Genomic DNA, 49802 nt, shown 5'->3' with positions numbered 1-49802 from the left:
CGCCGCCGCGATGTCGACGAGCGCGTTCACCGCGCCCCACGTCAGCGTCTTCGTCGACGTCGACGCGACCCGCACCATGGAGTTCGTCAAGCGCCTCAAGAACTCGCCCGACTTCGCCGGCGTCAAGGTCTCGCCGCTGCTCATCATGGCCAAGGCCATCATCTGGGCCGTCCGCCGCAACCCCACCGTCAACTCCGCCTGGACCGACACCGAGATCGTCGTCCGCCACTACGTCAACCTCGGCATCGCCGCGGCCACCCCGCGCGGACTGCTCGTCCCCAACGTCAAGGACGCCCAGTCGATGAGCCTCCTCGAACTGGCGCAGGCCCTCGAGAAGCTCACCCTCGACGCCCGCGACGGCAAGACCACCGCCGCCGACATGCAGAACGGCACCATCACCATCACCAACATCGGCGTGTTCGGGATGGACACGGGCACCCCCATCCTCAACCCCGGCGAAGTCGCGATCATCGCCCTCGGCACGATCAAGCAGAAGCCCTGGGTCGTCGACGGCGAGGTCCGCCCCCGCTTCGTCACCACGGTCGGCGGCTCCTTCGACCACCGCGTCGTCGACGGCGACGTCGTCAGCCGCTTCGTCGCCGACGTCGCCAGCGTGCTGGAGGAACCGGCGCTGCTGCTCGACTGAGCGGGCGGTGCTCGATCGAGCGGATTCCTCCTTCGTCGTCATCCGCTCCGCGGTCGGCCGTACGAGGTGGGGCGTTTCGTGGAGCGGGGAGCGTACCGCTACGGCGGATCGCTGGAACGCGATTCGGCGGTGAGCTCGGCGGTGCTCGATCGAGCGGATTCCTCCTTCGTCGTCATCCGCTCCGCGGTCGGCTGTACGAGGTGGTGCGTTTCGTGGAGCGGGGAGTGTACCGCTACGGCGAATCGCTGGAACGCGATTCGGCGGTCAGCTCGGCCCTGCGGGCGAGCGTGCGCTGACGTGGCTCGGCCCTGAGGGCGAGCGTGCACGGATGCGGCTCGGCCCTTCGCTGTCGCGGGAGGGCGGGTGGTCTCCGCTGAGGGTGCGGTGGGCGCCGGCGCCTGTGACGGCGCGGGGCACGGGCCGCGGCTGCGCCGGCGGGAGCGGGGAGAGCGGGGGAACGGGGCAGCGGTCAGCGGGGGGCGACCGCGAAGGAGTGCAGGGCGAGGGCGTCGCTCAGGCGGGCGGCGACGCGGGCGCCGCGGACGCTGGTGCCCTGGGGGTCCAGCGGCGGGCTGACGACGGCGGCGCCGAGGCGGCCGGGAGCGGAGAGGACGAGGGCGCCCGAGACGCTCGACTTGGCGGGCACGCCGACCGCGCGCATCCAGCGGCCCGATCCGTCGTAGACGCCGCACGTCGCCATGACCGCGACCACGTCGCGCGCGACCGACGCCGGCACGACCCGCTCGCCGGTCCCCGGGTGCACGCCGCCGAACGCGAGCGTCGCGCCCATCGCGGCCAGGTCGCGGACGTCGACCAGCACGGCGCACGCCCGGGCGTACGCGGAGACGGCGTCGTCGGCGCTGCGGTGCAGGGTGCCCTCCGCGCGCATCAGGTGCGCGAGGGCGTGGTTCCGGTCGCCGAGGAGGTGCTCGTCGGCGGCGACGCTCTCGTCGACGGAGAGCGGGCGGCCGGCGAAGGCGGAGAGGCCGCGGAGGATCCGCTCGCTCCGGCCGTCGGCGTCGCCGCCGTCGACCAGGGCGGCGGTCAGCAGCGCTCCCGCGTTGACCATCGGGTTCGGCGGACGCCCGGTGCCGCTCTCGAGCTTGAGGGCGTCGAAGGCCTCGCCGGTGGGCTCGATGCCGACGCGGTCGAGCGCGTCGCCGCCGGTGTCGAGGAGCGCGAGCGCGAACAGGAACGGCTTCACGGCCGACTGGATGCTGAACCGCGCCTCCGCGTCGGCACTCGCGCGGACGGACCCGTCGGGCAGGACGAGCGCGATCGCGCAGAGTCCCGGGTCGGCGTCCGCGAGCGCGGGGATGCTGTCGTCGACCTCGCCCCCGTCGTCCGGCAGCACCTCCCGGCGCAGCGCCTCGAGGTCGAAGGCCAGGGGATCGGAAAGGGGGCTCATCCGTCCACTCTGTCAGGGCGGGGAGCCCGTCGCGTCCCGGGCCTCAGACGAGCCCGAACTCCGCGTCCAGCGCGTCCAGCTCCGCGGCGAACGACGCGCGCAGACTCTCCTTCTCATCGGCGGGCAGCCAGGAGGCCTCCGCTCCGGTGAGCGCCATCGCGCGCAGCTGCGCGGCGGTCGCGCCGATCGGGCCGGCGGCGAGGCGGTACTCGTCGGCCAGCGTGGTCGGGAACATCCCGGGATCGTCGGAGCACGGCACGACCCGCAGTCCCGCGTCGAGCATCGCCCGGATGGACGCGCGCCGCCAGGGCCGCCAGGAGCGGCGCGAGGTCGTCGAGGCGACGGTGAACACGACGCCCTGCTCGCGGACGCGCTGGACGACGGCGGGGTCCTCGAGGACGAAGTAGCCGTGGTCGATCCGGTCGCAGCCCAGCAGATCGAGGCAGGTCGTCGTGTTGGCGGCGGTCGGGGCGTGCTCGGAGGAGTGGGCGGTCCGGCCCAGGCCGGCCCCCCCGGCGAGGCGGTAGGCGTCGGCGAAGCGCTCGGGCGGACCCGCCGTCTCGAGGTTGTCGAGCCCGATCCCCGCCACGTACTCGTGGGGGTGGCGGACGACCTCGCGGACCAGCTCGAGCGCCTCCTCCCCGCTGCGGCCCGCGGCCTGAGCCGGGACGGTTCCCGACGGGGCCCGCGGGTCCGCGCGGCTCCGGGAAGCCGGACGCGGTCCCGCGGGTCGGACGTCGCTACGCCGTGAGCGCGACCGCCGTCCACGAGACGGGCGGGAGGGTCAGCGTCAGCACGCCGTCCTCGAGCGTCGCCGGGGCCTCGCGCAGGCGCACGCGGTCCTGGTCGTCACGCGTGTTCTTCGCGTAGGGGTCCTCGTCGAACAGGGCCACCGCCTCCGCGATGCTCGAGACTCCGAGGCCGCTGACGTCGACGGTGACCTCGATCGGCTCCGTCTGCGACCGGTTCACCAGGAAGACGGCCGCGCGGCCCTCGTCGACGGTGGCGACGGAGTCGATGAGCGGAGCGTCGCCGTGGCGGGCGGTCGAGTAGGTCCCCGCGTCGATCCGGGGGCGCAGCACCGAGCCGGAGGCCAGGCGCGCGGTGGTCGAGAACGGGAAGAACGTGGTCTGGCGCCAGGCGGCTCCGCCCGGCTCGGTCATGATCGGCGCGATCACGTTGACGAGCTGCGCGAGGGAGGCGGAGGTGACCCGGTCGGAGTTCTTCAGCAGCGTGATCATCAGGTTGCCGAGGACGACGGCGTCGGCGACGGAGTAGACATCCTCGAGCAGGCGCGGGGCGTAGGCCCACTCGCGGGTGCTCTGGTCGCCCTCGGCGTCGGCCTTCTCCTTGGCCTGCCACTCCTCGAGGTACCAGACGTTCCACTCGTCGAAGGAGAGCTTGATGTCCTTCGACTTCTTGAGCTTGAACTTCACGTGGTCCACGGTCGCCGCGACGGTGGCGATGAAGTACTCCATGTCGAGGGAGGAGGCGAGGAAGGAGCCGAGGTCTCCGTCGTACTCCTGGTAGTAGGCGTGGCACGAGACGTACTCGACGTCGTCGTACGCGTGCTCGAGGACCACGCGCTCCCACTCGCCGAAGGTCGGCATCGACGAGCTCGACGAGCCGCAGACGACCAGCTCGAGCGAGGGGTCGGCGATCTTGAGGGCCTTGGCGGTGCGGGAGGCGAGCTTGCCGTAGTCGTCGGCGCTCATGTGGCCGACCTGCCAGGGGCCGTCCATCTCGTTCCCGAGGCACCACATGCGGATGTCGTAGGGCTCGGTCCCGCCGTTGGCGATGCGCTGGTCGGCGAGAGCGGTGCCGGCCGGTCCGTTGGCGTACTCGAGGACGTCGAGCGCCTCGAGGACGCCGCGGGTGCCGAGGTTGACGGCGTACATGATCTCGCTGCCGGTCAGCTCCGCCCACTTCGCGAAGTCGTCCAGCCCGACCTCGTTGGTCTCGAGCGAGTGCCAGGCCAGGTCGCGGCGGCGGGGGCGCTCGGAGCGCGGGCCGACGCCGTCCTCCCAGCGGTAGCCCGAGACGAAGTTGCCGCCGGGGTAGCGGATCGTCGTGGTGCCCAGCTCCTTGACCAGCTCGACCACGTCGAGGCGGAACCCGTCCTCGTTCGAGGCGGGGTGGCCGGGCTCGTAGATGCCGTCGTACACGCAGCGGCCGAGGTGCTCGACGAACGAGCCGAAGAGGCGCGGAGTGACGGGGGCGACGACCGCGGCGGGGTCGAGGCTGATGCGCGCGGTGGCGGCGGGGGCGTCGGTCATGAGGGCCTTTCGGGCTTCGGGCTCCCGCAGCGGGCTCGGCGGCGAGCGGTCTTTCTAACGTTGTACACGATGGTCCGCCCCGCCTCGGCCGCTGTCAAGAGCGGCACCGGCCCCCTCCTGCCTCGCTGCTCGCCGCTGCCGACGGCGGCAGACCTCTTCGGGCGTCGCGTCTCCCCGCCGCCGCTCAGCGCACCTGTGCTCGACTGGGCGGGTGCCCTCCTCCGATGCCGTCACCGACGCCTGCTCCGAGCTCGCCGACCGCGCCGACGCCCTCGCGGCGTCGCATCCCCGCCCGCGCGCGTTCCTCGCGGCCGTCGCGAAGGACGTCGCCGGCATCCGCAGCGCCCCGCTCGGCGCTCTCGACCTGGCGCACGGCGGCCGCAACCGGGTCCGGGGGAAGGGCTTCCGCCGCCCCTACGACGACGGCACCCGCGGCCAGGCCCGCCACTTCGCCGGCGTCGCGGGCGCCACGCTGTACCTCGGCGGCCCGCTCGCGCACCTGTTCCTCCGCACCGTCGGCGGCGACGTCCGCGGCTCGGCCGACGACGCGGGCCGTGGAGTGGAGCCGGCTCCTCCGCCGCGGCGAGCTGGCCGTCGCGGACGCGGGAGCGTGGATCCGCCGCGAGATCTGCGGCAGCGGGACCTGCGCCTAGGCCCCGGCCGACGCCCGGCCGACCGACGGGTCCTCCGCGATCGGCCGGCCCGCGGTCGACTCCCGGGCGACCACGGTGAACGCCGCCTCGTGGAGCGTCCCCGGGCCGGTGCGGGTGCCCTCGATCCGGGCCTGCAGCACCTCGACCGCGGTCCGCGCGATCTCGTCGCGCCCCGAGTCCACACTGGAGAGGCTGGGGGAGGAGTAGCCCGCCTCGTCGATGTCGTCGAAGCCGATCACCGCCACCTCCTCGGGGACGCGGACCCCCGCCTCCTGGAGCGCGCGGACCGCGCCGAGCGCGAGGGTGTCGTTGAGCGCGAACACGGCGTCGAAGTCGAGCCCGGAGGCGAGCAGGCGGCGCATCGCCTCGGCGCCGCCGGAGCGCCGCCACGGGCCCGAGACGCCGATCATCCGCTCGTCGTAGGCGATGCCGGCCTCGGCGAGCGCGGCGCGGTAGCCCTCGAGGCGGAGCGACGCCGAGCTGACGGCGGCGTCGGGGTGGGTCCCGAGCGCCACGATCCGGCGCCTTCCGGAGGCGAGCAGGTGCGCGGTGGCCGCGTGCGCCGCCGCGGTGTTCTGCATGGTGACGTGGTCGACCAGCCCGGTGAAGATCCGCTCGCCGAGCAGCACCAGGGGGAAGCCGACCGCGAGTGCGTCCTCGTCGGCGAGGCCCAGCGGGCTGAAGAGCAGCCCGTCGGTGAGCTGCCGGCGCTCGCTCGCCAGGACGCTCCGCTCGCGCTCGGGGTCGCCGCCGGTCTGCTCGATCAGCACCGTCAGGCCGCGCTCGTCGGCGGCGCGCATCACGCTGTCGGCGAGCTCGGCGAAGTAGGGGAGGCTCAGCTCCGGCAGGGCGAGGCCGATCACGCCGGTGCGGCCGCGGCGCAGGCTCCGCGCGGAGAGGTTGGGGCGGTAGCCCAGCTGCGCGATGGCCGCCTGCACCCGGGAGCGGGTGGCCGGGCGCACGTGCGGATAGTCGTTGATCACGTTCGAGACGGTCTTGATCGAGACGTCGGCGGCGCGGGCGACGTCGTGCAGCGTGACGGCCACGGTCCTCCCTCCGCTCGGCCCTCACGCTACCCCGGGGCTCCGCTCCGGCCTGTCGCGGATCGACGCCGGGGCGGCGTGCGGGCGGGGCGCGCCGCCGGAGCAGGACGCGCCCCGCGGCCGATCAGGTGTACCAGCTGGGCTCGGGGACGGTGTCGAGCAGGGCGAAGACGCCGACCTCGCGGCGCTTGTAGGGCAGCGGATCGTGCAGGGAGTGGGTGCGGAGGTTCCGCCAGTAGAGGTCGAGTCCGACCGAGCTCGCGGAGGCGCGGGCGCCGGTCAGCTCGAAGACGCGGGTCGCCGTCGCGAGGCCGTCCTCCACGATCCGCGCCTTGGCCGCGGCGATCCGCACGGCGATCTCGCCGCGGCGCCGAGGCGTCAGCTCCTCGCGCGGAGCGTGCAGCGCGGCCGAGAGCGCGGCCCCCGTCGCGTCGATCAGCGCCTCGTCGGCCCAGAGCCGGGACTGCAGGTCGCCGTATCCCTCGAGCACGTACCACTCGTCGCCGGCGCGCTCCTTGTCGTCGCCGCCGTACGGCCAGGCCCGAGTGCGCTCGCGGGTGTACTGCGCCGCGCGCTCGAGCGCTCCCTGCGCGATGCCGAGGTAGAACTCGGCGAAGACCTGCTGGATGACGGGCACGTTGAGGGTGTTGTAGACGAGCGGACGGTAGACCCTGTCGACGAAGCCGGCCGCCGCCGCCCACGGCACGCGGACGCCGCGGATCTCGACGGAGCCGGACTCGGTGAGCCGCTGGCCGAGGCTGTCCCAGTCGCGGCCGAAGACGATCCCCTCCTGATCGGTGGGGACGATCGCGAAGAGGTGGGTGTCCGTCCCCTCGAGCACCCCCTCGAGCACGGTCAGGTCGCTGACCACGCCGCCGGTCGAGAACGACTTGCGGCCGGTGAAGACCAGCTCGTCGCCCTCCTCCCGCACGGTGAGGTCGGAGTCGCGCGGGTTCACCGCGCCTCCGTAGAGGAGGTCCCCCTCGGTCGCGAGCTGCTCGACCGCGATGATCTGCTCAGGGGTCCCCACGAGGCGGGCCGCCCAGGCCCAGAGGTAGTGGTAGCCGAGCAGCTGGCCGATCGAGCCGTCGCCGCGCGCGACGGTGCGGACGACGCGGAGGGCGGTGGTCCACTCCTGGGCACCGCCGCCGTGCTCGGCGGGCCCGAGCAGCGTGACGAGGCCGGCCGCCTTGAGCAGGGCGACCTCGGCGAAGGGGGCGGCGCCGGCGCGGTCGCGCTCGAGGGCGTCGGTCGCGAGCACGGCGGCGACCTCCTCGGCGCGGACGAGCCAGGCGTCGGGGGAGTCGGGCCGGGGGGCGGTCGACCAGTGCTCGGCGGCGGCGCCGATCGTCGTCGCGGCGTCGGCGCCGGTGGTCGTGGGTGCGGTGGTGGTCACGGTGTCCTCGTCTCGTCGGGGGCGGTGTGCAGCGACTGTGCCAGGGGCGAGGGGGCCGGAGCGAGGCGCGTGTCGCCCCGTGTCCGCGTGTGTCCGCGGATGACCGGCGGGCGCCTCCGCACGATTTTGACAATCGTTATCAATAGCCGTTAGCGTGGGGGCACCCGCCCGGCCCCTGACCCAGATCGGCTCACCGTGAAGACCCGCCTCCTCGCCCTCACCGCCCTCCTCGGCGGCACCGCGCTCGCCCTGAGCGGCTGCTCCGGAGCGGGCAGCGCCTCCGACAGCTCCTCCGCCGCCGCCGCCGCGGGCGGGCCCGTGAAGGTCGTCGCGTCGACGAACGTCTACGGCGACCTCGTCTCGAGCATCGGCGGCGACCTGGTCGAGGTGACCAGCATCATCGACAGCCCGGACAAGGACCCGCACGAGTACGAGGCCACCGCCCGCGACCAGCTCGCCGTGTCCGGCGCGACCCTCGTGATCGAGAACGGCGGCGGCTACGACCACTTCCTCGACACCATGATCAGCGCGGCCGGCACCGAGGCCCCCGTCATCACGGCGACCGTGATCGCCGGCCTGGAGGACGTCCACGACCACGCGGAGGAGGAGGAGTCGGAGGGCGGGCACGAGCACGCGGAGTTCAACGAGCACGTCTGGTACGACCTCTCGGTGATGAAGGAGGTCGCGGGGCGGATCGGCGACGAGCTCGCCGCGCTCGACCCCGACAACGCCTCCGCCTACTCGGCCAACCTCGCCACGCTCGACGAGGGGCTCGACGCCCTGATCGCCCGTGAGAGCGAGCTGAAGGGCACGCTCTCCGGCCGCTCCATCGCGATCACCGAGCCCGTCCCGCTGTACATGACCGACGCGCTCGGCCTGACCGACGCGACCCCCGAGGCCTTCAGCGAGGCGGTCGAGGAGGGCACCGACGTCCCCGCGACCACGCTCCAGGAGACGCTGGCGCTGTTCTCCGGCGAGGCCGTGGACGCGCTGATCTACAACGAGCAGACCGAGGGGGCGCAGACGGACGCGGTGCTCGACGCCGCGAAGGCCGCCGGGATCCCGGCCGTCCCCGTCACCGAGACGCTGCCCGAGGGCGACGACTACACCGGCTGGATGACCGCCAACCTCGACGCGATCGAGGGAGCCCTCTCCCAGTGAGGCACGACTCCCCGACCAGGCCCGTCTCCCCGGAGGCGGGCCCTTCGGCGTCCGTGCTGCGGCTGCGCGGCGCCGGGCTCCGCTTCGGCGACCGCGAGCTGTGGAGCGGCGTCGACCTCGACGTGCGCGCCGGCGAGTTCGTCGCGGTGCTCGGCGCGAACGGCTCCGGCAAGACGAGCCTCCTGCGCGCGGTGCTCGGCCAGCAGCAGCTGAGCGCGGGGGAGCTGCAGGTGCTCGGCGAGCCCGTGCACCGCGGCAACCGGCGCATCGGCTACATCCCGCAGCAGAAGCTCGCCGACGAGGGCACGCCGCTGCGCGCGCGCGATCTGCTCGGGCTCGGGATCGACGGCCACCGGTTCGGCCTGCCCCTGCCCTCCCGCTCCCGGCGCGCAGCCGTCGACGCGCTGCTCGAGGCCGTCGGCGCCACCGCCTTCGCCGACGCCCCCATCGGCAGCCTGTCCGGCGGCGAGCAGCAGCGCGTCCGCGTCGGCCAGGCGCTCGCGGGCGACCCGGCGCTCCTGCTCTGCGACGAGCCGCTGATCGCGCTCGACCTCGCCCACCAGCGGGCGGTCAGCGAGCTGATCGACCGGCACCGCCGCGAGCGGAACCTCGGCGTCCTCTTCGTCACGCACGACGTGAATCCGGTGCTCGGCATGGTGGACCGCGTGCTCTACCTCGCCGGCGGCCGGTTCCGGATCGGCACCCCCGACGAGGTCCTGCGCTCGGAGGTGCTCAGCGAGCTCTACGACGCACCCGTCGATGTGATCCGCGCCCGGGGCCGGGTCATCGTGGTCGGCGCCCCCGACCACTCGCACGTGCACGAGCACGAGGAGGGGCAGTCGTGACGGACGTCTGGTCGCAGATCTTCGACTTCTCCGACTACGGAGCGCTGCTGTCGCTCCTGATGAACTCGGTGATCGCCGGCGCGGTCCTCGGAGTGGTCGGCGGGCTCATCGGCGTCTTCGTGATGTCGCGCGACATGGCGTTCGCGGTCCACGGCATCAGCGAGCTCTCGTTCGCGGGGGCCTCCGCGGGGCTGCTGCTGGGCGTCGGCGTCGTCGAGGGATCGATCGTCGGCTCGCTGATCGCGGCGGTCCTGATCGGCGTGCTCGGCTCGCGCGCCCGCGACCGCAACTCGATCATCGCGGTGCTGATGCCGTTCGGACTCGGCATCGGCATCCTCTGCCTGGCCCTCTACCCGGGCCGCAGCGCGAACAAGTTCGGCCTGCTCACGGGTCAGATCGTCGCGGTCGACGACCCGCAGCTCGGGTGGCTGATCGGCATCTCGGTGGTCGTCCTCGTCGGTCTCGCGCTGATCTGGCGCCCCCTCACCTTCGCGAGCGTCGACGCCGACGTGGCGGCCGCGCGCGGCATCCCCACCCGGGCGCTCTCGATCGCGTTCATGCTCCTGCTCGGCCTCGCGGTCGCCGTCTCGGTGCAGATCGTCGGCTCGCTGCTCGTGCTCGCGATCCTGGTGACGCCGGCGGCCGCGGCGCTGCGCCTCTCCGCCTCGCCGGTGGTCGTGCCGCTGCTGAGCGTGCTCTTCGCCGTCGGCGCGCTGGTGGGCGGCATCCTGCTCGCGCTGGGCGGATCGATCCCGATCAGCCCCTACGTGACGACGATCTCGTTCGCGATCTACGCGGTCTGCCGGATCATCGGCCGCAAGGGCGTCCGGCGCTCCCGGCTCGCCGTCGGCGGGGGGCGGTAGCGTGGCCCGGGTCGTGCGGAGTGGAGGTGGTCCAGTGGTCAAGCGCAACACGTGGCAGCGCGAGGCGGTGCGCGAGGCCCTCGGGCGTCGCGAGGACTTCGTCAGCGCCCAGGGCCTGCACAGTGCGCTGCACGCCTCCGGCTCGCCGATCGGGCTCGCGACGGTCTACCGCGCGCTCTCGGACCTGGCCGTGGAGGGCGAGGCCGACTCGCTGCAGTCGCCCGAGGGCGAGAGCCTCTACCGCGCCTGCACGCCGGGGACGCACCATCACCACCTGATCTGCCGCCGCTGCGGGCTGACGGTCGAGATCGCGGCCGACGAGGTCGAGGAGTGGGCGCGCTCGGTCGCGTCGCAGAACGGCTTCACGGACGCGCACCACGTCGTGGACGTCTTCGGGCTCTGCGCCGCCTGCACCGCGGAGCTCGCCGAGGCTTGAGGCCGGTCCGGCCCGGAGCCCGTCCACGGGCGACCCTCGCCCGGCGTCCGGCTCAGGCCGGGAGGAACACGCCGATCGACCGGTCCTTCACCACGGAGCCGGCGGGCAGCACCCGCCCGCTCATCGCGAGGTAGACGCCCGGCGGCAGCAGCTGCACGGCGGCCACCGCGGTGCCGAGGTTGAACGCGGCATCGCTGTCGAGCATCCGTGCGGGCTGCATCGCGCCGGTGAGGACGACCACCCGATCGCGGACGACGCCGAGGGCCTCGGCCGTCGCGGTCATCGTGTCGGTGCCGTGGGTGAGGACGATCCGGTCCTCCTCGGCGGCGAGCACCCGCTCGCGGATGAGGGCCCGATCGGCGTCGTCGAGCTCGAGGCTGTCCTTGGCGAGGACCTCCTCGACGCGGAACTCGAGCGTGGTGAGCACCGGGGCGAGCAGGCGCGGCACCATCGGGGCGCCGATCTCGAGCTCGCCCGCGAGCGAGTACTCCTTGTCGACGGTGCCACCGGTGGTGAGGACGAGGATGCGGTCAGTCACGCGATCAGACTAGGCGCCGCCTCCGACACCGGCACGTTCGTGCGCAGTGGCCGCGCCACGGCGGCGGCGGCGGCCCGCATCGGGAACGATGGAGCGCATGACATCCTCCTCCCCCTCCCTCCTCCGCACCGGCGCCAAGGTGCTCCTCGGCTCCGCCCTCCTCTTCGCGGGGGTGAGCCACCTCACCCGCAAGCGGGAGGAGTTCCAGGCGCAGGTGCCCGAGTGGGTGCCGCTGGACAAGGACGCGGTCGTGCTCGCCTCGGGCGTGGTCGAGATCGGGCTCGGCGCCTCCCTGGTGCTCGCGCGCCGCCGGGCGCCGCTGGTCGGAGCCGTGGCCGCCGCCTTCTTCACCGCGATCTTCCCGGGCAACGTCTCGCAGTGGGTGACGCGGACGAGCGCCTTCGGCCTCGACACCGACCGCAAGCGCGCCGTGCGCCTCGCGTTCCAGCCGCTGCTGGTGGCGTGGGCGCTCTGGTCGACCCGGCGTCCGCGGGGCTGATCCCACTCGGCGGGCGGCTCGGAACCGGCCGCGAGCGCGTGCCGTCCGCCGCCGGCCGCGGAGGATTCCCTTCAGACGTCGTGCTGCGCCTCGGCCAGCAGCGGCGCGAGCAGCTCCTCGATCCGGCGCCGCGCCCCCTCGGCGTCGCCCGCGGCGATCGCCTCGACCAGCTCGGCGTGCTGCCGGGCGTGCACGTCCTCCTCGCCGACGACGTCCTCCTCCAGCACCGACTCGAACATGCCGGTGAGGCCGTCGTAGAGCTCGACGAACAGGTCGTTGTGGGTCGCGACGACGACGGCCCGGTGCAGCGCGGTGTCCGCGGCGATCCGCTCGGCGAGCTCCGGCGCCTCCCACGAGCGGGCCCGGCGGGCCAGCAGGGCGCGGAGGGAGGCGACGTCCTCCCCGGTGCGGCGCTCGGCCGCCAGCGCGGCCGTCGCCCCGTCGATCGCGAACCGCAGCTCGAGGCCCTCCCGGCGGGCGGCGCTCGGGATGCGGCGTCGCAGCGACTCGGCGAGCTGCGAGCGCGCGGTGACGAACGTGCCGCGCCCCTGCTCCCGCCGCACGAGGCCCGCCTGCACGAGGGCCTGGACGGCCTCGCGGACGGAGTTGCGTCCGGCGCCGGTCCAGCGGGCGAGCTCGGCCTCCACCGGGATCCGCTCGCCGACGGCCCAGCGGCCCGAGCGGATCTCCTCGTGGAACAGCGCCGTGACGTGGTCGATCACGCTCTCGCGCTGGAACGGCGCCGCGGGGCTAGACTCGCCAGGATTCATCCCATCATCCTATCTCTCGGGGACTCCATGACCGCAGCACCGACGCTCCGCGCCACCGCCCTCCTGGCCCTCGCCGCCATCGCGATCACCGCGCTGAACCTCCGCACCGCCGTCACCGGCTTCAGCCCGCTGCTCGACACGATCGGCGCCGATCTCGGCTTCGGGCCCTCGCTCTACGGGGCGCTGGGGACGATCGTCACCGCCTCCTTCGCCGTCTTCGGCTTCGTCGCCGCAGCCGTCTCGCGCCGGATCGGCCTGGAGCGCACGCTCGCGATCGCGACGCTGGTGACCACGCTGGGCATCGCCCTCCGCGCGCTCAGCCCGAGCCCGGTCGCGCTGGTGCTCTCGACCGTCGTCGCCTTCGCGGGCGTGGGCACCACGAACGTGCTCATCGTGCCGATCGTGAAGCGGTACTTCGCCGAGCGGATCAAGACGGTCAGCTCGCTCTACCTGGCGCTGCTGCAGGTGGGCCAGTTCGTCGCTCCGCTGGTCGCGGTGCCGCTGGCCTCGACGGCGGGGTGGCGCTGGGCGATCGGGATCTGGGCCGTGATGACGGCCGCGGCCTGCCTGCTCTGGGCGGCGCTCGCGGCCCGCGGAGGGGGTGGGGCGGCCCCGGCCGCCGCCGGCGGCCGCGTGGACGGGGCGTGGCGCACGCCACTGCTCTGGGCGATGGTGCTGATGCTCGGGATGACCGGTCTGCACACCTACGGGATCATCACCTGGCTGCCGACGATCCTCGTCGACGCGGGCGCGGATCCGGCGCAGGGCGGTGCGCTGCTGGCGCTGTTCTCGGTGTTCGGCCTCGCCGCCGCGTTCGTGGTGCCGCCGCTGACGCTGGGGATGCGCAACCCGGTCGTGGTCGTGGTGGTGTGCTGCGCGCTGCTCGCGGTCGGCTACGCCGGCCTCGTCGTCGCTCCGCTGGAGGGAGCCGTGGCGTGGGTGGTCTGCCTCGGGCTCGGCGTCAGCACGTTCCCGATGACGCTGACGCTCGTGAACGCGCGGACGCGGACGACCACCGGCTCCTCGACCCTCTCCGGCGCCACGCAGGGGCTCGGCTACGGGCTCGCCTGCCTCGGTCCGCTGCTGATCGGCGTGCTCTACGAGGCGCAGGGGGACTGGGGCGGCGCGTACGCGCTGCTGTTCGCCGGAGTGGCGGTGCTGCTGGTCAGCGGGATCGTCGCGTGCCGTCCGCGGTTCCTCGAGGACGAGGCGGCGCTCCGCCGGGCCTGAGCGGCGGCGCTCAGCGCGACGCGGCCGGAGCGAGCGCGGAGACGATCCGCGCCAGCCCGAAGCGCCAGGCGCTCTCCACGTCGCCGCCGAGGGTGAAGGCGCCGGTGATCTCCATCCCGATGAACCCCGTCGCCCAGGCGGTCAGCGTGCGCGCCGCCTCGAGGGCGTCCTCCTCGCCCGCCAGCTGCGCGGCGAGGTCCAGCAGGCGGGCGCTCGCCGCGTCGCGGTACTCCTGGGCGGCGACGGGCGTGCCGGGAGCGGGGGCCATCACGAGGAGGAACGCGGCCGGCCGCTCGTGGCCGAAGGCGCGGAGGCGGTCGGCGAGCGCGGCGGCGTCCGGGGCGTCGGCGAGGCGGTCGGCGAGCACGGTCAGGGCGTCCGCGGCGACGAGGCGGATCAGCGTCTCGCGTCCCTCGACGCGCTTGTAGAGGGAGGGGGCGCGGACTCCGACGCTCTGCGCGACGGCCTGCATCGTGACCCCGGCGAGCCCGTCGCGCTCGAGGAGCTCGCCGGCGGCGCGCACGATCGCCTCGAGGGAGGTGCGGTCGGGAGTGGGCATGGGCCGAGTATAGCTATTGACAGTAGCCATGATGGCTAACTAGCGTAGCCATCATGGAACTCGGACCCCACCTGCGCCGCATCGGCACCGACATCGTCGCCGTCCACCTCGTCCACACCGACGAGGGCGTCACGCTCATCGACGCCGGCCTGCCCGGTCTCTGGCCGGAGCTCCTGGCCGAGCTGCGCGCGATCGGCCGCACCCTCGACGACGTGCGCGGCGTCGTGCTGACCCACGGCGACTCCGACCACGTGGGCTTCGCCGAGCGCCTGCGCCGCGACCACGGCGTGCCGGTCCACGTGCACGCCGCCGACGCCGAGCGGGCGAAGGGCGGGGCGAAGCCGAGGACCGCGACACCGCGGCTGCGCGTCCTGCCGCTCCTCGGCTTCGCGGCCTACGCGCTGCGGAAGGGCATCGCGACGGTCCCGCCGCTCACCGAGGTCGTCGAGGTGCACGACGGGCAGACGCTCGACCTGCCGGGCGCTCCCCGCGTGATCGCGCTCCCGGGCCACTCCCCGGGGAGCATCGCCGTGCACGTGCCGCTGGCCGACGCGGTCTTCGTCGGCGACGGGCTGACCACCCGCCACGTGCTCACCGGTCGCACGGGTCCGCAGCCCGCGCCCTTCACCGACGAGCCGGAGCAGGCGCTCGCGTCGCTCCGGGCGCTCCTGCCCACCGGGGCGCGCTGGGTGCTCCCGGGCCACGGAGCGCCGTGGAGCGGCGGGATCGAGGCGGCGGTCCGGCTGGTCGAGAGCGCCTGAGGCCCGGAGCCGCTCAGGAGGCGGGGACGAGCTTCCAGCGGTCGGCGAGGATCTCGAGGCCCTTGTCGAAGGTCGCCGACCACGCCGTGACGTCGTGGGCGCTGTCCGGCACCTCGAGGTAGGTGGCGCTCATGCCGGCGGCGACGGCCGCGGCGTAGACGGTCTTCGCTCCGGGGAGGAACGAGGTGTCCTCGGCGCCGACTCCGAAGATCGCGACGGTGCCGGTGTAGGGGGCGTTCGCCGCGAGGACGTTCACCGGCTTCGCGGCCTCGTAGGCGGCCTGGTCGCCGCCGAACCCCTGCGCGACCGTCGCCGCCTCGCTGCCGAGGGTCGGCGCGAGCTCGCCCGAGGCGTCGACGATGTTGCCGAAGAGCGACGGGTGGCCGGCGCCGAGCTGGATAGAGCAGGTCCCGCCCTGCGAGAGGCCGCCGATCGCCCAGTGCTGCGCGTCCCCGAGCACGGGCAGGTTGGCGCGGATCCAGTTCGGGACGTCGACGGTGAGGTAGGTGGCGGACTTCCCGAGCGGCGAGTCGACGCACATCGGGTTCCTGTCGGGATCGCCCAGCTGGTCGGGCGACACGACGATCGGGGCGAGGCCGGCGTGCGCGGCGGCGTAGGCGTCGAGGGTCTGCTGGAACTTCTCGGTCGAGAGGGGATCGGAGGGCGACCCCGGCTGCCCCGAGAGCATGATCATCACCGGCAGCAGCGGCGGGGTCGCGGTGAGGGCCGCGGGCGGGAGGTAGACGACGGCATCGCGGGCCGGGAAGCCCGACGCGGTGGCGGGGATGGCGACCGTCGAGACCGAGCCGACGGCGGGCATCCCGGCCGGGGCCGTCCAGGTCGCGAGGTCCGAGTGCGGTCCGTCCGCGGCGGCGACCGGCACGGAGGAGTCGGAGTAGGCGCTGATCCCGAGCGCGCTGCGCACCGTGGGGTACTGGCCGAAGTCGATGTTGACGGTCATCGCGGCCGCCGCGACGATGAGCACTCCGGCCACGAGCGATGCGAGAACCCCCCGCGCGCGGCGGCGGGCGATCGCGTGCCCGAGGACGACCAGGGCGACGCCCAGCCCGCCGATCCCGAGGCCGATCGCGACCCGGGTGACCGGCGTGAAGTCGACGCCGAACGGGCCGTCGGGCCCGTCGACGAGGGCGGCCAGGGCGGCGCCGCCGATCAGGCCCAGGAGGAGGACCGCGACGGCGATCCCGCCGCGTCGGGAGCGCCCGCGGCGGGGAGCGCGGACGTGAGCGGCGAGCAGGAGGAGGAGCGCTCCGATCGCGAGCACGTAGACGGCGACGACGAGGGGGCCGGAGACGAGGCTCAGGTCGAGGAGAGAGGTCATGCGTCGATCCGGTCGGAGGGTGCTCGGGCGGGCGTCAGTCTGGCGGCGGTCTCTGGAGGAGAGCCGGGAGCTGTCGGGAGCGATTCTCCTCCCCGGGCGCGGATCCACCGAGCTCTCCACCGATCGGGCGCAACCCCGCGCGCCGCGCCGCCGCTCCCGCCTAGCGTGGGACTCCCGACGCACACCGCGCCCTCACGAAGGAGCCCGCACCATGACGCAGCACCCCCGCCTCGAGACCTCCTCCCGCGAGGCCCGCGCATGAGCCGCGGAGTCGCCGTCGTCACGGGCGGCACGGCCGGGCTCGGACGCGCCACGGTCCGCGAGCTCGCCTCCCGCGGCTGGGACGTCGCCGTGCTGGCGCGCGGCGAGGACGGACTGGCGGCCACGGTGGCCGAGATCGAGCAGAAGGGCCGGCGCGGGCTGGGCATCCCGACCGACGTGGCCGACCGCGAGGCCGTCGAGTCGGCGGCCGACCGGGTCGAGGCCGAGCTCGGCCCGATCGAGCTGTGGGTCAACGACGCGATGGTCGGCGTCTTCGGCGAGTTCCTCTCGACCGAGCCCGCCGACTTCGAGCGCGCCGTGGGCGTCAACTTCTTCGGCTTCGTCAACGGCACCCGCGCAGCCCTCTCCCGGATGACCCCGCGCGACCGCGGGCACGTCATCCAGGTCGGCTCCGCCCTCGCGCACCGGGGCATCCCGCTGCAGGCCGCGTACTGCGCCTCCAAGTTCGGCGCCCGAGGCTTCACCGAGGCCGTCACCGCGGAGCTGCTGCACGCGAAGAGCCGCGTGCGCCTGTCCGAGGTCGACATGCCGGCGCTCAACACCATCCAGTTCAACTGGGTGAAGTCGCAGCTGCCGCACCACCCGCAGCCCGTGCCGCCGATCTACGAGCCCGAGGTGGGCGCGATCGCGATCGCCGACGTGGCCGACAAGCCGCGCCGCCGCACCTGGGTCGGCGAGCCGACCGCGGGCACCATCCTCGGCGACCGCTTCGCCGGGCGCTTCATGGACTGGTACCTCGCCCGCAGCGCCTTCGACGGTCAGCAGGCCCCCGACAAGACGGAGCCGATGCTCCCGAACAACGTGTACGAGCCGGTCCCCGGCGATCACGGCGCCCGCGGCCTCTTCAGCGACCGCGCGCACACCATGACGCCCCAGATCTGGATGATCCGCCACCGCGCCCTGAGCTACGCGGGGGCCGCCGCGGCCCTCGCCGCCGGCGCCGCGGGCGTCGTCTCGGCCCTGCGGAGGAAGTGACCGTGGTCGACGCCGTCGTCATCGGGGCGGGGCCCAACGGCCTCGCCGCCGCGGTCACGCTCGCGCGGGCCGGGCTCTCGGTCACCGTGCTCGAGCGCAACGAGACGATCGGCGGCGGCGCGCGCACGGCGGAGCTGACGCTGCCCGGCTTCCACCACGACGTCTGCTCGGCGGTGCACCCGATGGCGCTCGCGTCCGGCTTCTTCCGCGCCTTCGGGCTCGACCGGCGCATCGAGCTGGTCGTCCCCGAGATCTCGTACGCGCATCCGCTCGACGGCGGCCGCGCGGGCATCGCCTACCGCGACCTCGACCGCACGGCCGAGGCGCTGGGGCGCGACGGAGCGGCGTGGCGCGCCCTGATGGGACCTCTCTCCGAGCGGGCCGACCGCGTCGCGGGCTTCACCAACGACGCGCTGCTGCGGATCCCGACGGACCCGAGCGTGCTGATCCGCTTCGGACTGCGGGTGCTCGAGCAGGGCACCCCGGTGTGGAACCTGCGCTTCCGCGAGGACGTCGCCCCGGCGATGTTCTCCGGGGTCGCCGCGCACTCGATCCGCCCGATGCCGAGCCCGTCGACGGCCGCGGCCGCCCTGGCGCTCGGCGCCTACGCCCACGCGCGCGGCTGGCCGGTGCCGATCGGAGGCAGCCAGTCGATCGTCGACGCGCTCGCCGACGACCTCCGGGCGCACGGCGGCACCATCGAGACCGGCGTCGAGGTGACCTCGCTCTCGGAGCTGCCCCCGGCCCGCGCCGTGCTCGTCGACGGCACGCCGACGGCGCTGCTCGCGATGGCGGGGGACCGGCTGCCCCCGGCGTACGCCGCGGCCCTCCAGCGCTTCCGCTACGGCAACGGCGTGGCCAAGGTCGACTTCGCCCTCGACGGGCCGGTGCCGTGGACGAACCCGGAGCTCGCCGGCGCGGGCACGCTGCACGTCGGAGGCAGCCGCGCCGAGATCGCGGCCGCCGAGCGCGACGTGAAGCGCGGCCGGCACAGCCGCAGCCCCTACGTGCTGGTGGCGCAGCCCTCGATCGCCGATCCGACCCGGGCGCCCGAGGGCAAGCACGTCCTCTGGGCGTACACGCACGTCCCCCGGTACTCGCCCGCCGACCAGCAGGAGGCGATCACCGCCCAGATCGAGCGCTTCGCCCCCGGGTTCCGCGACCGCGTGATCGGCGCCTCCTCGATGACCGCCCGCGACATGCAGGCCTACAACCCGAACTACCTGGGCGGGGACATCGCCGCCGGAGCCGCGAGCGTCGCGCAGCTGCTCTCGCGCCCGGTCCCCACGACCGACCCGTGGCGGACGCCCGCGAAGGGGCTCTACCTCTGCTCCTCGTCCACCCCGCCCGGGCCGGGCGTGCACGGCATGGCCGGCTGGCACGCCGCCCGCAGCGCGCTGCGGCACGAGTTCGGGGTGCGCGAGTCGCCCGACCTGTCGCCGGAGGCGCACCCGGCCTGAGCCGCCGCCGTTGCGCTGCGCCCGTCGCCACCCCCGGCCTGCCAGGCTGAGGGACGGCGCCGCCACGCGCCCCACCACCACTCGAAGGAGTCCGCGATGTCCCGCACCACCCGCGTCGTCCACTGCCCGCCCGAGTCCGTCTTCGCGGTGCTCGCCTCCGGCTGGCTGTTCCCGAGCTGGGTCGTCGGCGCGTCGCGGATGCGGAAGGTCGACGCCGACTTCCCGCACGTGGGCTCGCAGCTGCACCACTCCTTCGGCCTCTGGCCGCTCGTGATCGACGACCGCACCACGGTTCTCGAGTGGGACCCGCCGCGCCGGATGGTCATCCAGGCCGCCGGCTGGCCGCTCGGCGAGGCCCGGGTGCGCGTCGAGGTCGAACCGCACGCGCGCGGCGCGAAGGTGCGGATGCACGAGGCGCCCGTGAAGGGCCCGGGCACGCTCGTCCCGAAGCCGCTGATGCACTCGTTCCTCTGGATCCGCAACCGCGAGGCCGTGCGCCGGCTCGCCCACATGGCCGAGGCGGGAGCCGCGGGCCGCACGCTCGCGCCCGCCTCGCTCCCCTCGCCCGCCGACCGCGCCGGGATCGACCGGCCGAAGCACGTCTGGGCGCGCCTGACCGGAGCGATCGGGTCGATCGCGGTCGGGACGCTCGTTGTCCGCGGCGTCCTCGCGGCCGTGCGGCGCGCCCGGAGCTGACGGGCCCGGACCCGACGGCGCCCGGAGCCGACGGCGCCCCGGTCGGACGCCGCCCGGGTCAGACGATCCGCTCGACCAGCCGCACGTGCTGCACCGCGACGCGCTTCGGCTCGCCCGCGAAGGCGGCGTCGCGCTCGGGCGAGGCCAGGTACGCCCGCTCGACCTCGGCGAACGCGTCGGCGTCGCCGGCCGTGCTGACCGCCCAGACGAACTCGTTCACCTCGCGGTCGGCGTAGGCGAACTCGATCCGGAAGCCGTGGGCCTCGCGCGCCGGCACGATCCGCTCGGGGAACCAGGCGAGGAAGTCGTCCATCACCCCGTCCATCAGCTCGTAGCGTCGGAATTGGATCGTCCTGGTCTCGGCTGCAGCGCTCATGCTGCGACGGTACCCGCCCGGCGGCCGCGCCGTCGCCGCGCTACGCTCGCCGCCGACAGCCTGACGCCGAGGAGGACAGCACGGACCCCCGCCACCGCTCCCTCGCGCTGCTCGTCGCCGGCTGCTTCTTCATGGAGAACCTCGACGCCACGATCGTGACGACCGCCGCGCCCGCGATCGCCGCCGACCTGGGCGTCGACTCCGCCGCGGTCTCGATCACCGTCACCGCGTTCCTCCTCACCGTCGCCGTCCTCATCCCGGCCTCGGGCTGGCTCAGCGAGCGCTTCGGCGTGCGCCGCGTCTTCACCACCGCGATCGCCGTCTTCACCCTCGCCTCCCTGCTCTGCGCGCTCAGCCCCACGCTGCCGCTGCTGGTCGGCGCCCGCGTCCTGCAGGGCGTCGGCGGCGCGCTGATGGTGCCGGTCGGCCGGCTCGCGGTGCTGCGGGCGACTCCGCGGGAGGGGATCATCCACGCCATCGCGATCCTGGTCTGGCCGGGACTGGTCGCCCCCGTGATCGCGCCGTTCCTCGGCGGGCTGCTCACGACCGTCGCCTCCTGGCACTGGATCTTCCTGATCAACCTGCCCCTCGGGGTCGTCGCGTTCGCGATCGCGCGCCGGATCGTCCCCGGCACCTCCGAGAGCGCGCCGCCCCCGCTTGACGTCACGGGGCTGGTGCTCGTCGCGGTCGGGCTCGGCGCGCTGGTCGGAGCGGCGGGGCTCCTCACCGGCTCCGAGCTCGACGGGCGGGCGGTGGCGCCGATGCTCGTCGGCGCGGTCGTGACGGCGCTCGCCGTGCGGCACCTGCGCCGCGCCGAGAATCCGCTCGTGCGGCTCGACGCCTTCCGCTTCCGCACCTTCCGGGTCGCCAACGCGAGCGGATCGCTCTACCGGGCGACCGTGAACGCGGTGCCGTTCCTGCTCCCGCTGCTGTTCCAGGACGCGTTCGGCTGGAGCCCGGTGCAGGCCGGCTCCGTGGTGCTGGCGCTCTTCGCCGGCAACCTGGCGATCAAGCCGGCTACGACTCCGCTGCTGCGGCGCCTCGGCTTCCGCGGGGTGCTGGTCGCGGCGAGCGCGGTCGGGGCGGCGTGCATGGCGGCGATGGCGTTCCTCGAGCCGGCGACTCCGGTGGCGCTCGTGGTGGCGCTGCTGGTGCTGAGCGGAGTGGCCCGCTCGGCGGGCTTCACGGCCTACAACACCGTCACGTTCGCCGAGGTCCCGCAGGAGGGGATGTCGGGCGCGAACACCCTCAACGCCACCACGCAGCAGATCGCGGCCGGACTCGGAGTCGCGGTGGGCGCGGTGGCGCTCGCCGTCGGCACCGCGATCGGGCCCGGCCTCGTCCCGTACCGCGTCGCCTTCCTCGCCCTCGCGGTGCTGACCCTCGTGCCGCTCGCCGCCGCCGCCCGGCTCCCGCGCGACTCCGGGAGCGCCCTCACCGCCTGACCCGCGCGGGCGTCAGGCGAGGCCGAGCGCGATGCCGTCGAGGATGTCGTGCGCGGTCGAGCGGACCCGGTCGACGCCCGGCGACGCCTCGTGGACCGCGCGGAGGACCTCGCCCCAGACCAGCGCGCCGGCCGCCAGCACGTCCTCGCGCCCCGGGCGGACCCAGGGGAGGGCCGCCGTCCTCTCCGGAGACAGCGCGGCGAGCCCGTCGCAGGCGGCGAGGACGTCGGAGAGGGGGAGGGACGTCTCGAGCGCGGCGCGGTCGGTGCTGCGGAGGACGTGCGCGGTGATCGTGAGCACGGTCGCGGCGACGCCGACGACGCTCCGGGCCTGCGAGAGGTCGACGGAGGAGGTGGCCAGCGCGGCGCCCACGTCCGCCCGCATCGCCGCGCGCTCGCCCTCCGTCGGTTCGGCGGCCCGGCGGTGGCGCTCGGTCAGGCGGACGCTGCCGACGTCCATCGAGTGCGCCTGCTCCGGCTCCGCTCCGCCGAGCACGAGCTCGGTCGAGCCGCCGCCGAGGTCGACGACCAGCACGGGCCGGGCGGAGTCGACGGCCGAGACCGCGCCGCGGAAGGAGAGCCGCGCCTCCTCCTCGCCGGAGATCGTCTCCGGAGTGACGCCGAGGATCCGCTCGACGGCGGCGAGGAAGTCCTCGCGGTCGGCGGCGTCGCGGGTGGCCGAGGTGGCGACGAAGCGGAGGCGCTCGGCGCCGGCCTCCTGCGCGGCGGCCGCGTACTCGCGGGTGACGGCGAGGGTCCGCTCGAGCGCGGCCGGGTCGAAGCGGCCGGTGCGGTCGACCCCGCGGCCCAGCCGCACGAGCTCGGTGCGGCGCTGGACGTCCCGGAGGCGGCCGCCCTCCACATCGGCGATCAGCAGGCGGAGGGAGTTGGTGCCGCAGTCGAGCGCCGCGACGCGCGTGGGGGAGGACATCCGCCCATTCTGCCCGCGCGGCCCGGGCCGGAGGCGGGCGATAGCCTGGGGGAGAGACGAAGGAGCCGCCCGTGCACGAACACCACGTCCGCGTCCACCGCAGCGACGAGGAGCTCCCGCGACACGGGCAGCTCGCCCACGCGCTCGCCGAGGTCGCCGCCGATCCGGTCGAGATCGACGACGAGGTCGCCGAGATGGTGGTCAACCGGGTCATCGACAACGCCGCCGTCGCCACCGCGTCGCTCCTGCGCCGCCCGGTCGTCGCCGCCCGCGCGCAGGCTCTCGCGCACCCCGCCTCCATCGGCGGCCAGGGCTCGGTCGTCCTCGGCGTCGACCCGGCCCGCCGGGTGTCGCCCGAGTGGGCGGCCTGGGCCAACGGAGTCGCCGTGCGCGAGCTCGACTACCACGACACGTTCCTGGCGGCCGAGTACTCGCACCCGGGCGACAACATCCCTCCGCTGATCGCCGTCGCCCAGCACGCGGGCATCGGCGGGGCGCAGCTCGTCCGCGGCATCGTCACCGGATACGAGGTCCAGGTCGACCTGGTGCGCGCGATCAGCCTGCACCGGCACAAGATCGACCACGTCGCGCACCTCGGCCCCTCGGCCGCCGCCGGGATCGGCACGCTGCTCGGCCTCGACGTCGCGACGATCGAGCAGGCCGTCGCGCAGGCCCTGCACACGACGACCGCCACGCGGCAGTCGCGCAAGGGCGAGATCTCGAGCTGGAAGGCGTACGCGCCGGCCTTCGCGGGGAAGATGGCGATCGAGGCGGTCGACCGGGCGATGCGCGGCGAGACCAGCCCGTCGCCGATCTACGAGGGCGAGGACGGCGTCATCGCCTGGATGCTCGACGGCGCCGACGCGAGCTACGACGTCCCGCTGCCCGACCGCGGCGAGGCCAAGCGCGCGATCCTCGACACGTACACGAAGGAGCACTCGGCCGAGTACCAGGCGCAGGCGCTGATCGACCTCGCCCGCCGCCTGCACCGCACGCACCCCGAGGCCGCCGATCCCGAGCGAGTCGAGCGGATCGTCCTGCACACCTCGCACCACACGCACTTCGTGATCGGCTCGGGCGCGAACGACCCGCAGAAGTACGACCCGGCCGCGTCCCGCGAGACGCTGGACCACTCCGTGCCGTACATCTTCACGGTGGCGCTGCAGGACGGCGCCTGGCACCACGTGCACAGCTACGCCCCCGAGCGGGCCGCCCGCGCCGACACGATCGCGCTCTGGCACCGGGTCACCACGCAGGAGGACGCGGAGTGGACCCGCCGCTACCACTCCACCGATCCGGGCGAGAAGGCGTTCGGCGCGCGCGTCGAGATCCTGATGACGGACGGCACGACGATCGTCGACGAGATCGCGGTGGCGGACGCGCACCCGCTGGGCGCGCATCCGTTCAGCCGCGAGCAGTACGTGTCGAAGTTCCGCACGCTCGCCGCCGACGTGCTCGAGGAGTCCGAGATCGAGCGCTTCCTCGACCTCGCGCAGCGCCTGCCCGAGCTGACCCCGGAGGAGGTCGGCCGCCTCAGCGTGATCGCCGCTCCCGGCGTCCTCGCCTCGATCGAGCCCCCGCGCGGCCTGTTCTGATCCCTCCGCGGGGCCGCTCGCGCGCACGGCGACGTGCGCACGAGCGGCCAGGGAGCGCCGTCGTCAGGCGGTCTGCTCCGCGACCCGGTCCTGGGCCTCGGCGATGAAGCGCCGGCGCGAGAAGACGCGGGCGCACCTGAGCGACGCCGTGCTCGGCGGGAATCACGCCGACTCCCACGCACCGTGGTTCCACAGCCGCTCCTCGGGCGGTGGTGCGGCGACCCGGCTGGACCCGCGCTGAAGCGTCGTCCGGGACATCCCGGGCGGAGGGGACGGCTGAGCCGGCCGTACGCCGCGACCGGCTACTCGTCGAGATCGCGCAGGCGCGGCGCCCCATCGGAGAGGCCGTGCGGTTCCGAGTCGGACGGGACGACGGCGCCCGCGGCGCTGACGCAGCCCGCGGCCACCGTGATCCCGGGAAGCGCGATCGCGCCGGCTCCGATCCAGCAGCCGTCCCCGATCGTCACCGGGCGGTACTCGGGACCGCGCGCCTGCTGCCTCGCAGCGATGGTCAGCGTGCAGCAGACGACCGAGTCACGAGTTCTCGACGACCGGACACGCGGCGAGGGGAAGTCGCACGAGCAGGCGATCGGCTCTGGCGCGAGGGCGGCTCGACGTGATCTGGGCACCCACGTCACGGATCGTGGCGCCTCCCTCGTCGCCCGGTTCCCGGACTCCTCGCTCGGCGTCGACGCGACCGGGACCGTCAGCGGATTCCCCCCTATCGAGGGCGAGGACGTCGCCGCCGACGTCCTCGTGCAGCTCCTCAGCTAGAGACGCCCGCTCACGAGGGTCCCTTCCTCCTAGGCTCAACGGCGCCGGAGCGCGATTCGAGTACAGCCCGGGCATTACCGCTCCTGGTCTTGTTCCCGAACAGGGCTACGAGCGGCACAACGACGGTATCGATCGCCCGCGCCACTAGGTCGATTGTCCGCGACCCCAGCATGACCAGCAGGAAAAGAGCGCAGACGATTCCGACGACCCACGGCCCGAAGGTCGCGAGTCCGCTCAGAAGGGCGGAGAAGGTTACGACCGTGCCGGTCGCGGCGAGGAAGTCGCTCACAAGAGTCTCGATGCCGGCGCGACAGCCCGCGCAGTCGCGCCTAGATCGATTGACTACTAGGGGCGTTGCTACTTCCGCGCCGGGATGCATCGTCTGAGCGGTTTCGGCTCGACGTCGCGGGACGCGGAGCATGTGACTCGACGATCTTCGGTGAGGAAGGTCTTTCGCAGAACGTGAGATCCACCGCTTGCGCGGCTAGTCCGATTGACGATCGCTTGCGCGGCGTCAGTGTGGGTGTCTCCGTTGCTGGGCCGGCACCTGCGAATCCGCGGGTCCGACCTGTTGTTGTGTTCATTCTGCCAGCCCGTAGCAGGGACACCCTCTCTGTTCGCTGGGAGCGTGAGGATGTCCCGTCGAGCCTGCTGCCTGCCGGTCCCGCAAAGAGATAGTTCACCGGACGCTGCGGACGCCTGCACGCCTGCACGCCTCCGCGCCGAGAAGCCTTTCTTTTCTTTCCGTTAGACTCGCCTGGTGAATTGTCCGGTTGGGGGATGCTCACTGGGACAATGTCAGAATGACCGACCTCGTTGGCTATGCCCGCGTTTCTACTGACAAGCAAGACGCGCAGGTGCAGCGCGACGCGCTCGCGGCCGCCGGCGTCCCGGCTGATCGCCTCTACGTCGACTCGGGCCCCACGGGCTCCAATCGCGCGTGCACTGCGCTGGCCGCGGCCCTGGCCGCCTGCCATGACGGATCGACCCTCCTTGTCACGAAGTTCGACCGCCTGGCCCGATCGATTAGTGTTGCCCGCGACATAGCTGATGAGCTGACACGCAAGGGAGCGCGGCTGAGAATCGGCGGCACGGTGAATGACCCGATAGATCCGATCGGTCGGCTGCTATTCAACGTCTTGGCGATGATCGCTGAGTTCGAGGGCGACTTGATCCGCGCTCGAACCCGGGAGGGGATGAAGGTTGCGAAGGAGAAGGGTCGGCTCCGACGGAAGAAGCCCAAGTTGAGCCCGAGAATCGAAGGTCACCTCGTGGCGGAGTACCGGTCCTGCAACCACTCGATCGCGAAGCTCGCGCAGCAGTATTGTGTGGCGCGGTGGACCGTGTACCGCGCGGTGCAGCGTGCCGCAGTGGCGGACGCTCGGATCGCTGATGCGACGCTGATGATGCCTCGGGACGCGTGAAGTGAGCCGCGCCCGAGACCAACGGCGTCGAAGCGACGCCAAGGAGCGGCGCGCTGACACGAGGCGCCAGCAGTGGCTCGAGGAGACGAAGTCGACCGATACGCTGCGTCGCCTCTGCGTCCTCTGGGACGACCACGCTGCCAATCCCGTGACGAAGTACTCCACCCCTGTGAACACGCAGACCGTCATCGCCGTTCGAGCGCTCGTCGCGCACGCCGTCGACTGCGGCCGGGCGATCGCAACGCTGTATGAAGCGAAGCAGCCGCTCGCGGCTGTTCCCGTCATACGCACGCTGATGGAGGATGCGACGACCGCAGCTTGGCTCCTGAAGGCACCGGACGGCTGGAAGGGGTTCACGCGGGAAGGTGCGGAGGCGAGGCGCAAGCTGCTCAACAACATTCGCCAGGCCAATCCCGACCTGAAACCGGACCTGGTCGGGGCGGAGCTGGCTCGCGCGAAAGAGCTGCTCAACCGCTTCGGTGAGTACACGACCGACAACGACTTCCAGCAGAGGGCGAGGTCCGTCACGGGCACGGATCGCCTGTACGTGCTGTTCCGGATGGCATCCGGGGTGAGTCACGCCGGCGCGAAAATCGTGGACCTCTACACGGCTGCAGATCCAGGCAGCCCTTCCGGTTTCGGCTGGTTCGATCAGGCCCGCCATCCGCAGGCGGACATGTGGTTGCGCGTGGCCTCGGCGCTACTCGTGCGAGCGCTGACGGCCTGGGATCACGTGCTGGCGGGTAACCCCTTGCAAGAGCGCCTGACACCTCTGGCCGAGCGATTGGGTGAGGCTCCATCGCTCACCTACGGACCGCTATTTGAGACTGTCGCTCAGTAGCGATTCAGTCGACGATGCTGTCGACCTCGAGCGATCGTTGCGTCATAGAGGGTTCGGCGCTACGCGCCCGACGGCAGTTTTTACCAGACTTGCTGCGGATTCCCTAAGGGAAGATTGTCAGACTCGCATTCTCTTTAAACGGGAGGGGAGCTGGTCAAAAGTTGAAGGGCTGGCGAGCCAGTAGGCCACGCCCGCCGCTCCGACCGCGAGGCTGAGTCCCGGCGAGCTGACCCGGCGCATGGCCTTCGCTTTCAAGCCGAGCGCTGAGAGCTGTAGCCAGGCCGGTGAGAGTCGTGCCGTGGAGCTTCTTCCAACTCGCCATGACTCACCGTCCCTCGGGCGAATCCTAGGCGTAGGAGCCGGATGAACGCCGTGCCTATCGCCAGGAAATGTCTCCGAGGGGCGTGCATCTCGACAGGGTCGCACGCGTCGGCAACACGGCTTTCAACCTGAGTCGTTTCGCTTGAACACGCATCGAGGCCATCCATCCGATAAGCGGTGCGATGCCGGAGGCGGGTGGTCGTCAGGAGTGCCCCAGAGGGCATCCCGGAGGGACGCGCAGCGCGCTTACTGGTTGACGTGATCCGACGACCGCCAGCAGCCCGACCGACCCCGCTCGCGGCTTGCATCCCGTGCTCGATTCGTGGGGCGAGTGTGCGCAGAGCGTCGGGCTCGAAGTCGTACTGGCTGGTCGTCCGCGAGGCGCAGACCGCCGCGGGACAGGTCACGATCCACAGCCGCGAGACAAGCGCCAAGGGCGACATGATCAAGCACCGGTTCGGCTGGCACGTCGTCACCCGCGTGAACCCCAAGAGCGTGACCGTCGCGCTCGACTGGAACGACGGCACTCGCCCCTACAAGGTGAACAACTCCGACGTGCAGGGGCACCACACCGCCGCCGAACTCGATGTAGCCCGCGAGGCCGCCACGGAGACGTCCTCGCCGAGCGGATCGGGCGAGGGCCGGCCTTCGGGCGGCCCGTGAAGGGGCGGCTCTCACCCTTCCCAAGCATCCCGTTCCGGGCCGCGAGCTGTGCTCGCGCAGCGGCGATGGAACGCCGCCCGGAGGCCCGTCCGCCTGCGCCGGCCGCTCCGGCTCGCCCGGTGGGCTCACGTTTCTTTGCCGTGAAGCCTCCGGCGGCTCGTTCGCTGCGCTCCCTCATTGCGACCGGAGCTCTCCGCGCAAGTGGCTGCGCCACCGGCTCCTCCGAGACTTTCGGCACGCGGTCGCTGCGCTCCCTTATCTCGCGCCGAAACTCTCTACTCCGCCGCCCTCCGGGTTGCACTACGCCCTCCAGTCGCGAAGGCGGAAAACCGCCTTCCTTACCGTTATTTCCGTGGATCCGGGGCAGTTGTAGGCTCCGGAACGCGCCAGGGGTCCCGGGTATGGCTGACCGCCTTCAGCCGACTGATGGCACGCCGTGATTAGCCGCCCGGGACCCCGCAACGGCAGGACCGCTCATTGAGAAACGCGACCAGATCGCCCCGTAAGGACATGCCGGCAAGGTCGTTCACGGCGCACCGCACCCTCAACGGAAGGACCCTGCGTGCCCCAACTCTGGGCCGGTATCGACGCCGGCAAGACCGAACACCACTGCGTCGTCATCGACGCCAACGGAACCAAGCTGCTCTCCCAACGGTTCAAGAACCGAGAAACGGCGATCCTGACCCTGATGGGAGACGTCGCCTCCCTGCCAGGCGGCACCGACGTCGCCTGGGCAACGGACCTCAACCACGGCGGGACAGGGCTGCTGCAGACGCTCCTGCACTCGCATGCGCAGCCGCTGTTCTACATCTCAGGCCGCGTCGTGCATCACGCCTCGGGCGCCTACCGCGGCGAAGCCAAAACAGACGCGAAGGACGCGGTCATCATCGCCGACCAAGCGCGGACCCGGCGAGACGTGACGCTGATGCGCCAGGCCGACGAGGTCACGGCGGAACTGCGCCTGCTCTCGGCGCGACGAGAAGACCTGGTGCACGATCGCACCCGCGCCGTGAATCGCCTGCGCGCCATCCTGGTCCACTACTTTCCGTCGCTCGAGGGGGCATTCAACTACGCGACGACCAGGGGACCTCTGGTGCTGCTCACCCGGTACGCGACCCCCGGTGCGATCCGGCGCATGGGGGAGAGCCGGCTGGCGGCGTGGTTGAAGGGACAGGGCTGCTGGAAATCCGCGGCGGTCGCGAAGACGGCGGTGGAAGCCGCGCGCGAGCAGACATCGGTCGTCGTGGGGGAGGGGGCAGCGGCTCGGCTGGTGAGCCGGTCCGCGCGTGATCTCCTCCGCATCCGCGACGAGGTCGCCGAGCTCGACGGGGAGATCGAAGCCGCTTTGCAGGACAGCAGATCCGCGGATCTTCTGGTGTCGATTCCTGGGTTCGGGCGCAGGCTCGCCGCGGATTTCCTTGCCGCGACCGGTACTGACCTCGCCGCGTTCGAGACGCCCGACCGGTTGGCCAGCTTCGCGGGTCTCGCTCCCGTGCCGCGGGACTCCGGGAAGATCTCCGGCAACCATCACCGGCCACGTCGCTATGACCGGCGGCTGTTGAACGCCTGCTTCCAGGCGGCGTTCATCGCGTCGAGGAACTGCCCGGTCTCGCGCTCGTTCTACGATCGGAAACGCCAGGAGGGGAAGTCGCACAAGCAGGCTCTGATCGCTCTCGCCCGGCGCCGTATGAACGTCATCTGGGCGATCTTCCGTGACCAGACGACCTTCAACCCCACCCCGCCCCGGCCGAACGATCCCGTCACCCCGCTTCTGCAGCACGGTCCAGAGTCGCCATCGAGGAGCAGACCCACCATCGCCCTTGCGGCCGCCTGACGCGTCTAGGTGAGGAGTTCGGTCTGGATCCGGGCGGCGACGGCCTCGCGGAGGGGGCGGACGTTCTCGGTGCTCCAGTCGGTCGGGTCGGGGAACTTCCACTCCAGGAATCGGCCGGTCGGCGTTGCGGGGAGGGTGAGGCCGGGCTTCATGGTGATGACGATGTCCGCGTTCTCGAGGTCCTCGACGGTGACGGCGCGGGGGATGTGGTTCCTGATGTCGAGGCCGAGCTCGGCGACGGTCGCAGCGATCGCGGGGTTCACCGTCTCGGCGGGGGAGAGACCGGCGGAGGTGGCGGTGTAGCGGTCGCCGGCGAGGACTTCGAGCAGGCCTGCGCCGAGTTGGGAGCGGCCGGCGTTGTGCTGGCAGAGGAAGAGGACGGTGGGCTTCTCGGTCATGCGGGGATGCTGCTTCCGGTGGTGGTGCGGGTCCAGGTCTGGGTGGCGATCTGCACGGCGTCCCAGGGGGAGCCGAGCGGGGGTGTGTAGGAGAGGTCGAGGTCGGAGACCTGCTCGACGGTGAGCCCGGCGAACAGGGCGGTCGCGTACGTGTCGACGCGCTTGGCGGTCTCGGTGCCGAGGCGTCCGACGAGCTGCGCGCCGAGCAGACGTCCGTCGCGGGTGTCGCCGGTGATGCGGATCGTGATGGGCTGCGCGCCCGGGTAGTAGCGCTTGTGGTCGTCCGCGACCGCGCTCGTCGTCGCCGGCGCGAAGCCCGCGGCGAGGGCCTCGTGCTCGCGAAGGCCGGTGCGGGAGGCGACGAGGTCGAAGACCTTCACGACCTGCGTGCCGACCGAGCCGGCGAACCGGGCATCGCCGCCGAGAGCGTTCTCGCCGGCCACCCGTCCCTGCTTGTGGGCCGTGGTGCCCAGCGGCAGGTAGGTGCTGCCGAGCAGACGGTGGTGCGTGGTCACTCCGTCGCCTGCCGCGAACACGTGCGGCAGGCCCGTGCGCATCGCCTCGTCGACGACGACCGCGCGGCCGGCGCCGAGAGACGCTCCGGCGCGGGCGAGCAGGTCGGTGTTCGGCTTCACGCCGACGACGAGGAGGACGACGTCAGCGGTGCGGGTGAGAGGTGTGCCGTCGTGGTCGGCGTGCACGGCGAGGCCGGTGGCGGTCTTCTCGATCGAGGCGACGGTGGTGCGGGTGAGAACCTCGACGCCGCGCTCGGTCAGTTCGGTGTGGACGAGGGCGCCGAGTTCGGGGTCGAGGGTGGAGAGCACTTCCGGGCCGCGCTGGAGCTGGGTGACTCGGAGGCCGCGGACGGTGAGGGCTTCGGCCATCTCGAGGCCGACGTAGCCGGCGCCGACGATGATCGCGGTCTGCGGGTCTCGACTGTCGAGGAACCGCTCGAGCGCGAAGGTGTCGCCCATCGAGTGCAGCACGTGCACTCCGTCCTCCGGCCCCAGTGCGTCCACTCCCGCGATGCCGGCGGAGGAGGCGAGGGCGCCGGTGCCGACGATCAGCTCGTCGTACCCGATCCGGTCGAGCGAGCAGTCGGGGGTGCGGACGGTGAGCTGCTGCCCGGCGACGTCGATGTCCGTCGCGAAGGTGTCCAGGCGCAGGGTCATGCCGGTGGCTTCGAGATCGGCGTGGCTGCGGTGCGCAAGCGACTGCCATGGCTGCACCTCGCGGGAGAAGTAGTACGGGATCCCGCAGATGGAGAAGTTCGGGTACGAGTCGGCGACGACGACGGTCACGTCGACGGACGGGTCGAGCTCGCGGGCGCGCAGCGCGGCGGAGATCCCCGCGTCGCTGCCGCCGATAGCGACGAGATGCATCAGATGGGCCTTTCGAATCAGACGTGTGAAGAGGTCGAGGTGGCCGGGACCACAAGGTCCCCGGCGGCCCGGGCGGCGCCCGGGAAGAGGAACACGGCGATGCCGACGCCGATCGCGGCGCCGACGAGCTGCGCAGCGACGAACGGCAGGACGGAGGCGGGGGCGATGCCGGCGAAGGTGTCGGTGAAGACGCGGCCGAGAGTCACGGCGGGATTCGCGAACGAGGTCGAGGACGTGAACCAGTACGCGGCACCGATGTACGCGCCGACCGCGGCCGCCGCGAGCGGGCCTCGGTGCGTACGGGCGAGGGAGAGGATCACGAGGACCAGGCCCGCGGTGGCGACGACCTCCCCGAGCAGGTGCCCGGCAGTGACCCGCTCCGTCGTCGCGATCGAGGACGGGATTTCGAACATCGCATTCGCGAGGACCGCGCCGCCGATGCCTCCGAGCAGCTGCGCGCCCACGAACACCGCCAGCTCCCGCCCCAGCAGGCCGGTGCGGTCGCGACGACCGAGGACCGCGTCCACGGCGGAGACGAGCGGATTGAAGTGCGCCCCCGACACCGGGCCGAGAGTGAGGATCAGCACCGCCAGCCCCAGCGCGGTCGCGAGGGAGTTCTCCAGCAGTTGCAGACCGACGTCGTCCGGGGAGAGCGTCTGAGCGGCGATGCCGGAGCCGACGACGATCGCCACGAGCAGACCGGTGCCGAGGAACTCGGCCACGGCCCGACGAGCGAGCGGAGGAGGGGAAGTGGTGTCCATGTCGTCGGCCATCTTGACCGCTCACGATCACTCAGTCAAGATTGAGTCAATGAACACCGAGCGAACCGAACTCGAAGCGCGCGCCGCCCGGCACGCCGCCCTCAGCGACCCCGCGCGCCTGCGGATCACCGACCTGCTCACCCTCGGAGACCTCGCGCCGCGGGAGCTGCAGGACCGTCTTGGGATGCCCTCGAACCTCGTCGCGCACCACCTCGCCGTCCTCGAGCGCGAAGGCATGATCCTCCGTCGCCGCTCGGAGGCGGACCGGCGCCGCAGCTACGTCCATCTGATCCCCGGGGCGTTCGACCAGCTCGGGCCCTCGACCACCGCCGCAGCGCGGCGAGTGCTGTTCGTGTGCACCGCGAACTCCGCCCGCTCCAAGCTCGCCGCGCAGCTCTGGGCGCAGCGCAGCCCCATCCCCGTCGCCTCCGCCGGCACCCACCCGGCCGCCGCGGTGGCCGCCGGAGCGATTGCGACCGCCGAACGCCACGGCCTCCCGCTACCCGAAGGAGCCCCGCAGCAGCTCGCGGACGTCGCCGCCGACACAGACCTCGTGATCACCGTCTGCGACGCCGCGCACGAGGAACTCGGCTCGGACGCGCTGCACTGGTCGATCCCCGACCCGGTACCTGCCGGCACGGATGCTGCGTTCGATGCGGCCTACGACGAGCTCGCCGCGCGCGTCGACGCTCTCGCGGCGAGGGTCACGGCCGCCTGATCAGACGCGGGTGAGCATCCCGGCGAGGGAGTCGAGCGCGCCGGGGACGAGGGAGAAGTACGCCCACGTGCCGCGCTTCTCGCGGGCCAGGATCCCGGCGTCCACGAGGATCTTCAAGTGGTGCGACACGGTCGGCTGACTCAGCCCGACCGGCTCCGTGAAGTCGCACACGCACACCTCGCCCGAGCTGCTCGACGCCACGATCGACACCAGGCGGAGCCTCGCCGGATCCGCCATCGCCTTCAACGCTCGCGCCAGCAGCTCCGCGCCCTCGGCGCTCAGCGGCTCGCGCGCGAGCGGCGCGCAGCACGCGGCCGCCGCCGCGGTGAGAGTCAGCTCGGTCGTCGCCATGCCTCCACCCTCCCACACATTGACAGCCATCGATATGCCGGGGCAGACTCGATCCATCGATGACCGTCGATGTTGAGGAGTGCACCTGATGACCCTGCTGCTGACCGTCCCGCCCCGCACCGACGAGCGCCGCCTCACCGGCCTGCCCGTCGCCGTCATCGGCGCCGGCCCCGTGGGTCTCGCCGCCGCCGCGCAGCTGCTCGAGCGCGGCCTCGACGTCATCGTCTACGAGGCGGGTGAGAGCGCAGGTGCCGCTGTGCAGCAGTGGGGTCACACTCGCTTGTTCTCCCCGTGGGAGTTCCTGGTCGACGCGGCCGCCGGGCGCCTGCTCGACGCCGCCGGCTGGGAGGCCCCCGCAGCGAAGAAGCTGCCCACCGGGCACGAGTTCGTCCGCGACTACCTCGCTCCTCTCGCCGCGACCCCGGAGCTCGCCCCGGTCATCCGCTACCGCTCCCGTGTCACCGCCGTCTCTCGTGAGGGCATGGATCGCACCCGCTCCACCGGCCGCGCTGCGACCCCGTTCCTGCTGCGCCTGGACACTCCGGAGGGCGCCGTCGAGGTCACCGCGCGCGCGGTCATCGACACCTCCGGCACCTACTCCACGCCCAACGCGCTCGCCTCCGCGGGCCTTGACCCAATCGGTGTCCTTGATGTCGCGGAGCACCTCAGCCACGCACTGCCGGACGTGCTCGGTGCGGACCGTGCCCGGTTCGCCGGGAAAAGCGTCCTCGTCGTCGGCGCCGGCCACTCCGCCGCGAACACCCTGATCAAGCTCGCTCGACTCGCCCGCGAGGAACCGGAGACGAGGATCACGTGGGCGATCCGCGGCACGAGCCCGGTGCGCGTCTTCGGCTCCGGCGACGACGAGCTCGAGGAGCGCGGCAAGCTCGGCGGCACCGTCCACCAGCTCGTCCGCGACGGCGCGATCACCCTCCTGGACCGCTTCGAAATCGACCGCCTCGAGAAGACCCCCTCCGGCGGCGTCACGGTGATGGGGCGCCGCCGGAAGGAGCGCGAGAGCGTGGAAGTCGATGTCGTGGTGCAGGCCACCGGGTTCCGGCCCGACCTCGACATGCTGCGCGAGATCCGCGTCTCCCTGGACGAGATCGTGGAAGCACCCCGCGCCCTCGCCTCGCTCATCGACCCGAACCTGCACTCCTGCGGCACCGTCGACCCCCACGGCGTCGCGGAACTCGCCCACCCCGAGCCGAACTTCTTCATCGCCGGGATGAAGTCGTACGGCCGTGCGCCGACCTTCCTGCTCGCCACCGGCTACGAGCAGGTCCGCTCCATCGCGGACGAACTCGCCGGCGATCACGCCGCCGCCCGGCGCGTCCAGCTCGTGCTCCCCGAAACCGGCGTCTGCTCCACCGACATCGGATCCGCCGGAGGGAGCTGCTGCTCATGACCGCGATCCGGCCGATGACCCCCGGAGACTGGGCGGCGGTCGAGACGATCTACCGCGAGGGGATCGCGACCGGGCACGCCACCTTCGAGGCCGAACCGCCCACGCGGGAGGCGTTCGACGCGGGGAAGCTCGACGTCGGGCGCCTGGTCGCCGTCGACGGAGAACAGATCCTCGGCTGGGCCGCGTTGTCGAAGGTCTCGGCCCGCCCCGTCTACCGGGCGTGGTCGAGCACTCCGTCTACATCGCCGCCGCTGCACGTGGCCGCGGCGTCGGATCGAGGCTGCTGGCCGCGCTCATCGCCGCGGCGGACGACGCGGACCTGTGGACGATCCAGTCGAGCATCTTCCCCGAGAACACCGCCAGTCTCGCCCTCCACGACCGCGCTGGATTCCGGCGTGTGGGCATCCGGGAGCGCATCGCGCAGATGACGTACGGGCCGGAGGCTGGCCGCTGGCGCGACACGATCCTCATCGAGCGGCGGCGCCCGTGACGCCGTGACTCGTCCAGGATCCGCGTGTATCGTGATCGTCACAACGGGCCGGTTCCCGGAACGTTGCCAGCCGAAGACCCCGCCTAGCGGGGTCTTCGTTTTTAAGGCGTCCAGATCCGGTCGTGCGACGTCGACGCGTCGATCAGAGCGCCCAGGCGCGTCATCGTCGCCGCGGACTTCGGGTGCGTCTCCGTCACCGTCTGCCGACGCCGGTGCAGGTAGATCGCGAGGTCGGCCGCCTGCACCCCGGCGGCGTTCCTCGAGGACGCGAACTGGATCGGGGAGGAAATCAGGTTAAGGCGGCTCGTCAGGTAGCCCGGCGTGCCCAGTGACCGGTAGCTCTCGAACTGCCGCCGGTGCTCCTCCTGCGTCGCGATCTCGTCGGCGACGACGATCACCTCCTCGGTATCGAAGGAGAAGACGTCACGGCGGTACTCGTTCACCCGCTCGAGCAGGTGCTGCAGCACGATCTTGTGCGGCTGCTCCGGGTACCGGTACCGGGCGTTCAGGCGCTTCACGTCCACGCCCCGGAACAGGTAGCGGACTTCTGCCTCCTGCGCGATGCGCAGCGCGGCCGCGTAGATGCCCGCCGCCTCACGATGCTTCCCGCGCAGAGGAGCCCACTCGCCGGCGCCGCCCATCAGCTCGTGCCCGTGAAACTCGACATCCGCCGGCACCCCGTGATCCGCGGCGATCTGCTCCCGGAGAGCGGCGTAGCCGTGCTCGAGCTGCTCCCACTTCTCCTGTGTCGTCACGGCAGCGCCGATGAAGTAGAAGTCCTGTGTGTAGGACTCGTCCAGGTACGCGATCAGCACCCCGTCATCATGTCAGCGACCCCCGCCACCACTGGCGGCAGAACAGCCCGGACGGGCCGCTCCGGACAGCTCAAAGGCGCGAGCATGTCGCAGGAACACACATGCTCGGGGTGCATGGAGAGCACCCGATCGATCGGCTGTCACCGCTTGCGCGCGTCGGCGTCGAGGGTCTGCTGGAGAAGTCGGAGAGCCTTAGGTCCTACCCCATGGAGGGTCGCGAGGTGGTCCAGGCCCACCCGCCGCAGGTCGTCCGCATCATGCACGCCCGCTTCCTCGAGCGCGCGGGAGGCCGGGGCGCCGATGGCGGGTAGCTGTCGAGACGGTTCCATAAGTCCGACCCTACGAACCGAACTGCTGCCCCGATAGCCGATGTCATCGCTCACCTCGGCACGCCTGCGCCAGGCTGCGGCGCTACTGCGGTCGTGTTCGTTCGCCTCATCCCACGGATCGCAGCGGATCGAACTGCCGTGAAGCCGTCGAAGGACAAGCGGGAACGCTTAGCCAGGGCGCCGGTATCCCGCTGCGTCGAGGACCGCCGGCGTCATTCAGGGCGGGTTGCGCACTTGAACGTCAGGAGCGGACGAGCCGCGCGATGGCGTCGGAGGCTTCTTGCAGCTTGATCTTCGCTTCGTCGCCGCCGGCTGCGGCGGCCTCGAGGACGCAGTGGTTCAGGTGGTCGTTCAGGAGACCGAGCGCGACGGACTCGAGGGCGCTGGTCATCGCGGAGATCTGGGTGAGGATCTTGATGCAGTACTGCTCGTCTTCAACCATGTTCTGCAGGCCGCGAGCCTGCCCCTCGATGCGGCGAAGGCGGCGGAGGTACTGGTCCTTGTCGGAGATGTAGCCGTGGGCGCCGGTGATGTCGGTCTGCTCGCTCGTCTGCTCGGTCACGGTGTCCTCATCCCCCGGGTGCTGGTGCAGCTCGTCCGCTGCTGCGCGGGGCGGACGGGTACGGAGGGGGTTTTCAGCCGCTCCGGCTGCTTTCTGCATACTCTAGGGGGGTATGCATGGGCGTCCCTTCTGATGCCCTCGGACGAGTGACGAGCAGTGTCGGAGGTGTGGATCATGAGCGACAGCGTCGTTTCTAAGCTGTCCGCGCCGCTGATGCGCGCGGTGGTCGTGGTGCTGACGTTGGCGGCTCTGCTGCTGGGCGTGTTCGCGATGCACTCGATGATGGGCAGCCATTCCGACGCGTCTGTGTCCGCAGGACACACGCATGCGCAGACCGATGCTCACGCCGACCCGGTAGCTGCGTCGACAGGCGGGATGGCTCTCGTGGCTGGCGCCGATCAGGGCGCGGTCGTGCCGATGGTGCCGTGTGATGACAGTTGCGCGATGGGGTGCGCTCTGATGGCGGCGACGTGCGTCATCGTCTTCTTCCTCGCGTCCCTGATCCTCCTGGCCCGGGTGCCGGCGCTGTTCGCGCGCGTGCTCGACGCGGGTCCGCGTCTTCTGCTGCTCGTTCCGCGCGCGAAGTTCCATGTGTATCTGCCGTCGTTGACGGTGTTGTCGATCAGTCGCACCTGATTCGCCTGTCGTCGCAGCGTCCGCTGCGACCTCATCACCCCGCCCGCAGGGCGCGGTTCCGGCGATTCCTGCTACCTACTGAACGGATACGACACTCATGAACACCAAGCGCACTCTTCTCGCCTCGACTCTCGCTCTGGCGACCGCAATTACTCTGGCCGCCTGCTCGGACAGCTCCGGCACGGGCGGCATGGACCACAGCAGCTCCTCCTCGTCCGCGTCCGCGTCGCCGTCTTCGACTGCTGCGGCGGAGGCGGACTTCAACGATCAGGACGTGATGTTCGCGCAGATGATGAAGCCCCACCACGAGCAGGCGGTGGAGATGGCCGACATGATCCTCGCGAAGGACGGCATCAGCACCGACGTCACCGACCTCGCGACCCAGATCAAGGAAGCGCAGGGTCCGGAGATCGCGCAGCTCGAGGAGTGGATCAGCGCGTGGGGCGCTGAGGACTCGATGTCGGGCATGGATCACAGCATGGACGGGATGATGTCCGACGAGGACATGTCCTCGCTGGAGAGCGCGACCGGCGCCGAGGCGGAGACGCTGTTCCTCGAGCAGATGATGATGCACCACGAGGGCGCCGTGGAGATGGCGCAGACCGAGGTCGACGAGGGCCAGAACGCGGACGCCATCGACATGGCGAACACGATCGTGCAGACCCAGACCGAGGAGATCGCAACCATGCAGGATCTCCTCGCGTCCCGCTGACCCGTCTTTCTGACGCCCCTTCCCCCTCCTGGGCAGGCGGAGCGCTGCTGCGTCGCGCCCGTGCGCGCTACCGCCGCGCCCCGGTGGGGGTCGCCGTACCTGGCGATCCCCACCCTCTACTTCTTCGCGCCCTCTGAGGGCGCTCGAACCAGAAACGTCCCCCTATGCACCGCCTTCCTCTTCACCCCCGTCCGCTTCGCTCGGGAGTCGCCCGGTGAGCGCCGCGTCGACGCCGACGAGCGACCCGCGCCGCCGCGACGTGCACCGCACCCGAACCCGCACCCGCGATGCCTCCCCGCGGCAGGCTGCGCTCACGCTCGGACGCCGGGTGACGTACACGGCGCCCTCGCGAGCCGACGCGCAGGCGTTGCAGCACGCCGCCCGCGTCGCGGCCCGCCCGCGCCCGGCCCCGCCGGGCACGGCCACGATGCGGCCGCGCCTGGCTGGGATGTCCGCGATGACTCTCGTCACGATGATCGCGGTGACCTCCTCCATGCCCGCGTTCGCCGTCGACGGCACCCCGACCAAGACCACGACCCTGGCCGTCAGCGAGGCGCAGCCGCAGACGTTCGTCGCGGCCGGCGCGGTGCAGCTCACCGTCACCCGGGACACGTTCGGCGCGGAAGCCAAACCCGAGGTGCTGGTGACCGCCGCCGTCGCCACGGAACTCGTGGACGACGCATCAGAAGAGTCCGCCGCATCCACTGAGGACAGCGAGGTCGCGTCCGCTACCTGGCGGGTGCCGGTCGCGGGGCGCATCTCGAGCACGTTCGGTCCTCGCCCGGATGCCCCGGTCGCGGGCGTGAGCGCGTTCCACAAGGGCACCGACCTCGCCGCCCCCTGCGGAACCCCGGTGGTCGCAGCGACTGGCGGCACGGTCGAGGAAGCCGGCTACGCCGGCAGCTACGGCAACTGGATCCTGCTGGCGAGCAGCGACGGCATCGAGACCGGCTACGCGCACAACAGCGACCTGCTCGTGGACGTGGGTGACACGGTCGCCGCCGGCGACCTGATCGCTCTCGTGGGCTCCACCGGCGCCTCCTCCGGCTGTCACCTGCACTTTGAAACGCGCGTGGACGGGAGCCCCGTGGACCCGGAAGGCTTCATGAGCGATCTGGGTGTCGGCCTTGGCTGAGCATTGCGGGCACCGCTCGCGCCGCACGCGGCGTCTCGCCGTCATCGTCGGCGCCGCCGTGACGGTGGCGCTGCTCACCGGCTGCGTTTCGTCAGGCCGCGTGGAGACGGGCGCGCTCGTGGCCGCGCCGGCAGGGTTGGAGCACGTGCACGGGCTGGGCTGGGATCCGGTGACCGGGCTCACCTACGCGGCTGCGCACTCGGGAGTGTGGGTGATCCCCACCGACACCCTCCCGGACACCTACCCGGCCAGCCCCACCCCGACCGACGACGAAGCGGGCGGAGGGCCGGTCGCCGGCCGGGCGCAGGACACGATGGGGTTCACGATCACCCCGGAGGGAGTGTTCTACGCCTCCGGGCATCCCGACCCCGCCGACAGGTCCGCGCCAGGACCCAACCTGGGTCTGATCCGCAGCATCGATGCGGCCGCGACCTGGGAGCCGGTGTCCCTGAGTGGGGAGACGGATTTCCACGACCTCGCGACCGTCGCTCTCACCGATGCGGCGACCCGCGTGTACGGGTACGACGCGAGCCGCGGCGTCATCCTCCGCAGCGACGACTCCGGCGCCGCATGGACCCCGTCTGCGCAACTGCCGCTGCGCGATCTGACCGTGGACCCCGAGCGTCCCGACCGGGTGTTCGCGACGACCGAGACGGGCTTACAGGTCAGCGAGGTCGCCGCGGTCACGTTCCGGCCCGTCTCCGGCGCGCCCGCCCTGTTCCTCGTGGACGGCAGTGCCGGCGGGCAGCTGGTCGGTGTCGACGTCGACGGGACGTTGTGGACGGGAACTCTCGAGGGCTCCTGGCAGAGCCACGGAACCCTCGAGGGGCAGCCGGAGGCGTTCGCGCTCGTCGACGGCGAAGAACAGTGGGTCCTTGCCGCCGACGAGCGCGGAGTGGTCGCCTCCGGCGACTACGGGCGCACCTGGACGGTACTGCGGCCCTCCTCGTGACGGACTGGGCTGGTGTCGCGTTCGCGCGCGGCGCGGGTGCTGGCCTGCGGGGACAGCTCCAGGCGGCGCAGCAGCTGCGCGTTCACGGCGACGACGACCGTGGACGCGGACATCAGCAGAGCCCCGACCGACATCGGCAGCACGAACCCGATCGGCGCGAGCACTCCCGCGGCCAGGGGGACGGAGAGGAGGTTGTAGCCGGCCGCCCACCACAGGTTCTGCTTCATCTTCCGGTAGCTGGCCCGGGACAGCTCGATCACGGACAGCACCGACCGGGGGTCATCGGAGGCCAGGATCACCCCGGCGGATGCGATCGCGACATCGGTGCCTGCGCCGATCGCGATTCCCACGTCGGCCTGCGCGAGAGCGGGAGCGTCGTTGACGCCGTCACCGACCATCGCGACCCGTCGGCCCTCGCGCTGCAACTCGATGACCTTCGCGGCCTTGTCCTCCGGCTTCACGCCGGCGAACACCCGGTCGATGCCGAGCTCCTCGCCCACGGTGCGGGCGACCGCTTCCGCGTCGCCGGTGATCATGACCACCTGCACGCCGATCGCGTGCAGCGCGTCGACAGCCTGCCGGGACTCCTCCCGCACCTCATCCGCGAGCCCGAGAGCCCCGATGACCCGACCGCCGGCGAGGACGTGGAGGATGATCATCCCCTCCGCCTCCCACGCGCGCGTCTGCTCGAGCGCGGCAGCGTTGTGCGCGCGCAGCATCGACGGACCGCCCACGCTCACCGCACGCCCCTCGACCTGCGCCGTGACGCCGACAGCGGTCGACGCCTGGAAACCGGTCGCTGCCGGCACCCGCACGCCGCGGCTGTTCGCGGCTGCCACGATCGCCCGAGCGAGAGGGTGCTCACTGTCCGCCTCGACCGCCGCAGCGACCGCGAGCAGCTGCTCCTCGTTCACCCCGTCGACAGTGTGCACGGCGGCGAGCGTCGGCTCGCCCTTGGTCAGGGTGCCCGTCTTGTCGAACAGGACCGTGGTCACCGTGCGCATGCTCTCCAACGCGAGACGGTCCTTGACGAGGACGCCGCCCTTCGCGGCCCGCTCGGTCGCGATGGACACCACCAGCGGGATCGCGAGTCCCAGCGCGTGCGGGCACGCGATGACCAGAACCGTGATGGTGCGGATCACCGCCTCGTCGGGACTGCCCAGCAGCGACCACACGATCGCGGTGATCACTCCCGCGCCCAACGCGAACCAGAACAACCACCCGGCGGCAACATCAGCGATGCGCTGCGCCCGGGAGGACGAGTTCTGCGCCTCCGTGACCAGGCGCTGGATGCCGGCGAGAGCGGTGTCGTCGCCGACGGCCGTCACCTCCACCCGCAACGCCGTGTCCGTGGCGACCGTGCCGGCCACGACCATCGATCCCGGGCCGCGACTGACCGGGCGGGACTCCCCGGTGATCATCGACTCATCCACGTCCGCGGTGCCCTCCAGCACCCGGCCGTCCGCCGGCACCCGGCCGCCGGGACGCACGACCACGACATCCCCCTGCACCAGGTCCGCGGGAGACACCTTCTCCACCTCACCCTCGCGCACCCGCTCCGCCTCATCCGGCAGCAGCGCCGCGAGAGAGTCCAGCGAGGAGGACGTCTGCGCGAGAGAGCGCATCTCGATCCAGTGCCCGAGCAGCATGATCACGATCAGCAGCGCCAGCTCCCACCAGAAGTCCAGCTCGTGATCCAGCAGCCCCGCGCTCGCACCCCACGACGCGAGGAACGCGACCGTGATCGCCAGAGCGATCAGCAGCATCATCCCCGGCGTCCTCGAGCGCAGCTCCGACACCGCCCCCTGCAGGAAGGGCCGGCCGCCCCAGACGTACATCACCGTCCCGAGCACCGGCGAGATCCAGCCGACCCCCGCAACGTCGGGGAGGGAGTAGCCCAGGATCATCGAGAACATGCCGCTGAACACGACCACCGGCACCGCGAACACCAGCATGATCCAGAACAACCGCCGGAACTGGCCGACATGATCGCCGTGGCCGCCGTGGCCGCCGTGGCCGCCGTGGCCGCCGTGGCCGGCAGCGCCCGCCGTCATGTTGTGGCCTGCGTGAGGATCAGGCGCTCCGCGCATCTGGTGCCCGGCGTGCCCGTCAGGGGCCGTACTCACGTGATGACCTGTCCTTCCCGCGTCGACGTCGCGTGCTTCGACGGTGCGGTGAGCACTCTCGTGCTCGTCATCGTGCAGGTGGTGCTGCGCCATCATGACTCCTTCCGGCCGCTTCCGGCCTGATCCGACGGTATACCCCCCGGGGGTATCAGACAACGGGGTGATCGGGCGGAAGATTCCCGACTTGACCGAAGATGTCGGGGCAGGGGCAACGCACCACATCGATACGGGATGGGTTGGGCGGGTGCCTAGGCTGAGCGCATGAGTGACTCCAACCCGTCTGGCACGCCGTCGCCCGTCCCGGAGCGCCCCCGCTGGGTGAAGGTGTTCATGGTCGTCGTCGTCGTCCTCGCGATCGGCTTCATCGTCGTGCACCTGCTCACCGGCGGCGGGGCGCAGATGATGAATCACTGATGATGCTCGGCCCGCGAGCTCGCCGAGTCGCCCTCACCGTCCACGTCCTGGTGTCCGTGGGCTGGTTCGGCGCGGTGGGCGCGTTCCTCGCGATCGCGCTCGTCGGAGCGACCAGCAGCGACCCCTTCACGGTCCGAAGCGCCTACTTGGCGTTGGACCCGCTGGGGACGTTCGTCATCATCCCGTTCGCCCTCGCCTCCCTCGCCACCGGAATCCTGCAAGGCCTCGGAACGCACTGGGGACTGGTGCGCCACTACTGGGTGGCGATCAAGCTGTGGCTGAGTGTCTTCGCAACCGCAGTCCTCCTGCTGCACACGCGCCTCATCGAAACGATGTCCCTCGCCGCCCGCCACGGGCTCATCCCCTCCACGCTCGAGGGAACCCGCACGCAACTGGTCGTCGCGACCGCCGGCGGCGCCGTCGTTCTCGTGGTTATCACCGCCCTGTCCGTCCTCAAGCCTCGCGGCCGCACCCGGCTCGGGCTGAGAGCAACCCGAACGACCTGACCGGCGTTGAGTTCCGGCGTGTCAGCGCCGAGACAATGAGGAGGCGCGGGGGTGATCGCTGCCCGGGCGCAGCGCTATCCAGAGCCCGCACCGCCGGCACACGTACGCGGCGCCATCGTTGAGTGCGTGAACCTGACGTCGACGGCGGGCCCGTCCGCAGCAGGAACAGGTGACGGAGGAATCAGGGTTCACGGGCAGCGATCGCTTCCACGAGCTGCTCCGTCGTCGGAAGACCCGCCAGCCCGCTCGGCGTGAAGTAGATCCGACAGGCAAGATCCGTGGTCCGCCCGCCCGACGGGAACAGGTCTTCCCCGTCGAGGGTGATCGTCGGGGAACCCGCGAAAGCGACGCCGGCGGCGTCCTCCGGTGTCGCCAGAAGCCGGTAGGTGACGGGGATGTCGGAGTGGCCGGTGGACTTCAGCGCCTGGTCCAGGCGAGGGCCGACGTCCTTCCAGTTCGGGCAGTCGTCGATGTGAAGAACCTCGATCATCATTCTCCGATCATCCTCCCGCCGTGCGCGTCGCACCCGAGGAGAGCACTTCTGAGGTTGAGGGTGTCTGCCCCGGAACATCGATCGTCAGCCCGCTCGTGGCTCGCCTGTCGGCGCCCGCTCTAGTCATCGTCATCGTCGTCTTCTACGAGCTCGCCTTCCCAGGCCTCGCGTCCCTCGTGAATGGCGAAGAGAGCGATGACGAACCCTGCAACCGGGTCAAGCCACGCGGCTCCAGTGAGGGCGTAGAGGACGAGCCCGACGAGGGTGGAGACGCTCAACAGCACGCAGATCCGAGTCTCCGCTGCGTCCGCGAGGATCAGGGGGTCTCCGAGCCTCTTCCCGACACGCGTTTTCACCGCCGCAAGGACCGGCATGACGATGATCGAGAGGATCAGGAGCACGATGCTGACCGGGGAGGACTCGGGAGCGTCACCCGCGATCAGGCTGCGGATGCCCTCGATGCTCACGTAGGCGGCGAGGAGGAAGAACGTCACGGCGACGAACTTCAACGTGCGCCGCTCCTTCGCTTCGTCCGCCTCACCATGCCGCAGCCGCGCCGCCAGGCGCAGCCCTACCAGCACGGCGGCGATCGACTCGATGCCGGAGTCGATGCCGAACCCGATCACGGACACGAGTCCCGCGGCGATACCGGCCGCGATCGCGACGATGCCCTCGATGACGTTGTAGGCGACGGTGAACTGCGCCAGGCGCAGCCCGCGTCGGGTCAGCTGTTCGGTCTCGGCGGGGGTGAGTGCGCTCATTCGGTGGTCCTCTCGGGGCGGGGGTGACGGGTCAGATGGGGAGGACGAATCCGTTGATCAGGTTCTGGAGGCGGTAGATCAACTGGGTCCACAGGCCGCTGACCATGGCGGTGCCGATGAGGATGAGTAGCCCTCCGCCGAGGAGGTTGATGGTGCGGATGTGGCGTTTGAGGAAGCTGGTCGCGGTGGCGGCCCAGGAGAATCCGAGGGCGATCAGCAGGAACGGCAGTCCCAGGCCCAGGCAGTACAGCAGGCCGAGGAACGCGCCGCGGCCGGCGGAGGCGCCGTCCAGGCTCAGCGCGGAGATCGCGGCGAGGGTGGGCCCGAAGCAGGGTGTCCAGCCGAGCCCGAACACCACACCGAGCAGGGGTGCTCCGGCGAGTCCGGTCGCGGGTTTCCAGCGGGGGCGGATGGTGCGTTGCAGGAACCGGACCTGCCCGATGAACACGACGCCCATGAGGATCACGAGCACTCCGAGGATGCGGGTGACGGTGTCCTGCCATTCGAGCAGCCATGTCCCGAGGGCGCCGAACGCGGCGCCGTAGGCGATGAAGACGACGGCGAAACCGGCGATGAACAGGCCCACTCCGGCGACGAGGCGGCGCCGGCTGCCTGTGGCGAGGTCGGGGTTTCCGCCGATGTAGGCGAGGTAGCCGGGGACGAGGGGGAGCACGCACGGGGACGCGAACGAGACGAGGCCGGCGAGGACCGCGATGGGCGCGGCGAGCAGGAGTTGGCCGCTGAACACAGCCTCTCCCCAGTTCACGAGGCCGCCTCCGCGATGGTGTCCGCGATGAGGGTGTCGAGGATGGAGCGGGCGGTGACCCGGCCGAGGATCCGCGCGGCGGGTCGGCCGTCGACGTCGAGCACGAGGGTGGTAGGGACGGCGTTCGCGGCGAACTTCCCAGAGAACGCGAGGGCCACGGCGGCGTCGGTATCGATGATCGAGGGGTAGGTGATGCCGTAGGTGTTCGCGAACGAGGTGGCGGTGTCGGCTTGGTCGCGAACGTTGACACCGAGAAACGCCGCTCCGTTCCCGTCGTACTGCTCGTGCAGCGCTTGCAGGTCGGGTGCTTCGGCGCGGCAGGGGGCGCAGGCGGCGTACCAGAAGTTCACGACGAGCACCTGCCCGCGGTAATCCTCGGAGCTGATCGCGTCGCCCGTTTCGCTCGTTCCGGCGAAGTCGACCGGCTCGCCGCGGCTGCCGACAGGCCATTCGATGACGGTGCCGTCACCGGCGACGTAGTTCTTGTTCGACCCGCCGCGGTACTGCTCCGCGAGGTCGTCCCGCGCGCATCCGCTGGTCCCGATGCCGATCATCGCGAGCGGGGGAAGGGCCAGCAGGGCGCGGCGGCTGAGGGCGCTCACGAGGCGAGAGCGGCGTCGAGAGCGGCCTGGATGTCTTCGAGGCGTTCGAGCTGGATCGCCTCGTCGTTGACGAAGATCGTCGGCGTGCCCTGCACCCCCAGGTCCTTGCCCGCCTCGAAATCAAAGCGCACCCGCTCGAGCGTCGACGGGTCGGCCACATCCGCGTCGTACTGCTCCAGGTCGAGGCCGATCTCCTCCGCGAAGCCGCGGAACACGTCGGCCTTGGAGTCTTGGCTCTCGCCCCAGCTCGCCTGCGTCTGGAACATCCGGTCGTACATCTCCTCGAACCGGTCCTGCCGCGCTGCTGCCTCGACGGCGAGAGCGGCATTCTCGGAGTTGCGATGCGAGGGAATCGGGAAGTAGCGGGTCGCGAAGGTGACCCGGCCTGCGTACTCCTCACGCAGCTGCTCGATGGTCGGGTAGACGGCCGCGCAGACCTCGCACTCGAAGTCGAGGAACTCGACCAGCGTCACCTTCCCGTCCTCCGCCTGATCGAGCATGTGGGTGTTCTGCTCGAGGACGGGCGTCGCGGCGGCGACCTCTTCGCGGGAGGCGGAGAAGGGCCGGAAGATCGCGATCGCGGCGATGACCGCGACGACGAAGACAGCCGCGGCGATGGCGATCAGGTTGACCTTGGTGCTGGTTTTCACGGGTGGTGCTTTCTGTCAGGCCGGTGGTCGGCAGAAACAAGGGGACGGCGCCGTGATCCGGCGAACGGTGAGGCTCAGGGCTGCGCCTCGATCAGGTTTCGCTCGTCTGTGGTTGGGGCGCGTCCGCTCTGCCGAAGACCTGCAGGAGGGCCCAGCCGGCGATGCCGCAGGTGGTGAAGATGTCGGCGACGTTGAAGATCGCGAACCAGTCGACCGCGATGAAGTCGACGACCTCTCCGCCCAGCGGCGTGTCCGCGGCTCGGCTGATGCGGTCCCAGATGTTCCCTGCGCCACCGCCGGCGGCGAGAGCGAGAAGTGCCGGTCCACCCAGCGGAGCCCCGCGGATGGTCCGCACGAACACCCACACCGTGAGGGTCACAAGAATGACGATCAGTCCGACCGCCAGTGCAGGTCCCAGCTCGGAGCCCATCCCGAAGGCGACGCCGGGGTTGAAGATCAACTCGAACCGCGCTCCGAGAGCGAGCTCGATCGTGCGTCCGTCTTCCAGCGCTGTCAGGGCCCAGCTCTTCGTGAGCTGATCAAGACCGAACGCGGCCGCAATCAGCGCAGCGATGAAAGCCACTCGGAGGACGAGCCTGCGCGTGGCGGGCATCAGAACAGCTCGAGGAGTCGAGGCAGAACACCCGACTCGATCAGGATGAACAGACCCAGGCCGATGAATACGGCAGGCACGAGCCAGTGCTCGACCCTCTCCAACAGCTCGGTCACCGTCTTGTTCGTGCCGACGACGCGAGCGATCAGGCACCACACCGCGACGAGGAGGAAGAACACGATGATCGTGACCACCGTGTCCGCGATCGGGCTCGTGCGGAATACGGGCGTGTAGAGGGAGATGTTGTCCGCGCCGTTCGCGATCGTGATCCCCGCAACGCCCAGCAGCCCGACCGCACTGATCGAACTCTCGTCATCGTCGTCGTCATCATCGCCCCTGCTGCGCAGGGTGCGGATGAGCCCGTACAGACCGATCGCCAGCGGGATCAGGCCCAAAAGCCCCACCCACTCATCCGGGATGATCGTCAACCCGGCGGCGGCAACGACGCTGATCGCGACGAGAGTCGCGAAGCCGAGGTACTGCCCCGCCACAACCTTCCAGCCCGGCAGCGAGCCACGGGCGGACGCGAGGAACAGCACCGTCAGAACCACGATGTCATCGATGTTCGTCGCAGCGAACAGTCCGATTGCCGCCGCGATAGTGCCGATCACGGCGCCACTTCCACGCCCCGACGGACCTCCGATGCGGCAGCGTCCACGTCACGTGCGCTCCGTGCTTCCGCCCCGAACGTGCCGCACAGATCCGCTTGGAACCCCGTCGCCTCCAAAAGTGCCTCAGCGGACTCGAGAAGATCGATCAGCTCCGGACGGGCCAACGAGTAGAACACCTGCCGTCCCTCTGCACGCCCCACGACCAGGCCGCACTCGCGCAGGCAGCTCATGTGCTCAGAAGCCGTCGACTGCGCCACGCCCAGCTCCGCCACTAGATCACTGACCCGAGCCTCACCATGCTGAAGTCGCCGCACGATCTGGAGACGCTTCGGGTCGGCCAAAGAGTGAAAGAGGGAGACGGCGGCAGAGGTGCCCCGCACGTGATCAATCGGCATGCACCGATGTTATCGACAGAAATCGATTTGAGCGACCACTGCCGAGGTGTTCGCGAACGATCGTTTACGAGACGGTCGAGCAGCGCGGCGGTCCAATCGGCGCGCCGTGTTCCACGGCCCGTGTCCGAGAGCTATGACCCGCAACCTACGTTCGCAGTACAGTCAGGCCTATGGCTTCGATCGGATACGCGCGCGTCTCGACCAGAGACCAGAACCCCGACGCTCAGACCGATGCGCTCACGGCAGCCGGCTGCGAGAAGGTGTTCGTCGAGCACGCCTCCGGAGTACTCGCGAAGCGTCCCGCGCTCGAGGACGCTCTCGACTACCTCCGCGAGGGTGACTCCCTCGTCGTGACGAAGCTCGATCGCCTCGGCCGGTCCGTGCGGAACTTGAAAGAGGTAGCCGACGGCCTCCAGCAGCGCGGCGTCGGACTGAAGGCGCTGTCTCAGGGCATCGACACCACCACTCCGGGCGGCCGGCTGTTCTTCCACATGCTCGCCGCGATCGCGGAGTTCGAGCACGACCTCATCGTGGAGCGAACCCACGACGGCCTTGCCGCCGCTCGAGCTCGCGGACGTAAGGGCGGCGGGCGCTTCAAGATGACGCCGACGAAGGCGAAACAGGCGCGTGCGATGTACGACGAGAAGACCTACACGGTCCAGCAGATCGCCGACACCTTCGGCGTGTCTCGCGGCACCATCTACCGCCACCTCACCGAAGACCACTGAGAGCCGCCGCGACGAGCGTCGCGGTTCACAGACCCGAGCGAACACCGGCCTCTGGCCGGCGGCGGTGTTGAGCGCTGTGCGCATTTTTGCCTGGAAGCCTTCGGCAGCGTACGGGCCTCCAGTGTCCGCGCAAGCCGCTGCGCGGCCGGCTCCTCCGAGGTTCTCGGCACGCGGTCGCTGCGCTCCCTCACATCGCGCCGACAACCTCTCCTCCTCCGCCCTCCGGGTTGCGCTCCCGCCTCCGACCCTGCTCGGCACTACGTGCCTTCCAGGCAAAAAAACGCTGGGAGAGAAGGAAGAACAGGCGAGCCAAACCATCCCCGCTGGCTTGACAAATCTGATTGAGAATCACGGCAAAAAAACGATGAGGAAGAGGAAGAACATGCAGCAGATCACCACCGTCAGCACCTTCGTCCCGGCCACGAACGAGGACGGGATGCAGAGCCAGT

57 protein-coding genes and 1 pseudogene are annotated in these 49802 nt (G+C 71.5%); 29 read left to right on the top strand and 29 right to left on the bottom strand.

The window, feature by feature from the left end:
- A partial coding sequence (locus C5B92_RS13900) for a dihydrolipoamide acetyltransferase family protein (protein WP_146079326.1) occupies nucleotides 1–646 on the top strand: 646 nt, incomplete at its 5' end.
- Nucleotides 647–1115: 469 nt separating this feature from the next.
- Here the strand turns inward: C5B92_RS13900 and glsA are convergent.
- From glsA to C5B92_RS13870, 6 genes are all read right to left on the bottom strand, one after another.
- Nucleotides 1116–2054 (bottom strand): glutaminase A, encoded by a 939-nt coding sequence (gene glsA / locus C5B92_RS13895; protein WP_104350505.1) that lies wholly within the window; start codon nucleotides 2052–2054, stop codon nucleotides 1116–1118.
- Between the two features lie 43 nt (nucleotides 2055–2097).
- Nucleotides 2098–2679, bottom strand: a complete 582-nt coding sequence (locus C5B92_RS13890; protein ID WP_104350504.1) for a hypothetical protein — start codon at nucleotides 2677–2679, stop codon at nucleotides 2098–2100.
- Nucleotides 2680–2794: 115 nt separating this feature from the next.
- Nucleotides 2795–4330, bottom strand: a complete 1536-nt coding sequence (locus C5B92_RS13885) for an alpha-N-arabinofuranosidase (protein ID WP_104350503.1) — start codon at nucleotides 4328–4330, stop codon at nucleotides 2795–2797.
- Nucleotides 4331–4514: 184 nt separating this feature from the next.
- Nucleotides 4515–4829, bottom strand: coding sequence for a hypothetical protein (locus tag C5B92_RS13880; protein ID WP_104350502.1), 315 nt, complete (start codon nucleotides 4827–4829; stop codon nucleotides 4515–4517).
- Between the two features lie 150 nt (nucleotides 4830–4979).
- Entirely contained in the window at nucleotides 4980–6029 is a 1050-nt protein-coding gene (locus tag C5B92_RS13875) for a LacI family DNA-binding transcriptional regulator (RefSeq protein ID WP_104350501.1), read from the bottom strand.
- Nucleotides 6030–6150: 121 nt separating this feature from the next.
- Nucleotides 6151–7422 (bottom strand): acyl-CoA dehydrogenase family protein, encoded by a 1272-nt coding sequence (locus C5B92_RS13870; RefSeq protein WP_258061472.1) that lies wholly within the window; start codon nucleotides 7420–7422, stop codon nucleotides 6151–6153.
- Between the two features lie 195 nt (nucleotides 7423–7617).
- On the opposite strand from C5B92_RS13870, the gene C5B92_RS13865 reads away from it, so the two are divergent.
- The 4 genes from C5B92_RS13865 to C5B92_RS13850 are packed head-to-tail and all read left to right on the top strand — an operon-like array spanning nucleotide 7618 to nucleotide 10727.
- Complete coding sequence (locus tag C5B92_RS13865; protein ID WP_104350500.1) at nucleotides 7618–8583, top strand: metal ABC transporter solute-binding protein, Zn/Mn family; 966 nt, start codon at nucleotides 7618–7620, stop codon at nucleotides 8581–8583.
- Nucleotides 8580–9428 carry a metal ABC transporter ATP-binding protein gene (locus tag C5B92_RS13860; RefSeq protein WP_104247996.1) on the top strand — a complete coding sequence of 283 codons (849 nt, stop codon included), beginning with the start codon at nucleotides 8580–8582 and terminating at the stop codon, nucleotides 9426–9428. Before C5B92_RS13865 ends, C5B92_RS13860 begins: the two co-directional genes overlap by 4 nt.
- Before the next feature lie 59 nt (nucleotides 9429–9487).
- Nucleotides 9488–10291, top strand: coding sequence for a metal ABC transporter permease (locus tag C5B92_RS13855; RefSeq protein ID WP_104224551.1), 804 nt, complete (start codon nucleotides 9488–9490; stop codon nucleotides 10289–10291).
- Between the two features lie 34 nt (nucleotides 10292–10325).
- Nucleotides 10326–10727, top strand: a complete 402-nt coding sequence (locus C5B92_RS13850) for a Fur family transcriptional regulator (RefSeq protein WP_104238381.1) — start codon at nucleotides 10326–10328, stop codon at nucleotides 10725–10727.
- 52 nt (nucleotides 10728–10779) lie between these two features.
- Here the strand turns inward: C5B92_RS13850 and C5B92_RS13845 are convergent, their stop codons facing one another.
- Nucleotides 10780–11265: an asparaginase domain-containing protein gene (locus C5B92_RS13845; protein ID WP_104224541.1), complete on the bottom strand. Its 486-nt coding sequence runs from the start codon at nucleotides 11263–11265 to the stop codon at nucleotides 10780–10782.
- An 88-nt stretch (nucleotides 11266–11353) separates the two neighbouring features.
- On the opposite strand from C5B92_RS13845, the gene C5B92_RS13840 reads away from it, so the two are divergent.
- Nucleotides 11354–11764, top strand: a complete 411-nt coding sequence (locus C5B92_RS13840) for a hypothetical protein (RefSeq protein ID WP_181028836.1) — start codon at nucleotides 11354–11356, stop codon at nucleotides 11762–11764.
- A gap of 71 nt (nucleotides 11765–11835) precedes the next feature.
- Here C5B92_RS13840 and C5B92_RS13835 read toward each other — a convergent pair whose 3' ends face one another.
- Nucleotides 11836–12534 carry a FadR/GntR family transcriptional regulator gene (locus tag C5B92_RS13835; protein WP_104238380.1) on the bottom strand — a complete coding sequence of 233 codons (699 nt, stop codon included), beginning with the start codon at nucleotides 12532–12534 and terminating at the stop codon, nucleotides 11836–11838.
- 27 nt (nucleotides 12535–12561) lie between these two features.
- Between C5B92_RS13835 and C5B92_RS13830 the strand changes: the two genes are divergently transcribed.
- Nucleotides 12562–13764 carry an MFS transporter gene (locus tag C5B92_RS13830; RefSeq protein WP_104263355.1) on the top strand — a complete coding sequence of 401 codons (1203 nt, stop codon included), beginning with the start codon at nucleotides 12562–12564 and terminating at the stop codon, nucleotides 13762–13764.
- 10 nt (nucleotides 13765–13774) lie between these two features.
- Here the strand turns inward: C5B92_RS13830 and C5B92_RS13825 are convergent, their stop codons facing one another.
- Nucleotides 13775–14323 carry a TetR/AcrR family transcriptional regulator gene (locus tag C5B92_RS13825; protein ID WP_104350499.1) on the bottom strand — a complete coding sequence of 183 codons (549 nt, stop codon included), beginning with the start codon at nucleotides 14321–14323 and terminating at the stop codon, nucleotides 13775–13777.
- 53 nt (nucleotides 14324–14376) lie between these two features.
- Between C5B92_RS13825 and C5B92_RS13820 the strand changes: the two genes are divergently transcribed.
- Nucleotides 14377–15084, top strand: a complete 708-nt coding sequence (locus C5B92_RS13820; RefSeq protein ID WP_104350498.1) for an MBL fold metallo-hydrolase — start codon at nucleotides 14377–14379, stop codon at nucleotides 15082–15084.
- Between the two features lie 13 nt (nucleotides 15085–15097).
- Here C5B92_RS13820 and C5B92_RS13815 read toward each other — a convergent pair whose 3' ends face one another.
- Nucleotides 15098–16423 carry an esterase family protein gene (locus C5B92_RS13815; protein ID WP_104350497.1) on the bottom strand — a complete coding sequence of 442 codons (1326 nt, stop codon included), beginning with the start codon at nucleotides 16421–16423 and terminating at the stop codon, nucleotides 15098–15100.
- A gap of 258 nt (nucleotides 16424–16681) precedes the next feature.
- On the opposite strand from C5B92_RS13815, the gene C5B92_RS13810 reads away from it, so the two are divergent.
- The 3 genes from C5B92_RS13810 to C5B92_RS13800 all read left to right on the top strand — a co-directional run bounded on the left by C5B92_RS13810 (nucleotide 16682) and on the right by C5B92_RS13800 (nucleotide 19836).
- Nucleotides 16682–17680, top strand: a complete 999-nt coding sequence (locus C5B92_RS13810) for an SDR family oxidoreductase (protein WP_104233564.1) — start codon at nucleotides 16682–16684, stop codon at nucleotides 17678–17680.
- 2 nt (nucleotides 17681–17682) lie between these two features.
- Entirely contained in the window at nucleotides 17683–19140 is a 1458-nt protein-coding gene (locus C5B92_RS13805; protein ID WP_374952938.1) for a phytoene desaturase family protein, read from the top strand.
- Between the two features lie 96 nt (nucleotides 19141–19236).
- Complete coding sequence (locus C5B92_RS13800) at nucleotides 19237–19836, top strand: SRPBCC domain-containing protein (RefSeq protein WP_104233566.1); 600 nt, start codon at nucleotides 19237–19239, stop codon at nucleotides 19834–19836.
- 58 nt (nucleotides 19837–19894) lie between these two features.
- Here C5B92_RS13800 and C5B92_RS13795 read toward each other — a convergent pair whose 3' ends face one another.
- Nucleotides 19895–20212 (bottom strand): NIPSNAP family protein, encoded by a 318-nt coding sequence (locus C5B92_RS13795; protein WP_104350496.1) that lies wholly within the window; start codon nucleotides 20210–20212, stop codon nucleotides 19895–19897.
- 131 nt (nucleotides 20213–20343) lie between these two features.
- On the opposite strand from C5B92_RS13795, the gene C5B92_RS13790 reads away from it, so the two are divergent.
- The gene (locus C5B92_RS13790; RefSeq protein ID WP_104350495.1) at nucleotides 20344–21657 is read left to right on the top strand and encodes an MFS transporter; all 1314 of its coding nucleotides are present in this window, start codon (nucleotides 20344–20346) and stop codon (nucleotides 21655–21657) included.
- A gap of 12 nt (nucleotides 21658–21669) precedes the next feature.
- On the opposite strand, the gene C5B92_RS13785 is transcribed toward C5B92_RS13790, so the two are convergent.
- Entirely contained in the window at nucleotides 21670–22587 is a 918-nt protein-coding gene (locus C5B92_RS13785; RefSeq protein WP_104350494.1) for an exopolyphosphatase, read from the bottom strand.
- 71 nt (nucleotides 22588–22658) lie between these two features.
- On the opposite strand from C5B92_RS13785, the gene C5B92_RS13780 reads away from it, so the two are divergent.
- Entirely contained in the window at nucleotides 22659–24182 is a 1524-nt protein-coding gene (locus C5B92_RS13780) for an MmgE/PrpD family protein (protein ID WP_104251037.1), read from the top strand.
- Nucleotides 24183–24285: 103 nt separating this feature from the next.
- Nucleotides 24286–24423 (top strand): hypothetical protein, encoded by a 138-nt coding sequence (locus C5B92_RS17400; protein WP_181028835.1) that lies wholly within the window; start codon nucleotides 24286–24288, stop codon nucleotides 24421–24423.
- Nucleotides 24424–24484: 61 nt separating this feature from the next.
- Here the strand turns inward: C5B92_RS17400 and C5B92_RS17730 are convergent, their stop codons facing one another.
- Entirely contained in the window at nucleotides 24485–24649 is a 165-nt protein-coding gene (locus C5B92_RS17730) for a hypothetical protein (protein ID WP_258061468.1), read from the bottom strand.
- Nucleotides 24650–24698: 49 nt separating this feature from the next.
- On the opposite strand from C5B92_RS17730, the gene C5B92_RS17725 reads away from it, so the two are divergent.
- Complete coding sequence (locus C5B92_RS17725; RefSeq protein ID WP_146083186.1) at nucleotides 24699–24956, top strand: hypothetical protein; 258 nt, start codon at nucleotides 24699–24701, stop codon at nucleotides 24954–24956.
- Between the two features lie 10 nt (nucleotides 24957–24966).
- Here C5B92_RS17725 and C5B92_RS13770 read toward each other — a convergent pair whose 3' ends face one another.
- The gene (locus C5B92_RS13770; protein ID WP_104256101.1) at nucleotides 24967–25245 is read right to left on the bottom strand and encodes a hypothetical protein; all 279 of its coding nucleotides are present in this window, start codon (nucleotides 25243–25245) and stop codon (nucleotides 24967–24969) included.
- A 514-nt stretch (nucleotides 25246–25759) separates the two neighbouring features.
- Here C5B92_RS13770 and C5B92_RS13765 point away from each other — a divergent pair.
- The 4 genes from C5B92_RS13765 to C5B92_RS13750 all read left to right on the top strand — a co-directional run bounded on the left by C5B92_RS13765 (nucleotide 25760) and on the right by C5B92_RS13750 (nucleotide 30039).
- Nucleotides 25760–26380, top strand: coding sequence for a recombinase family protein (locus C5B92_RS13765; RefSeq protein WP_104256100.1), 621 nt, complete (start codon nucleotides 25760–25762; stop codon nucleotides 26378–26380).
- A 148-nt stretch (nucleotides 26381–26528) separates the two neighbouring features.
- On the top strand, nucleotides 26529–27221 hold the full coding sequence (locus tag C5B92_RS13760) for a DUF5677 domain-containing protein (RefSeq protein ID WP_146083185.1): 693 nt from the start codon (nucleotides 26529–26531) through the stop codon (nucleotides 27219–27221).
- Between the two features lie 654 nt (nucleotides 27222–27875).
- Nucleotides 27876–28205 (top strand): hypothetical protein, encoded by a 330-nt coding sequence (locus tag C5B92_RS13755; protein ID WP_104256098.1) that lies wholly within the window; start codon nucleotides 27876–27878, stop codon nucleotides 28203–28205.
- Nucleotides 28206–28767: 562 nt separating this feature from the next.
- Complete coding sequence (locus tag C5B92_RS13750; protein WP_235577278.1) at nucleotides 28768–30039, top strand: IS110 family transposase; 1272 nt, start codon at nucleotides 28768–28770, stop codon at nucleotides 30037–30039.
- Nucleotides 30040–30044: 5 nt separating this feature from the next.
- On the opposite strand, the gene C5B92_RS13745 is transcribed toward C5B92_RS13750, so the two are convergent.
- Genes C5B92_RS13745 through C5B92_RS13735 form a run of 3 tightly spaced genes read right to left on the bottom strand, consistent with a single transcriptional unit; the run spans nucleotide 30045 to nucleotide 32580 of the window.
- Nucleotides 30045–30437 carry a low molecular weight phosphatase family protein gene (locus C5B92_RS13745; protein WP_055794495.1) on the bottom strand — a complete coding sequence of 131 codons (393 nt, stop codon included), beginning with the start codon at nucleotides 30435–30437 and terminating at the stop codon, nucleotides 30045–30047.
- The gene (locus C5B92_RS13740) at nucleotides 30434–31819 is read right to left on the bottom strand and encodes an FAD-dependent oxidoreductase (RefSeq protein ID WP_055794493.1); all 1386 of its coding nucleotides are present in this window, start codon (nucleotides 31817–31819) and stop codon (nucleotides 30434–30436) included. Before C5B92_RS13740 ends, C5B92_RS13745 begins: the two co-directional genes overlap by 4 nt.
- Nucleotides 31820–31836: 17 nt before the next feature.
- On the bottom strand, nucleotides 31837–32580 hold the full coding sequence (locus tag C5B92_RS13735; RefSeq protein WP_181028834.1) for an MIP/aquaporin family protein: 744 nt from the start codon (nucleotides 32578–32580) through the stop codon (nucleotides 31837–31839).
- Between the two features lie 49 nt (nucleotides 32581–32629).
- Between C5B92_RS13735 and C5B92_RS13730 the strand changes: the two genes are divergently transcribed.
- On the top strand, nucleotides 32630–33298 hold the full coding sequence (locus tag C5B92_RS13730) for a helix-turn-helix domain-containing protein (protein WP_055794490.1): 669 nt from the start codon (nucleotides 32630–32632) through the stop codon (nucleotides 33296–33298).
- On the opposite strand, the gene C5B92_RS13725 is transcribed toward C5B92_RS13730, so the two are convergent.
- Entirely contained in the window at nucleotides 33299–33649 is a 351-nt protein-coding gene (locus tag C5B92_RS13725) for a helix-turn-helix transcriptional regulator (RefSeq protein ID WP_055794488.1), read from the bottom strand.
- A gap of 88 nt (nucleotides 33650–33737) precedes the next feature.
- Between C5B92_RS13725 and C5B92_RS13720 the strand changes: the two genes are divergently transcribed.
- Together C5B92_RS13720 and C5B92_RS13715 are read left to right on the top strand one after the other, a co-directional pair.
- Nucleotides 33738–35057 carry an FAD-dependent oxidoreductase gene (locus tag C5B92_RS13720; RefSeq protein WP_104256096.1) on the top strand — a complete coding sequence of 440 codons (1320 nt, stop codon included), beginning with the start codon at nucleotides 33738–33740 and terminating at the stop codon, nucleotides 35055–35057.
- Nucleotides 35054–35547 (top strand): annotated as a pseudogene (locus C5B92_RS13715) (GNAT family N-acetyltransferase). The gene C5B92_RS13720 and the pseudogene C5B92_RS13715 overlap by 4 nt, the downstream one beginning before the upstream one ends.
- A 101-nt stretch (nucleotides 35548–35648) precedes the next feature.
- Here C5B92_RS13715 and C5B92_RS13710 read toward each other — a convergent pair.
- Together C5B92_RS13710 and C5B92_RS13700 are read right to left on the bottom strand one after the other, a co-directional pair.
- Nucleotides 35649–36362, bottom strand: a complete 714-nt coding sequence (locus tag C5B92_RS13710; RefSeq protein ID WP_055794482.1) for a DUF3800 domain-containing protein — start codon at nucleotides 36360–36362, stop codon at nucleotides 35649–35651.
- A gap of 570 nt (nucleotides 36363–36932) precedes the next feature.
- Nucleotides 36933–37253, bottom strand: a complete 321-nt coding sequence (locus tag C5B92_RS13700) for a metal-sensitive transcriptional regulator (protein WP_055794478.1) — start codon at nucleotides 37251–37253, stop codon at nucleotides 36933–36935.
- Nucleotides 37254–37427: 174 nt separating this feature from the next.
- Here C5B92_RS13700 and C5B92_RS13695 point away from each other — a divergent pair, with 174 nt between their 5' ends.
- The 4 genes from C5B92_RS13695 (at nucleotide 37428) to C5B92_RS13680 (ending at nucleotide 40688) form a co-directional block, all read left to right on the top strand.
- The gene (locus C5B92_RS13695) at nucleotides 37428–37889 is read left to right on the top strand and encodes a hypothetical protein (RefSeq protein ID WP_146078443.1); all 462 of its coding nucleotides are present in this window, start codon (nucleotides 37428–37430) and stop codon (nucleotides 37887–37889) included.
- A 97-nt stretch (nucleotides 37890–37986) separates the two neighbouring features.
- Nucleotides 37987–38601: a DUF305 domain-containing protein gene (locus C5B92_RS13690; RefSeq protein ID WP_104256095.1), complete on the top strand. Its 615-nt coding sequence runs from the start codon at nucleotides 37987–37989 to the stop codon at nucleotides 38599–38601.
- Nucleotides 38602–39073: 472 nt separating this feature from the next.
- Nucleotides 39074–39736 carry a M23 family metallopeptidase gene (locus C5B92_RS13685; protein WP_146078442.1) on the top strand — a complete coding sequence of 221 codons (663 nt, stop codon included), beginning with the start codon at nucleotides 39074–39076 and terminating at the stop codon, nucleotides 39734–39736.
- Nucleotides 39729–40688, top strand: coding sequence for a F510_1955 family glycosylhydrolase (locus C5B92_RS13680; protein ID WP_146079323.1), 960 nt, complete (start codon nucleotides 39729–39731; stop codon nucleotides 40686–40688). The genes C5B92_RS13685 and C5B92_RS13680 overlap by 8 nt, the downstream gene beginning before the upstream one ends.
- On the opposite strand, the gene C5B92_RS13675 is transcribed toward C5B92_RS13680, so the two are convergent.
- Entirely contained in the window at nucleotides 40649–42742 is a 2094-nt protein-coding gene (locus C5B92_RS13675) for a heavy metal translocating P-type ATPase (RefSeq protein ID WP_374952937.1), read from the bottom strand. The genes C5B92_RS13680 and C5B92_RS13675 overlap by 40 nt on opposite strands.
- A gap of 333 nt (nucleotides 42743–43075) precedes the next feature.
- On the opposite strand from C5B92_RS13675, the gene C5B92_RS17395 reads away from it, so the two are divergent.
- Together C5B92_RS17395 and C5B92_RS13670 are read left to right on the top strand one after the other, a co-directional pair.
- Nucleotides 43076–43228, top strand: a complete 153-nt coding sequence (locus C5B92_RS17395; protein ID WP_157603228.1) for a hypothetical protein — start codon at nucleotides 43076–43078, stop codon at nucleotides 43226–43228.
- Nucleotides 43228–43734: a DUF2269 domain-containing protein gene (locus C5B92_RS13670; RefSeq protein ID WP_219812359.1), complete on the top strand. Its 507-nt coding sequence runs from the start codon at nucleotides 43228–43230 to the stop codon at nucleotides 43732–43734. Before C5B92_RS17395 ends, C5B92_RS13670 begins: the two co-directional genes overlap by 1 nt.
- A gap of 181 nt (nucleotides 43735–43915) precedes the next feature.
- Here the strand turns inward: C5B92_RS13670 and C5B92_RS13665 are convergent, their stop codons facing one another.
- The 8 genes from C5B92_RS13665 to C5B92_RS13630 all read right to left on the bottom strand — a co-directional run bounded on the left by C5B92_RS13665 (nucleotide 43916) and on the right by C5B92_RS13630 (nucleotide 48625).
- The gene (locus C5B92_RS13665; protein WP_055794463.1) at nucleotides 43916–44227 is read right to left on the bottom strand and encodes a hypothetical protein; all 312 of its coding nucleotides are present in this window, start codon (nucleotides 44225–44227) and stop codon (nucleotides 43916–43918) included.
- Nucleotides 44228–44346: 119 nt separating this feature from the next.
- Entirely contained in the window at nucleotides 44347–44988 is a 642-nt protein-coding gene (locus C5B92_RS13660; protein ID WP_055794460.1) for a cation diffusion facilitator family transporter, read from the bottom strand.
- Between the two features lie 31 nt (nucleotides 44989–45019).
- A complete protein-coding gene (locus C5B92_RS13655; protein WP_374952936.1) occupies nucleotides 45020–45736 on the bottom strand; it encodes a cytochrome c biogenesis CcdA family protein in 717 nt (238 codons plus the stop codon).
- Nucleotides 45737–45750: 14 nt separating this feature from the next.
- Nucleotides 45751–46356, bottom strand: coding sequence for a TlpA disulfide reductase family protein (locus C5B92_RS13650; protein WP_104233615.1), 606 nt, complete (start codon nucleotides 46354–46356; stop codon nucleotides 45751–45753).
- Nucleotides 46353–47006, bottom strand: a complete 654-nt coding sequence (locus C5B92_RS13645; RefSeq protein ID WP_082481720.1) for a thioredoxin domain-containing protein — start codon at nucleotides 47004–47006, stop codon at nucleotides 46353–46355. Before C5B92_RS13645 ends, C5B92_RS13650 begins: the two co-directional genes overlap by 4 nt.
- 91 nt (nucleotides 47007–47097) lie before the next feature.
- Entirely contained in the window at nucleotides 47098–47619 is a 522-nt protein-coding gene (locus C5B92_RS13640; RefSeq protein ID WP_055794457.1) for a signal peptidase II, read from the bottom strand.
- A complete protein-coding gene (locus C5B92_RS13635) occupies nucleotides 47619–48230 on the bottom strand; it encodes a cadmium resistance transporter (RefSeq protein WP_055794455.1) in 612 nt (203 codons plus the stop codon). Before C5B92_RS13635 ends, C5B92_RS13640 begins: the two co-directional genes overlap by 1 nt.
- Nucleotides 48227–48625, bottom strand: coding sequence for a helix-turn-helix transcriptional regulator (locus C5B92_RS13630; protein WP_055794452.1), 399 nt, complete (start codon nucleotides 48623–48625; stop codon nucleotides 48227–48229). Before C5B92_RS13630 ends, C5B92_RS13635 begins: the two co-directional genes overlap by 4 nt.
- Before the next feature lie 170 nt (nucleotides 48626–48795).
- On the opposite strand from C5B92_RS13630, the gene C5B92_RS13625 reads away from it, so the two are divergent.
- Entirely contained in the window at nucleotides 48796–49353 is a 558-nt protein-coding gene (locus C5B92_RS13625) for a recombinase family protein (protein ID WP_104256092.1), read from the top strand.
- The last annotated feature ends 449 nt before the right edge of the window (nucleotides 49354–49802 follow it).

Source organism: Rathayibacter sp. AY1A4, assembly GCF_002930955.1.
GTDB lineage: Bacteria > Actinomycetota > Actinomycetes > Actinomycetales > Microbacteriaceae > Rathayibacter.
The sequence above is the reverse complement of the archived record's forward strand: the minus strand, read 5'-3'. Positions and strand labels throughout refer to the sequence as shown.

Coding starts and splice junctions, on each gene's coding strand:
- glsA (WP_104350505.1), bottom strand. CDS start 2,054: ATGAGCCCCCTTTCCGATCCCCTGGCCTTCGACCTCGAGGCGCTGCGC.
- C5B92_RS13885 (WP_104350503.1), bottom strand. CDS start 4,330: ATGACCGACGCCCCCGCCGCCACCGCGCGCATCAGCCTCGACCCCGCC.
- C5B92_RS13855 (WP_104224551.1), top strand. CDS start 9,488: ATGAACTCGGTGATCGCCGGCGCGGTCCTCGGAGTGGTCGGCGGGCTC.
- C5B92_RS13840 (WP_181028836.1), top strand. CDS start 11,354: ATGGAGCGCATGACATCCTCCTCCCCCTCCCTCCTCCGCACCGGCGCC.
- C5B92_RS13835 (WP_104238380.1), bottom strand. CDS start 12,534: ATGAATCCTGGCGAGTCTAGCCCCGCGGCGCCGTTCCAGCGCGAGAGC.
- C5B92_RS13830 (WP_104263355.1), top strand. CDS start 12,562: ATGACCGCAGCACCGACGCTCCGCGCCACCGCCCTCCTGGCCCTCGCC.
- C5B92_RS13825 (WP_104350499.1), bottom strand. CDS start 14,323: ATGCCCACTCCCGACCGCACCTCCCTCGAGGCGATCGTGCGCGCCGCC.
- C5B92_RS13820 (WP_104350498.1), top strand. CDS start 14,377: ATGGAACTCGGACCCCACCTGCGCCGCATCGGCACCGACATCGTCGCC.
- C5B92_RS13815 (WP_104350497.1), bottom strand. CDS start 16,423: ATGACCTCTCTCCTCGACCTGAGCCTCGTCTCCGGCCCCCTCGTCGTC.
- C5B92_RS13810 (WP_104233564.1), top strand. CDS start 16,682: ATGAGCCGCGGAGTCGCCGTCGTCACGGGCGGCACGGCCGGGCTCGGA.
- C5B92_RS13800 (WP_104233566.1), top strand. CDS start 19,237: ATGTCCCGCACCACCCGCGTCGTCCACTGCCCGCCCGAGTCCGTCTTC.
- C5B92_RS13795 (WP_104350496.1), bottom strand. CDS start 20,212: ATGAGCGCTGCAGCCGAGACCAGGACGATCCAATTCCGACGCTACGAG.
- C5B92_RS13790 (WP_104350495.1), top strand. CDS start 20,344: ATGGAGAACCTCGACGCCACGATCGTGACGACCGCCGCGCCCGCGATC.
- C5B92_RS13785 (WP_104350494.1), bottom strand. CDS start 22,587: ATGTCCTCCCCCACGCGCGTCGCGGCGCTCGACTGCGGCACCAACTCC.
- C5B92_RS17400 (WP_181028835.1), top strand. CDS start 24,286: ATGAAGCGCCGGCGCGAGAAGACGCGGGCGCACCTGAGCGACGCCGTG.
- C5B92_RS13765 (WP_104256100.1), top strand. CDS start 25,760: ATGACCGACCTCGTTGGCTATGCCCGCGTTTCTACTGACAAGCAAGAC.
- C5B92_RS13745 (WP_055794495.1), bottom strand. CDS start 30,437: ATGACCGAGAAGCCCACCGTCCTCTTCCTCTGCCAGCACAACGCCGGC.
- C5B92_RS13740 (WP_055794493.1), bottom strand. CDS start 31,819: ATGCATCTCGTCGCTATCGGCGGCAGCGACGCGGGGATCTCCGCCGCG.
- C5B92_RS13735 (WP_181028834.1), bottom strand. CDS start 32,580: ATGGACACCACTTCCCCTCCTCCGCTCGCTCGTCGGGCCGTGGCCGAG.
- C5B92_RS13730 (WP_055794490.1), top strand. CDS start 32,630: ATGAACACCGAGCGAACCGAACTCGAAGCGCGCGCCGCCCGGCACGCC.
- C5B92_RS13725 (WP_055794488.1), bottom strand. CDS start 33,649: ATGGCGACGACCGAGCTGACTCTCACCGCGGCGGCGGCCGCGTGCTGC.
- C5B92_RS13720 (WP_104256096.1), top strand. CDS start 33,738: ATGACCCTGCTGCTGACCGTCCCGCCCCGCACCGACGAGCGCCGCCTC.
- C5B92_RS13695 (WP_146078443.1), top strand. CDS start 37,428: ATGAGCGACAGCGTCGTTTCTAAGCTGTCCGCGCCGCTGATGCGCGCG.
- C5B92_RS13690 (WP_104256095.1), top strand. CDS start 37,987: ATGAACACCAAGCGCACTCTTCTCGCCTCGACTCTCGCTCTGGCGACC.
- C5B92_RS13685 (WP_146078442.1), top strand. CDS start 39,074: ATGATCGCGGTGACCTCCTCCATGCCCGCGTTCGCCGTCGACGGCACC.
- C5B92_RS13675 (WP_374952937.1), bottom strand. CDS start 42,742: ATGACGGCGGGCGCTGCCGGCCACGGCGGCCACGGCGGCCACGGCGGC.
- C5B92_RS17395 (WP_157603228.1), top strand. CDS start 43,076: ATGAGTGACTCCAACCCGTCTGGCACGCCGTCGCCCGTCCCGGAGCGC.
- C5B92_RS13670 (WP_219812359.1), top strand. CDS start 43,228: ATGATGCTCGGCCCGCGAGCTCGCCGAGTCGCCCTCACCGTCCACGTC.
- C5B92_RS13665 (WP_055794463.1), bottom strand. CDS start 44,227: ATGATGATCGAGGTTCTTCACATCGACGACTGCCCGAACTGGAAGGAC.
- C5B92_RS13660 (WP_055794460.1), bottom strand. CDS start 44,988: ATGAGCGCACTCACCCCCGCCGAGACCGAACAGCTGACCCGACGCGGG.
- C5B92_RS13640 (WP_055794457.1), bottom strand. CDS start 47,619: ATGCCCGCCACGCGCAGGCTCGTCCTCCGAGTGGCTTTCATCGCTGCG.
- C5B92_RS13630 (WP_055794452.1), bottom strand. CDS start 48,625: ATGCCGATTGATCACGTGCGGGGCACCTCTGCCGCCGTCTCCCTCTTT.
- C5B92_RS13625 (WP_104256092.1), top strand. CDS start 48,796: ATGGCTTCGATCGGATACGCGCGCGTCTCGACCAGAGACCAGAACCCC.